Origin of the sequence: Bacillus cereus group sp. BfR-BA-01383, from assembly GCF_022663495.1 — a bacterium.
Lineage (GTDB): Bacteria > Bacillota > Bacilli > Bacillales > Bacillaceae_G > Bacillus_A > Bacillus_A cereus_AU.
This window is the reverse complement of sequence record NZ_JAKUFP010000030.1, coordinates 1-55,274: the sequence shown is the minus strand read 5'-3', so window position 1 is coordinate 55,274 and position 55,274 is coordinate 1. Positions and strand designations below refer to the sequence as shown.

Here is a 55,274-nt window from a genome sequence, read left to right as displayed (position 1 = left end):
AGCATACACGACCCTTTCTTCACTTCTACTATATAAAAAATAGTAGTGCGAACCAATGCCTTGGCCTGCACTACTAATCTTAGTATGTTTTTATTCATTGCTCCGTTAATAGCAAGGCGTGCATGTTGATTTTTTAATACTTCATTTTTCTGATTTAGTCGTAAGAATTGAATACCAACTTCAGCGCGTTCCTTGAAGTTTGGATCGCCCTTATATTTATCAACAAACTCCGCAGTTAAAGCAACACGATCAATTTGTCCTGAATCATATAAGTTAACTTCTGTAGACTTATCTTTAACGACATTGAAGTTGATTTCTTCTAGTTTTACCGTTTTAGCATCCCAATAATTAGGGTTCTTCTTCAATTGGAAGCTTTGTTCATGTTTCCAGTTATTTAATGTGAAAGCCCCGTTGTAAATTAAATGATTTGTTTCTAAACCATATTTATCACCTTGGGATTTTAAGTACTCTTCATTAATTGGTAAGAATGTTGAGAATGTCGTTAAGCTTAAGAAGTAGGGAACAGGACGATCTAGTTGTACTTCTAAAGTTTTATCATCAAGAGCTTTGACGCCTAGTTGATCAACCGGTAATTGTTTTTGATTTATTTGTTTCGCATTCTTTATGTCGAAGAATAAGAATGCATATTCAGCTGCTGTTTCAGGATTTACGGCACGTTGCCAAGCGAAGGCAAAGTCTTTTGCTGTAACAGGAGTACCGTTTGACCATTTCGAATCACGAAGATGGAATGTGTATTTTGTTTTATCGGGACTAACGTCAACCGATTCAGCAACGCCAGGAACAGGCTTATTATCTTCTCCCATTGCATATAAACCTTCAAAAACATTGCGCATTACGTTCATAGATTCCCCGTCTGTTGCTTTTGCAACATCCATTGTTGGAATTTCTGAAGCAAATGATAAGTTAATTACTTGTTTATTAGGTGCTTTATCGTTTGCTTTCGCTCCGCTTGTATTTTCTTTATTTCCCCCGCAAGCAGTTAGTAGTAGACTTGCCCCTAAAACAGATGCAACAACAGGTACAACTTTTTTCTTCATTGTTCGTTCCTCCCTAAATGTGTTGTTCGTAACGTCATAATGTCCATGTCTTGAAGTGTAGCTATAGAAGAGAAAACCTATTATGGATATGTGTATGTAGGTAGTTAGGTGTTCTATACATATATACATGTTGAACTATAATCTATCGTTATATGTTTCAACGTAGTAGACATTATATCTTGATGGTTAAATATTTCGTTTCTTTGATTATTTAGAATATTAACACTGGTAAGAACTATATGTCAATAATAAAAAATGGAGTATTAATTTCGTAAAATAATATATTGGAAAAGCAAATTTCCTCGTATTAGGGAATCTGCTTTTAATATATTTTGCTAAAAAAACAATAGGTGTGAGTGGAAACACGATGATTAAAATTGTATTTTATTTTTCAATTTTTGCCCACTTGAAGTTTAATTGACCTGCAAAGTCCACTTGCACAATGCCTTTCACATAAGAACGTTCTAAATAGGATTCTCCTTTTTGATAAAGAGGAGCGATAACAGAGTCTTTAAACAATATTTTTTCTGACGCTATTAATGCGTCAAAGCGGGCCTTTTCATCACCAGCTAAAGTCGTTTTCACTTTTTCTATTGTTTCATCGAACTCTTTATTAGAGTAATGATCTAAGTTGTAAGGATTATTTGTTGTAAACAATTCAAGGAATGTAATTGGATCAGCAAAGTCAGGGCTCCAACCGTCAATTCCGATTTCGTAGTCACCTTTTAATAAAAGTGAAACTTGTTGCTTACGCGGTTGCGGTTTTATATTTACTGTTAAGCCTTCTAAATTCTTTTCTAGTTGCCCTTTTAGGAACTCACCAGTTTTCTTCTCAAGGTCACCGTCACTTGTTAACAATTCTAATGTGATCTTTTCAGAACCAAGTTCTTTTTTTGCTTTTTTCCATAATTCTTGTGCAGATTTTGTATCAACTTTTGTTAAATCGCCGTTTGCAGCACGGAAGTCTTTTCCGTCAGGCCCTTTTGCAAAGTTTTTTGGTACGAGACCATAAGTTGGTGTAGAGCCATCATTTAATAACGTATTTACAAAGGATTTTCTATCAATTGTTTGATTGATTGCTTGGCGTGCAGAAACGTTTTGAAGTACTTTGTTTTGCTGATTCATACGTAAAAATTGTACGCCTACGTTTGGACGTTCTTTAAAGTTAGCATCTTTTTTATATTTATCAACGAAGTCAGATGTTAGTTTGATACGGTCTAATTGTTTAGATTCGAATAAATTTACTTCTGTTGATTTTTCTTTTACGACGTTAAAGTTGATTTCTTCCAGTTTGACAGTATCTTTATCCCAATAGGTAGGATTTTTCTTGAATTTAAAGCTTTGTTCGTGCTTCCAATCGCTTAGTGTAAAAGCCCCGTTGTACAAAATTGTATTATCTTCTAAAGCGTACTTATCACCTTGTGCTTTAAAGAATTCTTCGTTAATTGGTAGAAATGTTGGGAACGCTGTTAAGCTAATAAAGTACGGAACAGGACGCTCTAATTCTACTTCAAACGTATGGTCATCAACTGCTTTTACACCAAGTTGGTCGGCTGGAAGTTCTTTGTTGTTAATTTTTGTTGCGTTTTTAATATCAAAGAATAGAAATGCATATTCAGAGGCTGTCGCTGGGTCAACAGCTCTTTGCCAAGCGAAGACAAAATCTTTTGCTGTAACAGGAGTACCGTTTGACCATTTTGAATCTCGTAAATGGAATGTGTATTTCGTTTTATCGCCACTTACTTCATGAGATTTTGCAACACCAGGAACAGGTTTATTACCTTCACCAAGATTATACAAACCTTCAAATACGTTTCTCATTACTTGACCAGAATCAGTATCTGTAGCACGAGCTGTATCCATCGTTCGAATCTCAGTAGGTGAAGATAAGTTTAAAACCTGTTTACTAGGTGCCTCGTCTTTTGCATTTGCTCCGCTAGCTTCGTTTTTATAACTACCGCAACCAGTTAATAAAATACTTACTCCTACAACTGATGCGATACCGGGTACAAACTTCTTTTTCATTTGATTTTCCTCCTAAATAATTAATAAGTTTGGATGATGATGAGGGAAATGAAAAATAAAAAAATCCCTCTTTTCTGATTGAGAAAGAGGGATTTTTACGTACAAGTTATGCACCCGTATATAAACGAAGTCCCTCATTCTATCTTTCAAGCATAAAGCTTGCAGGAAGTGGCACAGTATTCAAAATGAACCTGCTGCCGAGGTTTCAAAGGGCCAGTCCCTCCACCTCTCTTGATACAATGAGTAAACGAATAAATTTTATTAATTTTTGTGTTTCTTTGATAATTCAAAATCTTACACCTTGGATACGAAGGTGTCAATCAAATGAAATATAGTTTAAATTTTCAGTTTTTTTAAAAGTAAAAAAACCACTGCATATGGCAGTGGTTTCCTACTAGAAGTTAAAGTTATCTGGATCTGGACCGACGCGATGATTTTCATTTAAAGCTTGAATTGCTTTCATATCATCTGAGCTTAATTCAAAGTCGAAGATGTTTGCATTTTCAATAATGCGGTGTTCTTTAATTGATTTAGGAATCGTTACAACTTCATTTTGTAAATCCCAGCGTAAAATAACTTGTGCAGTCGATTTATTATATTTTGTAGCGATTTCTTGTAAGGTTGGATTATCCAGTAGTTGCCCTTGCATTAATGGTGACCAAGCTTCAAGTTGGATGTTATGTTCTTTACAGAAAGTGTGTAATTCTTCTTGTGCTAAGCGTGGATGGTATTCCACTTGGTTAACCATTGGCTTAATTTCAGCGATTTCAAATACGTCTTGTAAGTGGTGGATATGGAAATTACTCACACCAATAGCACGAACACGACCATCTTTATAAAGTTTTTCTAACGCTTTCCATGATTCAGTATATTTCCCTTTTACAGGCCAATGTACTAGGTATAAATCTAAATATTCTAGACCTAATTTTTCTAAAGTCGTTTCAAAAGCTTGAAGTGTTGATTCGTAGCCTTGATCGCTATTCCACACTTTTGAAGTGATGAATAACTCTTCACGAGGAATACCGGATTCGCGAATTGCTTGACCAACGCCATCTTCATTTTGATATATTGCTGCAGTATCGATGCTACGGTATCCATTTTTAATCGCTGCTTTTACAGAATCGATTACTTCCGATCCATCTTCTACTTTGAAAACACCTAAGCCGAACCAAGGCATTTTCACACCGTTATGCAATGTTGTATAGTCTTTTAAACTTGTTAAATTCATATTATTTCCCCCTAGCTTTTTTGTTTGTTGCTTCTACTGCTTGTTGAATTGCTTCTGAAAAATTATATTCATATAAAGTTTTAAGACCTTCAGCTGTGGAACCGCCTGGTGTTGTTACTTGTTCGCGGAGGTTAGCTGGATCTTGCGTCTGTTCAAGCATAGAAGCAGAGCCAGAAATCATTTGAATGACAAGGTGTTTTGCGGTTGCTTCATCGACTCCATAACTTTTTGTTGCTTCAATCAAGCTTTCAGCAAAGTAATAAAGGAAAGCTGGTGCACTTCCAGTAACTGCAGTAAGCTGATGAATTTCTTCCTCGGTGCAAAGTTGTGAAGTACCAATGCCTCTTAACAGCAGTTGCAGGGTTTCTTGATGCATCTCGTTTACTGATTGTCCCATTGTATATAAGGAGATAGACTTACCAATTTCAGCAGCTGTATTTGGCATAATCCAAGCAACAGGTGTGCCTTGGGGAAGTCTCTCTTCTAAATAAGATGGTCCGATTCCGGCAGCTACTGTTACGACAAATTGGTTGGTTAGAAGAGGAGATAACTCCTTTAATAACTGTTCATGTGCAGCAGGTGGCATCGCTAAAACAATCGTATCAACAGATGCAATATGCTGCTTCCAATCTGTTGTAGTAGACACGTTATATTGCCCTTGTAATTGTTCTAGCTTTTCTACGTTGCTTCGGTTGGAAACGATAATTTCTTCGATATATTCTCTGCTTGTTTTCAGTAATCCGGAAAATATAGCTTCTGCCATACGACCGGCACCAATAAATAAAATTCGATGTTTATTTTGCATATCCTTTATTCCTTTCTAGTGGAGATATGTTATAAAAAACGATACCATCTTTAAGAGAATTTTGTAAAAAGAAAAGGCTTATAGTGAAAAGAATGAAATTGGAGGGAGGAGGATTGATACAAAAAGGTTATAAATATTATTATATTTGAAAAATAGTTGTAATTAAAAAATCCCTGAAGTAGTTATACTTCAGGGATTAATGGAATATAAGTCTATGCTTTCGTCATACCAAGCAATACGGCGCCACCGATAATTAAAACACTACCTAGTGCAATAAAGATCAATTGGCGTTTTGTTTTCTTTTCGCCTAAGAAGACAATCGCACCGAATGTTGAGATAATGATACCAGTTTGAGATAATGGGAAGCTTGTTGCTACTCCGACACGTGGTAATGAAAGAAGTAAGAATAAGTTTCCTGTTCCCCATAGTAAACCAGATAAAGCATTACGAATTGCATATTTGTTAAATGGTTTATGTTTAGATGTCAGTACAACTGCCCCAACGAACATACCAACTGCCTGCGGTAAAATAGCAGACCAACCATCGATATTATACCAACGAATAATAATTACATATACAAGATAGCCGAAAGTAGAAACAATTAAAGTAAGAAGTCCTTTTTTCAATTGTCCTGGTGGCTGTGCATTTTCTTTATCATCTAATGAAGTGAATACAACACCAACTACAATTAGTAGGATTGCAATCGTTCCCATAATGATCGTTGTAGTAGTAGTCCACTCATGAAAAGCGATAACCCCAAAGATAGAAGTTGCAACAAGTTGCATACCAGTAGAAATAGTTACAGTAGTTGAAACACCTAACTTTTCAACTGTTTTTAATTGGTTTACTTGTCCTAAAGCCCAGAATAAACCTGAAATAAAACCAACAATCAAGATTGTCATTGTTAAAGCTGGTTGAGTAAATACATACATAACTGTTGCGAAGAATAGAGCACCGATTGTCATACCTACCGTTTGGCTATATGCGCCACCGCCCATTTTTACGCTTACTAATAAGATGTTTCCCCATGCAATTGCAGGAAGAAGCGCTAATAAAATGTCCATTACAAGACTCCCTTCGTTTTGCTATACCAATATAATTACATATCGTTCTAACGATCGGTAATGCCCCACTAATAGAGTAGAAGATTACCGATCGCTAAAACAGGATGAAGAACTTACGATATAAATGCGTTTTCATTTCTTCATCTTTTCAAACACCTCCATATAATAACAGGAAATTGACTGTTTTAGAAAGTGAATTCAAATAAAATGTATATTTGAATAAAAAGTAAAATTCAGTCATTAATTAAACCATTTTATTTTTCGGGAAATAAAAAAAGCAGCTTTTGTCGAAAGCTGCTTTAGGAAGTGGTAATTCGTTTATTAATGAGTTGAATACATAATAAAAATAGAAGTGACATGCTAATCGTTATGATGACAAGAGTCCAAGCGAGTTGCATATCACTTGCATCAATGGCCATGTAAATGGCTGTTGGGATTGTCTGTGTTTTACCAGGAATATTTCCCGCAAACATGAGTGTAGCACCAAATTCTCCTAGTGCCCGAACAAAGCTCAAGATCATACCACTTAGTAACGCAGGAAATGCAAGTGGGAGTGTAACGTGTAGAAAAACTTGATATTCACTCGCACCAAGGTCGCGTGCGCCATCTTCAATTTGCACATTCGCGATAGAAAACCCTGTTTTTGCTGATTGATACATAAGTGGAAATGCAACGACTGTAGAAGCAATGATCGCAGCAGTAGATGTAAACATAATGGACTGCTGAAATAATGATTCAATCCACTTTCCAATGGGACTGTTATTTCCGAAAATGATAATGAGAAAAAAGCCGATAACAGTTGGTGGAAGCACCATTGGTAATAAGAAAACAGTTTCTAGTAGTACTTTATATCGCCACGAGGATCGCGCTAATGCTCGTCCAATAATCGTTCCCAAAATCGTAACGATAATGGTGGCGCACGCAGCTACTCGCAAAGATAGAAAGACAGGTGACAAAATTGTATCAAAGCTCATAGCAATTATGGCAGGATTGTAAATCCATATTTCTTAAAGATAGATTGTGCATCTTTTGACTGTAAATACTCATAAAACGAAGTCGCCTCTTTCTTATGCTTTGATTCTTTTATAACACCTAAAGGATAGTGTATTGGCTCATGAGAAGTAGCTGCTGCCGTCTCACCAATCTTTACTTTGTCTGAAATGAGAGCATCTGTTTTGTATACAATACCAGCATCGACATTACCTGTTTCTACATATGTTAACACTTGGCGAACATCTTTTGTAAATACGATTTTATTTTGAATGTCATTCCAAAGATTTTCATGTGTGAGAGAAGCCTTTGCATATTTTCCAGCAGGTACAGATTCAGGTGTACCAAGTGCAATCTTCTTGATTTTCTCATCTTTTAAATCTTGAAATTTTGTAAGAGAACTATCTTTTGGAACGACTAGAACTAGTTCGTTTCCAAGAAGGTTTTTTCCTTCTTTTTCATCAATGAATCCTTTTTTAACAAGGGTTTGGAATTTATCTTCTGCTGCAGAGAAGAATAAATCAGCGGGTGCACCTTGTTCAATTTGTTGTTGAAGTGCACCAGAAGCACCGAAGTTAAAAGAAAGTTGAATATTTGGCTCTTTCTCTTTATATTGTTGTTCAATTTCTTTTAATGCATCTTGTAAGCTTGCAGCAGCTGATATAGTCAGTTCGACTGTTTTTCCCTCTTTAGTAGCTGATTTTTCTTGCTTTTCCCCGTTTGAACAAGCAGCACTAAATATAAGAAGGAAAGAAAGTATAAGTGCCCCGATGGATCGTAATGTGAATTTGTTCATAAAAAAATCCCCTTTCGTTTTGACATATTCAATTATAACTAAATATAACTAAATATAACTAAATATAACTAGTTATAATTGAATATAATTTGAACGATTGAGTTGTTTTTAAAAAATAGGAGAAATATTCTTTTCTTTGTTACAATGAAGGAAGAAAGTGAGGAATCGTCTATGGATCATCATTCCTACACAACGGAAGAGGTAGCAAAGCGATTAAAAGTATCAAAACTAACTGTATACGACTTAATTAAAAAAGGAGAGCTGCCTTCTTATAGAGTTGGTAGACAGATGCGTATTGATGCAGCAGATTTAGAACAATATATAAAACAAATGAAAACAGGAAAGATACAAGTTACCTCTGCAAAGAAGGACGATAGTAGTATCTTGAATACATGCATTATTAGCGGGCAAGAACTAACGTTAGATATGTTGGCAAAACGTATAGAAAATCGTTTGCTAAGTTCAAATGTTTTAAGAGCGTATCAAGGTAGTTTAACGAGTTTAGTGAAAATGTATCAGGGAGAAGGAAGTATCGTTAGTCTTCACTTGTTTGATGGGGAAACGGGTACATATAATGTTCCTTACGTAAAACGTATTTTAGTGGGACAACCATGTATTATGATTAATTTATTGGCAAGAAATGTTGGGTTTTATGTGCAAAAAGGGAATCCAAAGAAAATAAAGACATGGGCTGACGTATCCCAATCCTCTATCAGATTTATAAATCGAGAACAAGGTTCTGGTATTAGGGTATTAGTGGATGAGCAATTGCGAATTCAAAAATTAAATAAAGAACATATTAGCGGATATGAACGGGAAGAATCGAATCATCTTGGTGTTGCCTCGCAAGTTGCGAATGGGAAAGCTGATGTTGGGGTAGGATCAGAAAAGTTTTCGCAAATTGTAAATGTAGATTTTATTCCAATCATGAAAGAGCAGTATGATTTAGTAATTTTGAAGAATAAAGAAAATGAAGAGCTTATCGAAGTTGTGAAAGGAATTCTGCAATCAGAAGAATTTCATAATGAATTAAAAGCAATTGGTGGATATGATATGACGAAAACAGGTCAAATTATATACGAAACAAACTAAAAAGCTGCTTGTCTATAAGACGAGCAGCTCTTTCTATATAAAGGGGGTTGGGGAAACGAATTGTTAAACAAGACTTTGAGCAAGTGTGTAAATGAAAGCTGTAAGAAGAGTTGCTCCACTTGCAAGGCCGATAAAGTCTGATTTGTTGAAAGTAATGTTGTTCATCATGATCTCTCCTTATTTGTTTAATGTAGTTGCAACAGATTTTGCATCGACAAGTGCGGATAGCACCATGCCCATTGTATTTAAAAATTTGTTTGATTTTATATTGTTCATCATGCGTATCCGCTCCTTTTCGAATTGTTGTTGCCCTGCTTATGTCTTAATTATAGGAAATATGGTCACCTGCAACTATCGAATTAGCTTACGAAAGACTTACACTTTTGTAAGAAAAAAAGACATTCCTGTAAGAATGTCTTTTAAAGCAAATTAATGTGATGATGCTCTTTAATTGTTTTTAAAAAGCTTCGCATTGAATTGGTCATATAACTATCTTTACGGCGTATGAAAACTGTTGAAATACTGCCGTATTTCTCGGGAATTGGATGGCAGTGTACTTTACCTGCTGTAGAAAGGTGTTGCACCGCAGACTGGGGAACGAGTGTAATCCCAAGACCGAGTGCTACACTATTTAATATAGTTTCTAATATGTTAAATTCCATAATTCTTTTTGGTAGTAAACCTTCATCTTTAAGCCATCGTTCTAGTTTGGAACGGTATCCACATCCTTGATTAAAAACGAGTAGGGGCGTCGTTGTAAATTCTTCTATATGAAAAGCTTTATTTTGTGTCACAAGCATTAATTTTTCTGTACTAACATCGTACTGTTCAATAAGTGGATGTTTAATAGGACCTGATATAAAGGCACCATCTAATTGATGATCAAGCACTTCTCTAATAAGTCCTTCCGTTAGACCAGCTTGTAATGATAAATCGACATTTGGATAGCTTTTATAGTAAGAAGACAAAATGGTAGGTAATGTACTTACTGTTTCGACTGTGCCGATTTTTAATATACCAGAGGGTGTTTCACTATCTAAAAATACTTGTTTTAATTCTTCAACGTCTTGCAAAATTTTATTAACATAAACGAGCATTTTCCTCCCTTCAGCTGTTAAAGTCATGCCTCGTTTATGACGATAAAAGAGCGGTGTTTTTAGCTCGTTCTCTAATTGTTTAATACGTGCTGTTACATTTGATTGTACGTAATTTAATTCCTTTGCGGCGTTACTGGCACTACCGTATTCAGCGACGCTTTGGAAGATTTGTAAGTCTCTTAATTCCATACTACGATCCCCCTTGATGTTAACTATCATTATAAATGATAGTTAACATCATTTTGAATCATTTTACGTGATATATTTTTTCTTTTACAATTCTCTTTGTGCAAATAGAAAGAAGAGGAGGATTGTGGTGAGAAGAGGTCAAATGATAATAGGCGCTTTGGCGTGTTTAATCGCAAGTATGTCATGGGGAGCGATGTTTCCGGTTGCTGATCATGCGCTAGAATACATAGATCCATTTTATTTTTCACTTATTCGCTATGGAGCAGTGGCGATAGTACTGATTGTATTATTATTAATGAAAGAAGGGAAACAGGCATTTCGTTTAGAGGGAAGAGGAAAGTTACTCGTCTTTTTTGGAACGATGGCGTTTACTGTATATAATGTACTCATATTTTTAGGTCAAATGTTAATGGGGAAATCAGGTGTAATGGTAGCCTCTATTATGGAAGCACTTATGCCGATGATTTCTATCTGTATTTTATGGGGATATAAGCATATAAAACCGAAAAAGTATATGATAACGAGCATGATTATCGCTTTTGTAGGAGCTGTATTTGTTATTACGAAAGGTGACATGAGTTTCTTTTTAACATTGAAGGATAACATGTTTTCGCTAGCATTTATATTTATTGGAGTTGTAGGCTGGGTTATTTATACGATGGGTGGTCAAACGTGTAGCGATTGGTCAACGTTACGTTATTCTACGCTGACGTGTGTATTTGGTACAACTGTCACGGGAATAATAACCGTAATTATTACATCGCTTGGATATATATCAATTCCGAGTATGGGAACGATTTCTATTGTGAAATATGATTTGTTATTTATGATGACATTACCAGGTATCATAGCGTTACTTGCTTGGAATTATGGTGTGAAAATCTTATCATCTATTAATGGTATTTTATTTATTAATTTTGTGCCCATTACGACTTTAGTTATTATGATGATGCAAGGATATCAAATAACAATGTTTGATATTGCAGGAACTTTACTTGTTATTGCAGCACTTATTCGCAATAACGTTTGTCAGAGAAAAGAAGAAAATATAAATAAGCGAGTTTTACAAGAAGAGCAATTACGCCAAGCTGTTTAATAGGCAATTGGGGGATTTTACATGCTAGAAAGTTTATTGTTTTTCTTCGCCGTCGGAGTTGCTTGCGAGCTTGCAGCAATTAATCGAAATGGTCGTAAAAAGATAAAACAACAAGCTGAACTGATACAGCTTTTAAAAGAATTAAAGGAAAGAAAAATTTAAAAAGACGACCGGGCATAGACGGTCGTCTTTTTCTATATAAAGGGGAAAGGGAACATAAAGTTTATATAAGCGTAGCAGCGTAAATAAAAGCAGTAAGAAGAAGGGAGCCGCTAGCTAATCCTAAAAAATCTAATTTGTTAAAAGTGATGTTATTCATAATACATTCTCCTTACTTGTTTCTTTCTGACTTAATTATATGAAATATTGCAAGAAGTAACTATCGAATTAGCTTACAAGAAAATTACACTTTTGTAAGAATTGAAATGTAACAATTAATACTTAAAATTGTTACCAACTCCTAAAACTTAGTGTTATAATTGTTTTAAGAAAATGATTATACTTCGGATGTTCAGAAAGGGACGAAACAAATGTATAAACCAATTACATTTTTGTTGAAATATATATTTAAAACAGCTGGGAAAGTAGAAGTGCAAGGAAGAGAGAAATTACCAGAAGGTGGCCCGTATGTTGTTGCGTGTACACATACAAGTTTTATGGATGTGTTAATGTTAGCGACAGGGATGTATCCGACTGAGATTCATTACATGGCAAAAAAAGAATTGTTTGAAGGGAAATTTAAAAATTGGTTCTTTAAAAATGTAAATGCATTCCCCGTAGATCGTGCGAATCCAGGACCGAGTACACTCAAAATTCCATCACGCCTATTAAAAGAAGGAAAGGTAGTCGGGATTTTTCCGAGTGGAACGAGATCATCAGAAGATGTTTCATTAAAAGCTGGGGCTGTTACGATTGCGCTGCGTTCTAACGTTCCATTAGTACCGGCAGCTTATATTGGCCCATCAAGTGTAAAAGAATTAATAAAAGGAAAAAGGGCGCAACTAATTTTTGGAGATCCGATTCAAATTGATGCGGGAGAACAAATAGACCGAAAAACAGCTATGAAAATGATGACAGACCAATTAAATGAAAAGTTTGAAGAGCTAAAGGTAGCTTTGCAATCAAATCAAAAATAGAAAAGACGACCGGGCATAGACGGTCGTCTTTTCTATTACTATTTATATAAAGGGGAAAGGGGACACAAAGTTTATATAAGCGTAGCAGCGTAAATAAAAGCAGTAAGAAGAATCGAGCCGCTAGCTAGTCCTAAAAAATCTAATTTGTTAAAAGTGATGTTATTCATAATACATTCTCCTTACTGGTTTAATGTAGAAGCAACAGCTTTTGCGTCGATAAGAGCGGAAAATACCATGCTCATTGTATTCATAAAATTGTTTGATTTCATTTTGTTCATCATATCGATCCGCTCCTTTTCGATTGGTTGTTGCCCTGTTTCTGACTTAATTGTATGAAATATTGCGTAGAGCTACTATCGAATTAGCTTACAGAAAAATTACACTTTTGTAAGAAAAACGAATACGGGTGTAATGGTGAGAAGATTTGACATATGTTAATGAGATTCATTAAGTTAAAAGTAGAGGTGAGTGCATGGTTAATATTAAAGATATTGCAAAGATGGCGGGAGTTTCGGTTACGACTGTTTCGAGAGTATTGAATGAACATCCATATGTAAGTGAAGAAAAAAGGAAAGTTGTTATAGATATAGTTGAGAAGTTGAATTATTCACAAAATGCAAATGCTGTTCATTTATCAAAGGGGAAGACGAATATTGTTGGTGTGATTCTACCTTATATTAATCATCCGAGCTTCGATGCAATGGTAGGAGGGATAATGGAGGGGGCGTTAGCTCATAATTACAGAGTGTTGCTTTGCCAAACGAATTATAATAAAAAAGAAGAATTGAAGAGTTTACATATGTTAAAAACAAAACAATTGGACGGTCTTATTATTTGTTCTCGTGCGAATGATTGGGAAGCGATAGAGCCGTATGCTTCCTATGGGACAATTGTTGCTTGTGAAGATAATGATATTTTAAATATCTCAAGCGTATATACAAATCATTCGGCAGCCTTTCGATTAGGAATGGATTATCTGATTGAGAAAGGTTATAAAAAAATTGGTTATTGTACAGGAAGGAAATTAGGACCAAGTAGTCAAAAGCGTTTTGATGTTTATAAGGAGCAATTGCAATCTATAGAAGAAGAAGTCATTGAAGAGTGGATTTTTACAGAATGTTTTACATTAGGAGATGGTGTAAGGGTCGCTCATAGATTAAAGAAGATGGGGAATCGTCCGGAAGCATTAATGGTAGCTGGAGATGAAGTGGCTATTGGGATTATGAAAGAAATTGAAAGCTTAGGTATAAAGGTACCGGAAGATTTAGCGATTATTGGCTTTGATAATCAGCCCATTTCACAAGTGCTACAGCTGACAACTATTGATCAAAATTTAAAGGAGATAGGTAAAACTGCTTTTGAAATGTTTTACAAGCAAGTAAGTGATGGGAGTTCTAAACAAGAAAAGGTGGAAATTCCTTATGAACTTGTGGAACGATCTACAGTTTAGGTAGAATCCGTTATGTGTATAATCGCATAACGGATTATTTTATTGAAATACCTTTGACAGGAAACGCGTTTCATACTTTATAAAAGAATTAAACCGGTCTGTAATAATCCATGGATTCTTTTCGAGTGTTAAAACAATGAATAGAATTTGGAGGAATATGCATGAATGAACTTTTATTAAGTATGAAAAAATATGTAGAGGATGACGAAAAAATTTTAGCCTTTGTGGTAGGGATATTTGAGAAGGACAATTTTACGCTATGTTATCAACATGGAATTTTCGCTGCCACTACCAGACGTCTCCTTTTTTACGGGAAATTTCCGTACTATCCCGCAACATTTAAAGGTTACTCATATTTGCATATAGATGACATAGATTTCCGTCCATGTTTCGAGTTTACTTGTAATCATGAAACCGTTAGAGCCAAGTATATTCAGAAAGGGAATGTGGAGCAGTTTGTTCGTACGATTAGAGCGAACGTGAATAATTAATCAACCCTTTGTTTAAACATAATATATTGGTCTTTATGAGAAAAAATGTGGAATAAAAACCACTTCTAAACCTCTAGGCGATAGTGATACAATGTCAAATGGGGGGAGGCATGAACTATGGTTAATCAACGTATTAAAGAAATAACACTAATTACAATTGGTTCATTATTATTCGCAATTGGTATTAATTACTTTGCAATTCCAAACCGTTTATCAGAAGGTGGCATTATTGGTGTAACGGTTGTTACTTACTATTTATTTGGTTGGTCGCCAGGAATTGTGAATTTTGCTTTAAATGCGGTTTTATTGGCTATTGGTTATAAATTTTTTGATAAGAAAACGATGGTTTATACAATTTTAGGGATTGTAGAAACATCTTTGTTTTTATATGTTACAGAACACATTGAGTATCACGTAAATAGTGATACGTTATTAGCAGCTTTATTTGCTGGTGTATTTGTAGGTGTTGGATTAGGTTGTATGTTCAAAGCCGGAGGTACATCAGGAGGGTCAGCTATTTTAGCGCAGTTAGCAAATCAATATTTAGGTTGGAGCGTTGGTAAAGGTGTACTTATTATTGATATTGTTGTAATTGCTGGTTCTGTATTTATAATAGGACAAGAAAAAGCAATGTATACGCTTGTTGCTGTATTCATCGGAGCGAAAGTGATTGATTTCATTGTAGAAGGAATGGATACAAAAACGGCTGTTACGATCATTTCAAATCAACCTGACTTAATTCGTGAAGCTATTACGAAAAGCATGACACGTGGTGTCACTGTATTGGAAGGACGCGGCGGATATACGGGTAAAAATAAAGAAGTATTATATGTAGTTATAAATAAACAAGAACTTGTTAGGTTAAAACAAGTTATTAGCCGAGTAGATGAAGATGCTTTTGTTGTTATTCACGATGTACGTGATGTACTTGGCGGTGGCTTTAAAGCAAGCTAAAAGATGAACGAGTAAATTCGTTCATCTTTTTTATGCTTACAAAAATGTAAGGGTAATGTAATGGGATTGAATGGTAGATTTCATTCCTCCTTTTTAAAATGGATGTATAGATATCCTGCAGAGGAGGAAGGTTTATATGAAGAAAAAAATGATTACTACTGTAATAGCGATAGCGGTAATAGGAGTAGCGTTACTGCCTACGAAACTTGGGCCAGTTATTGATAAATACAATCCACTTTATAAGACAAAAGAATACTATACGATAGTGAATACGATTGGTCAGCATGTTGGTGATGAATGGTATGAATATGAATTTATTGCATTTGATGAACGTGGAAAAGAACAAAAAATAAAGAAAACAGTTAAACATATGTTAAAGAGAGATGAAGCGTTAAAGGTGTTCGCAAAAGGATGTTACGGTGAGTCGATTGAAGAGATTGAAGCAACAAATATTCCTATAAATGCGAAGAGTAAACTTTTAGCGATGAGATAGTAAAATATACCCCCATCTATTTTTTGTCGAAAGATAAAATACTAGTAGGGGGTATTTATTCGACGCATAAAAAATGCCCTAGTCCATAGGAACTAGGGCATTTTATTATATAAAGGGGAAGGGGACACATTGTAGTAGTATAAATGAAAGATATAAGAAGAGTAGACTACTAGCAATGTAATTTGGTTATGTGAGTGTTCTTCTTATTTGGCTTGCTTTCTAACCTTATTGTACGAAATATAGGTAAGGGGAACTATCGAATTACATTACATATAGCTTACAAACATGTAAGACTCCTGTAATGCAATTCGATAGTTAAAAGAGAGTAAATTTAATATAGTATAAGTAGAAAGTCTCAATGTATTACTTTCTGTTTGTAATGTAATGAAGAATGAAAACCAACTAATTTTTAATAGTCCTCATCTGTATTTAGATGAGGCTCTTTTTTGAACCTTACAACATTGTAAGGTTTACGTAAGTTAATTCGATAGTAATTTTGTCATATTTTTTGCATAATAGATACAAATAGATAAAGTAATTAGGGATTTAGTAAGAAGGGAGAAAAATGGGATGCGTAAAGAAGAAGTAGTGAAGTTTCCAATTAAAGATTTCTGTAGCTACTTTACTGTTGCCGTAGTGTGTATTGGATTATTTGATATAATAACAAACTTAGTTGTTAAATAATATAGATAAAAAAACAAGAAGGGAGATCCTTTCTTGTTTTTTTTATGGGGGCATAAAGATGAAATGGATTGATAGCCATATACATGTTGATCAATATAAGGATGAAGAGAAAAGCAGATTACTTAAAGATGTAGAAAATAGCAAAGCGATAACGGGGCTTATTGCAGTATCTATGAATTATCAATCATGTCGAGAAACTCTATCTTTAGCAAAACAATATCCTTTTATATATCCAGCTCTGGGTTTTCATCCAGAGCAACCGATTTATAAAGAAGAATGTGAGCGGATTTATCAACTCATTGAAGAGCATGCTGAGGAAATTGTTGCAATCGGTGAAGTCGGCTTGCCGTATTATTTAAGGAAAGAAGATGAAAGGGTTACTGTAGATCCATACATATCGGTATTGAAAAGATTTATAGAACTAGCTAGTAAGCTCGATTTACCAATTGTATTGCACGCAGTTTATGAGGATGCTGACACTGTATGTGATTTACTTGAGGAATATAAAGTTTCACGTGCACATTTTCATTGGTTTAAAGGAAGTGAAGAGACAATGAAACGGATGATGAGGAACGGTTATTATATTTCTATTACACCGGATGTTTTGCATAAGGAGAAAATTAGAAAAATCGTTTCGTATTATCCGCTTGAATATATGATGGTAGAAACAGATGGGCCATGGGAATTTCAAGAGGATGCTATGACGCACCCTAAAATGATTCGAGAAGTACTAAAAGAAATCAGTATCATCAAAAACGTACCTGTTGATGAGGTTACAGAAATAATATATGAAAATACAATTCAATTTTATTTGAAAGGATAGGAGAATTGCTCTTATCCTTTTTATTATGGATATTTTTTCTAATATTTTCTATAATTTATGTTGTGTTTAATTTGATGAAGGAAGTAGGGGAGAAAATGGGGAGAGCATATAAAAAGATAGCTATTACGATTATGGCCGGGGCGCTTTCACTTGCAACGTTTGGGTGTGAAGCAGAACAAAAGGTTGCAAATACAAATGTAGCACAAGAAAAAAAGGAAGAACAAATTGATCCATTAGTTGAAAAACAGATGAAAGAAAATGAGGGAAATGGGAATACGGTTGGAAACAGTTCTAATAAAGGAAAAATGGCAGAGAGTAATGGATGGATTTACTATGCGGTAAATGGGGATGAAAATACAGGAGGAATTTATCGTACGAAGGATCAATTTCAAACATCAGAGCATGTAGTAAAAGGCGTAAATGCTTCTTACATAAATATAAAAAACAAATCTTTATATTTTATTCATACGGATGAAGATAAAAATACGGGATTATCTTCTTTAATGAAGTATGATATACCTTCTAAAAAGCTGGACACGTTAAAAACAGATACAAATTATGTTTATATAAAAGACCAAACGTTATTTTATCCGAAAAAGTATTCTGAGCATGGTGGTTTTGATATTGTAGGGATTGTAAAAATGGATTTAAAAACGGGACAGGAAGAAGAAGCGGCGTTTAAAAATTCTGGTTGGTCTCGAACAATAGATGATAGTATTTTACATTGGAATAAAAATCGTGGAACACAGGTAACAAAAGATAATAAAACTTGGTCAAAAGAAGATTATGCAACAATATCTAGTGCTACTTATAATAATGAAAAATTATATGCTGTTGTCGACTTTTCATTGCCTTTTGAAACAAATCAAGCTGAGCACGGTATATATGAGATAGACACTCAACAAAATAAGGAAAAGTTATTGGTAAAGGATGCCTTACAGATGAATATGAAAGGCGATACTTTTTATTACTTGAAAAAGGATGGAGTGTATAAGAAGAAACTTAATGGTGGAAATGAAAAGGTAATTTATAATAAAGCGGTCGAACCAACTAAATCCTATTTATATTTTGTAGCAGGAGATATGTATCTCTATACGGATAATGGAACTATTCTGAATCTGGATACAAAGAAATCAAATGAAGCAAAAGATAAAAAATTAGCGGATGATGTTCTGTTAAAGAAAGTATTAAATGCGCAAAAGGAACTTACTAATATTCAAATAGCGGCATTAACAGGAAGCCCAAAACGAATAGGGAATTTCTCATATGGGGAATTAGTGAATCCTACTTATAATACGAAGGCTGCTTTAGAGACTACGCTATCGACGTACTTCTCAAAACAATTCATAGCAGAATATATGAAGAGTGAGTATATTAAAGAATTAAATGGAAAGATGCACTATGTCATGGGGGATCCAGGAGCGAGAGCGGGGACTAAATACATAAAGATTATTTCTGCTCAGTTACAGGATGGTAAGATAAAAGCACAGGTAGAAACGTATAACGATTACGATAATGTAACGGAAGAAGTAGAAGTAGAGTTTATTTATGAAAATGATCAATGGGTTGTTAATAAAATGCCACGTTTCGACTTAGGTTGAAAAAACACCAAGCATCTCGCTTGGTGTTTTTTCATTATGATTCTAATTTTTTCGCACGTTTTAATAATAAAAGAAAGACAATGGTAATGAATCCAAGTATAAGGAAGAACCCATATTGTTTTATATAATCAATTATATCAGCTGCACTTGTTGGTTTTTCAACATGAATGCCGTCTTTACTAGTAGTAATATGAATATCTTTCATTTTTACTTCGTTCGTCTCTTTTTGTAAATCAATCCATTCTATATTTGGAATGCTTTCTAGATCCGTTAAAACTTCTTTTAATGGTTGCACACCTAAGTAAGGATGATAGAATGCACCAATAACTCCATCGGATAATTTAGCAACAGATAAAGCACGTTCTTTCATTTCCGCAATAGCTTGCGGTTTATCTTCTTCAATAAATCCAACTGTTTCAGGCATTAATTTCATTCCGTGTAGAAATGATGGTGTACTTCTGTATGCTGGAGAGTGCATGGATTTCCAAGTTGTATCACTTAACTGTAGTTGTCCTACATAGGTTGAAAAGTACCTCGATAATATTTCATACCCTTTTTGAGACATTGTGTAATGAGGCGCTTCAAATGCAACAGGATATAGTTTAGCATCTACAAGTTCTTGAATGCCTTTTTCGATATGATCAGTCGTATATTTTTCTTCAAACTCTTCCCCTTTTTTTACATATTGGTTATATGCTTCTGTATTGGGAAAGTCATCCTTTGTTTTTGGTTTTTCATGCTTCGGTTGACGAATTGGTTGATCTGTTTTTACGTCCCAAAATTCAAAGCCTTCACCAGTTTCACTGTCATAAAATTGGTGAGTATAGCCATGCATAATGATGGAGGCACCATCATCTTGCATAGAGCGTAAAAGATCGACTAATTCGGGTTTGTCTCTTAAGTGTATCGTTTTTCCTGTATCCGGATCTGTATATACCGGAATGACTGTAATCATGTAAGGGATCTTCTTCTCTTTTAGTAATTCAGCAATTTCTTTTAATTGATTTATATCTGCGGCTGGGTGAACGTCCTCAAGGCGTAGATACGCTTCAATTTTATTTTTCGTTGGTTTTTGTTCGAAGTAAGAAAATAGCATTTCGCCGACGTAATGAGACATCCAATCAAAAAGGTTTGGCGTTGCAACGTAATAAGATGTTCCATGCTGAACGATTAATGGATTAGTACTATTTGAGCTTAAAGCGTTAGCAAGAATGGTTCCAGTCGTATCAAACGCTTGAATCAATCGTTCCTCTTTTAAAGTGTTTTTCAGCTTATTGCTTGGATATTCAATTTTATTAACGCGTATATCATCTTCCTTCAGTGTAATGAAAGAAAAACGATTAGATAGTTGTTCGACATTTTGTCCTAACACTAAGACGGGACCTGAGAATTTTTCTAGAAATTGTTTTGTTTCATCAGAAAACTCTTCTTTTTTTTCACCGATATAAACAATATGTGTATAAGAAGATGCGCTAGTAATTGTAGTTGCCTCTTTCAAGCTTTTCACAGTTATATCATTTGTAAAATGTCCTAACTGAGTATTAAGGATTTGGACATTATTTGAAACCTTATCGTCTGTTGTACTATATAGAACAAGTACTTTTGGCTTTGATGATGTTTGTGCAGAGGCATGTATAGGAATGAGTAGTACAATACTGAACAAGAGTAGTATGTATTTTTTCATTGTGTGTGCTCCTAGTCTATATATGGAATTCAATTTACAATTATATACAAGAAATAAGCTGTAGTCCATTTAAGTTACATTTTTACACGTATTTACCAGGTGTTTTTTCATAAAATCGGTCTAAAGCATGATGATAACATATATGGTTATTTGCTATGATGAAAGAGTAAGAGAATGATAGAATATAGGCAATTGTAAAGGGAAGAAGGCTGAAAGGGGACAAATTTCAGCGGAGAAAGAGGTAGAGGTAGTGAAGAAATTCTTTGTAGGATTTTTAGTTGTTCTTGGAGTGTATGTATATTTCCAAGATAAGTCTGAAGGAATGGATAAGCTAGTGAATGAGACAAGCTATGTTGATTCAGAAGAAGCGAAACAGATGAAACAAATCATTATAGAGGAAGCAAATAAAGTAAATCTTCCGGAATGGATACCTCTTACAATTGCCGAACATGAAAGCCGATTAAATCCAAGAAGTGTTGGAGATAATGGAACTTCATTCGGATTGTTTCAATTACACCGCGGCGGTGGACTTGCGCCAGATTATTTAACTGATGAAGAGCTGAAAGACCCACGTACAAATGCGCAAATAGCAATGCCGCATTTAGTGAAAGGATATAAGCGCGGGGTGCAAAAAGGTTTGACTGATTTTGCATTACTGAAATATGTAGCGAATACATCAGGTTGGCCAGGGAATTTAGGGCCAGAGTGGACGGATAACAACATGAAGTATAACGTTGGATTAGAGGACGTATACTATCGAAATAAAGGTGTAATAAAGTAAATCTTTAATCAGTGGGGAGTTTTACTACCCTAAAATAGTAGAAAAACAGAGTAGGTTTTCGATACCTACTCTGTTTTTTTATGGAGAATTTCATCTTCTTGTCTCGTGAAATACTGCGCTAGTTGTATTTTTACATCCTCTAGTTTTGTAGAAACTTGGGGTATTTTATATCCTACATACAACGGTGAAACGACAAACCTAGGAACAACTTTACAAATGATTTTTCCGTTTAGGTTATAGAAAAATAGGTTATAACTACTACACCCTTTATGGAAATCTGTCAGTATGTAACGTACAGTTTGCTGAATATAGTTTGCCATTTCATCGAGAAATGCAATATCTTCAATGATTATGTTAAATTCAGTAAAACCGATAATGGGGTGCTCTGAAATGTTGAGCTCAATGTGTCCGTTTTTTTGAACAATTACCCCTTGGAAATTTTCTTCTTTAATATTTTCGAGATAGTCTACATGTTTCATTCCGATAATTTGCATGTGTGCATGATGCAAACTTCCACCTGAAAATGGACCGTGATTTTTGTATAAAATCACAGATGTAAATTCTTCACTTTTCTGCAAGTGCAACCAATGTTGGATAGAGAAATGAATTAGTTTTCTCATATGTTCTTCTGTATATGTTCCGATATGATCCTCACAATTATCAGTTTCAATTAACACTGTTTGAAATGTATCTTTTAATGTAGGGAATTTATTTTTCAACCAAATAATAGAGCCCTCAGTTGCTAAAATATCCGTTAAATTTTCTCTGTCACAAAAAGGACATGCAGCGCTTCTGTTCCGAATGCTTTCCGGCTTTTGTTTACCGATATCGTTTAAAAAATATAGTTGTTGAGTATCCATTTGTATATATGCCCCTTTAAAATATGTGTAAAAATCCCGCTTAATACATTCGGGAAAAGGAGGGGGAAATCCTTTAAAGGGAATAGGGAAAAATAAAAGACAAGATATCCTCATTATAATAGGGTACCTTGTCTTTTATTTTTTCTTTAATAATGTGTATGGATAATATAGAGTATTTTCGTTTTGTTTCTTTTTTCTATTTTTTATTGTGTATAAGGCAATTGCTGTACTTGCGATTACAATAATGGCTTTCTTCATATTCATATACCCCTTTTTATTGTTGGTTTAATTCTTGGCTAACTGCTTTTGCGTCGACTAAAGCGTGTAAAATCATTTTTACCATGTTCATCATATTCCTTCGCTCCTTTTTATAGTTCGTTTAGTTCTTTTACAACTGCTTGTCCGTTCACTAATACCTCGAAGATTGCTTTTACGATTTCTTTCATCACGATTGTTTCCTCCTTGTTTTTGTCTCTCTTGTTTCTATCTTTATTGTATAGGGAGGTATCTTTTCGTACTATCGCTTTCCATTACGTGAACATAACAGTTTTGTAAGATTTGATGTCACTTATTGAAATGTTTAGTCTATCTTCATTATTTTCAGAAAAATGACTATTCAAACATGGAATGGGAAAGTATAATAAAGAAGTGAGTATTAAATTCCGTACGAAAGGGGTGAATGAGATGAAACGTTCTTTAGCTGCGCGTGCTAAATTTTTAGATTATATCTATTTTTGTCGTGCGATTTTTCATGATGTAGTTGTTAACGGGATACGTATGCCCTTTTTTAACAATTGCATAGTAGCTATTGAACGATAGAAATCTCTTCACCCATTTTTGATAAACGTGTGAAAAGGGAGCTATTTGGCTTCCTTTTTCTATGCCAAAAACCATGGAGAATGTTTCTTTCCCATGGTTTTTTATATTGAAAGGAGTACGGAAAATGACTATTTGTAGTGTAAATAATGTAACGAAATCTTTTGGTGGAAACATCATATTTGAAAATATATCGCTTGAAATAAAGAATGGTGAACGTGTTGGTTTGGTTGGCCGCAATGGTAGTGGGAAGACAACGATATTTCAGCTTCTAACAGGAATGGAGAATTCGGATGCAGGAGCGATTCATATGAAGAAAGGTACACGTATTGGTCATGTGGCACAAATCCCAAAATTTGATGAGGATATGACTGTATATGATGTATTGAGTTCCGCATTTAAAGCAGAAAAGGAATTAGAACAAGAAATGCATGTTTTAGAAAAGAACATGGCGGAAGAACAAGAACCATCTGCTTTGCAAAAATTGATGGAGAGGTACGGAGTAATTCAAGAAAGGTACACGTTTCTCGGTGGTTATGAAATAGAAGCAAATATTACGAAGGTAGCAAATGGTCTACAAGTGACGGAACTATTTCCTCGATCATTTATGGAGTTAAGTGGTGGAGAACAAACAAAAATAAGCCTTGCGTATATGCTATTGCAGAAACCAGATTTACTTCTATTAGATGAACCAACCAATCATCTAGATTTATTTGCCGTAGAGTGGCTAGAGCAATTTTTAAAAGAATATACAGGAACAGTTATGGTCATTTCACATGATCGTTATTTCCTTGATGAAGTTGTAACGAAGATTTTTGATTTAGAAGATGGAGAAATTCACGTGTATCATACGAACTATTCTCAGTTCGTTGAGGAAAAGGAAGAACGGTTGCTTCAAGAGTTTCAAGCTTATCAAGAACAGCAAAAGAAAATAAAGAAAATGAAAGAAGCAATTAAGCGTCTACGTGAATGGGCAAATCAAGCGAATCCTCCGAATGAAGGATTGCATAAAAGAGCGAGAAATATGGAACGTGCGTTAGAACGTATAGAGAAGTTAAAGAGACCAATTTTAGAACGAAAACAGATGGGGCTTCAGTTTGAAGGGCAAGAGAGAAGCGGAAAAGATGTTGTTGTAATGAAAGAAGTTAGTAAAGGATTTGCTGACAGATCGTTATTCGAGCATGCCAATTTACATGTTCGTTTTCAGGAGCGTGCGGCTATTGTTGGTCGTAATGGTACAGGAAAGACTACCCTACTAAAATTACTATTAGAAGAAATAGAGCCAGATGCTGGAGAAATTCGGATTGGTAGTAGTGTGAAAATCGGTTATTTATCGCAGCATGCGTACGGACATATGAAGAGTAATGTATTGGAAGCTTTTAGAGAGTGTGTAGCTGTAACAGAGGGAGAAGCAAGACATATATTAGCTAAGTTTTTATTTTATGGTCCAGCGGTGTTTAAGAAAGTAACCCAACTTAGCGGGGGAGAAAAAATGAGGTTAAGGCTCGCACAACTTATGTATCAAGACATCAATTTTTTAATATTAGATGAGCCGACAAACCATCTTGATATTGAATCAAGAGAAGTTTTAGAGGAAGCCCTTGAACAATATAATGGAACGATTTTAGCTGTTTCACACGATCGTTATTTCTTAAATAAGTTATTTGAAAAGACGTATTGGATTGATGAACATAAATTATTTGAGTTTGCAGGGAACTATGCATGGGCTCGTCAAAAGTGGGAAGAAAAGGTTGAGAAGCAGGTAATAAAGCAGAAACGCCAAGGAAGAATAAGTATTGAAATAGCCCCTGTTAAAAAGAAAGAAGCTAGGAATTTTGAGGAGATTGAAAACGAGTTAATGCATGTAGAAGAAGAGATATATGCACTTGAATGTAAAATGGAACATGTAGTTGATGTTGAAATGCTTGAAAAATTATATGAAGAAAAAACGAAAAAAGAGTTGTTACGAGCAGAGTTATATAATGAATTAGAGAATATTGTGGGGTAAAGAGTAGAAAGCTAATTCCTTTCAGTTTTGCTGAAGGGATTAGCTTTCTTTTTTTATAATATTATTTTACGTAAAGGATAAAATAAAAAATGTGTTTCACGTGAAACAGTAACTTTGATAAATATTTATTACTCAATTTGCATAGGTTGTGAAACATGTGAAATGGTAAGTGGAAACATAAATGTTATTGGAGCTTTTTCGATAGGGGAATTACAAAAGTATGGGCTAATTATTTCCCGAGACATAAGTATGTGTAACAGAGATTCATGATTGAAAACAAAAAAAGAAAGCAGAGTTACAGCTTTACACGCTGAACTTTGCTTTCTTTTTTTGTAATATCTTCCCTTGTTGAAATTATAATAGCGATCCCGAGCATAATAAAAAAAGCTAAAAAGAGGACGAACTTTGGGAAGAACGGGAATAGTAATAGCGCCCCCACTATCATAATTGTTAATAATATGTAGTGCAGGACATATTGGAATAGGTTGTCCATATTTTCGCCCCCTTTTTGGTAGTGTATTGTTATTATTCTATGCATGACTATTAAAGGATAGAATGTGTTTTTATTCTTTGAGTGAAAATAATTAACAAGGATGGACATAAATAATGAAAAGGAATAATCCTGAAATTAATTCATGCTATTTTTATAGGTAAAATAAAGATAGTTATAGGGGGAGTTTACGTTACTACATAATCAGGATTATAGCGGCGCCACCAAACAGCAATAAAAGGTGATTATGATTTAGAGATGGTATCTACGCCAATGATTGATGATCCTAGCGGGACAATTGAGGAGTTTGTTTCGACAAGTAAACGAAACTATGATGGATATCATAATTTGAAAGTAGATGAACTAGCAACGGAGGCGCTACAAACGTTAGATATTGAAAAACGGAAAGAGATTTATAAGAAGTTATATCAAGAATTAAGCGAAGGTCCACCCGTTATTTTCTTAAATAATAGTAAAGTTGTGTCTGCACATCATGCACGAATTCAAGGGTTACAAGAAGATAAAACGGTATTTTGTTAAGTTTACCAAAATTAAAGATAGAACAATGAAAAAATTCTCGAAATATTTATTTAGAAAGAATTGACAAAATATAACGAACGATATAAGCTAATAACCATAAAGTCTACCGGAAAGGTCGGAATAAGAATGTTACCCCTCAAAAACATCTATTTTTTTACGATTAAAACCGACTTTTCCGATTGGCTATAAATGTTGCTGTGGGAGGCATACATAAGGCAAGCAGTTCATAAAGTGTAATTATTAAAAAAAGTTAGGGTGGGGACAATGAAGAAAAAGACAAAAAAATGGGCTGGTGTATTTTCGGTATTACTGAGTAGTTCGCTTGTTTTATCTGCTTGTGGGGGACAGGAGGATACGGCTTCTACAGAACCAGTTAAACAGCAAGATTTAAAAAATATAAAAATTGAAAAGATCGCTGCGACAGATAAAACGAAAGTGCCAGATAAAGCGAAGAATCGAAAAGATACGTTAGTTGTGGGGATTAGTAAACCAGGCGGCGTATTTTTACCATATTTCCAACAAAACGGTTGGGATGGGAACGTGACTTCTGTTATTTTTGCATCTCTTGTATCAACTGATAAACAAGGGAAACCAATTCCGGAATTAGCTGAGAAGTGGGACGTTTCTTCTGATCAGTTAACATATACATTCCATTTACGTAAAGATTTGAAATTTAGCGATGGTTCGCCATTAACAGCAGATGATGTGGCATTCACATTGACACTGTTACACGATAAGGCATATGAAGGCGAAGTAGACATCTCTCAATATGCGGTTAAAGGTGGTAAAGAATATAAAGAAGGAAAAGCAACTTCAATTGAAGGTATTCAAGTTGTTGATCCACAAACAATTAAAGTTACGACTGAAAAAGTGAATTCACAAGCTATATTTGTTTTAGGCGGTACGGTATTATCAAAAGCTTATTACGGAAAAGATTATAAACAAAATACAAGTTTAGATTATTTAAAAGATTTATATGGAAAACCACTAGCTGCAGGTCCATATAAATTTGATAAATATATTCCAGGCCAAGAAGTACGCTTTGTAGCAAATGAAAATTATTATGCAGGGAAACCAAAAATTCCAAACTTCATTTATAAAATTACTTCTGGTGATACGAAGCTTCAATTATTCCAAACAGGTGAAGTTGACTACACTGGCCTAGGTACTGGTGACGAAATTCTTGAACAGGCGAAAGCTTTAGAATTTGCAAATATCCAAATCGAAACGGCAGCGTCATTTAGTTACATTTATATGAATAATAATAAGCCATATTTAAAGGATAAAAAGGTTCGACAAGCACTTATTTACGGATTAGATCGTAAAAAATATGTTGATACAGCATTAAAAGGATACGGTACAGTAGCCAATGTACCAATTCATCCAACTTCTTGGGCTTATACGGAAGAAGGGGTTAATAAATATGAATACGATAAAGAAAAAGCGAAAAAATTATTAGATGAAGCAGGCTGGAAAGTTGGTTCGGATGGAATTCGTGAAAAAGATGGTCAAAAATTAAAGCTTTCTTATTTCGGCCCAAGTTCGGCTAAAGATAGTGATTTATTAATTCCAATTGCGAAAGAGAATTATAAAGAAATAGGTGTAGAATTTAATCCTGAATTTATGGACTTTAATACTATGCTTTCAAAGGTAAATAAAGGTGACTATGATTTAGCTTCTGTTTCGACACCGATTACAAGTGATCCGAGTGAAACAGCTGGTGAATATTTGTCTGGTGTCAATGAGAAGAGTCTTGGTTATAAAAATGAGAAAGTAGATGAGTTAATTCAAAAAGGTATTGAGACAGTTGATATTGAGAAACGTAAACCTATTTATAAAGAATTATATAAAGAATTAAGTGATGATCCACCAGTAATTCTATTAAACTACCGTAGAACAATTACAGGATACAACGGGAATATAAAAGGGATTGACCCTGAAAAATACAACAGTATTAGCGCAAACTTACCAGTATTATCATTTGAAAAATAACGATAAGAATGTATAAGTAGAAGACATTTTTTCATTCGGTTAGTAAGGTGCCGCTTTGAAAAAATGTTCTTCTATTTTAAGCATGAGATTGGAGAGAAAAAGGGTGAAAACATATATCGTTCGTAGGTTGTTGCAAATGATTCCTACACTATTTGGTACATCAATTATTATTTTTTTCTTGTTTGCGCTTCTTCCAGGGGATTATATTGATTCGAATCCAAAGATTACACCAGAAAGAGCAGCTGAACTTAGGGAATTGTATGGATTAAATAAGCCAATTGTTGAGCGTTATTTTCACTGGTTAGGTAATGCTTTGCAAGGGGATTTTGGTTTCTCGCTGCAATATCAAGAACCTGTAACGTCATTATTAAATAAGTTTATTTGGAATTCTTTTAGTGTAGCAGTTATTGCATTATTTTTTATTTGGTTAATTGCACTTATTATCGGTGTATTCTCAGCGACGAAGCAACATTCTTTATTCGATAAACTTGTAACAATTGGTGTCTTTGCAGCAATGTCATTCCCTTCATTCTTTATAGGCCTATTTTTAATTAAAGTGTTTGCGGTTGACTTTAAGTTATTACCGATAGGTGGAATGATTGATGTTGGTAGTAATTCTACTGGGTTTGCTTATGTGATAGAAGTTGCAAAACATATGGTTTTACCGGTATTTATTTTGACACTTCTTGGAGTGGGTTCATTAACACGTTATTTTAGAACAAGTATGTTAGAGGTTGTAAGGCAAGACTACATACGGACAGCACGAGCAAAAGGATTGAAAGAAAGAACAGTTATTTATAAACATGCCTTGAAAAATGCGATTTTACCAGCGATTACTTTATTAGCATTTGAATTACCAGGTTTATTTTCAGGAGCGATTATTATTGAACAAATTTTTAACTGGCCAGGTATCGGTAATATTCAATTAGAAGCACTTAATTTCCGTGATTATACAGTATTAATGGCATTTACGATGTTTCTTTCTTGTTTAACAATCGTTTCAAACTTTTTTGCAGACATTGTATATGCAGTTGTTGATCCACGTATTCGGTTGAAGTAAGGGGGGAAACGAGATGGAAACTGTTACAGAGATTATAGATAAAAAAGAAACAAAGAGAAGAAGAAATGAATCATCACCGTGGCGACAAGCTTTTAAAAAGATAAAGAGAAATAAGATGGCACTAGTAGGATTGTATGCATTAATTTTTATGTTTTTATTTTGTTTTATCGGACCGTTCTTTTCGCCATATGCATCAGGAAAAATACAAGTTGCGTTAATTAACAAACCACCTAGTTTTTCTCATTGGCTTGGTACAGATCAATTAGGGAGAGATATTTTAACAAGACTCATGCAAGCGGGACGGATTTCATTAACAATTGGCTTAGCTTCAATGGTTTTATCCGTGATACTAGGAGCTGTATTAGGAGCTATTGCAGGTTTTTATCGTGGTATCGTTGATAATATTATTATGCGTCTTGCAGATATTTTAATGTCGATGCCAGGATTACCGTTACTTATTATAATGGGGGCAATTTTATCAGAGTGGAAAGTACCGTCTGATTATCGTCTGTATGTCATTATGATTATTTTAAGTTTAGTAGGCTGGCCAGGGCTTGCACGTCTTGTACGAGGTCAAATTTTATCACTTCGGGAGCAAGCGTTTATGCAAGCTGCTGATGTGTTAGGAATAAAAGATTACCGAAAAATTATATATCACTTAATCCCTAATGTTTTACCGATATTAATTGTCGTCTCTACATTAGGCGTTGCTGGTTCTATTTTAGGAGAGTCCGCACTAAGTTACTTAGGTCTCGGCGTCGTCCCGCCTACACCATCGTGGGGAAATATGATCAGCGCAGCTAACTCATTAATCGACTTTCAAAAGCGTCCGTGGTTATGGATTCCACCCGGTTTTGCAATCTTTATAACAGTTGTATCCATTAATTTACTTGGTGATGCACTTCGTGATGCGTTAGATCCAAAGATGAGACGGTAGGTGAGAAGATATGAGTAAAGCGGTAGTAGAGCTGAAAGATTTACAAACACACTTTCAGACGGAGGAAGGGACAGTAAAAGCTGTTAATCATGTTAGTTTTGCAGTTCGAGAAGGTGAAACAGTTTGTGTTGTAGGAGAGTCAGGGTGCGGGAAGAGTGTAACAGCACTATCTATTATGGGGCTTATTGCTGAATCCGGCAGTGTAGTAGGCGGCGATATTTTATATGAAGGAAAAAGTCTTTTAGAAATGAAGGAGAAAGAACTTCGTAGTTTAAGAGGCAATGACATTGCGATGATTTTCCAAGAACCGATGACATCGCTGAATCCTGTATTCACTGTAGGAGAACAAATTGTAGAAACGTTAAGAGAGCATGAACTACTTAGTAAAAATGAAGCGTATAAGAAGGCAATCGAATTAATTCGTAAAGTTGGTATAGCTCGCGCTGATGAAATTGTCCATTCCTATCCGCATGAACTGAGTGGTGGCATGTTGCAACGTATTATGATTGCTGTTGCACTTAGTTGTAATCCGAAGTTATTAATTGCAGATGAACCGACAACAGCTCTTGATGTTACGATTCAAGCACAAATATTAGATTTACTAAGACAAATAAAAGAGGAATTCAAAACATCGATCTTATTAATTACACATGATCTAGGCGTTGTAGCAGAAATGGCTGATTACGTTGTTGTTATGTATGGAGGAAAAGTTATTGAAGAAGCTCCGGTACTAGAAATATTCCAAAATCCGAAACATCCGTATACGAAAGGGTTGCTAAAAGCAAAACCAGTAATGGGGAAACGAATAGATAAACTTTATTCTATTCCAGGGCAAGTTCCTAATTTAGTTGGCTTAGGGGAATTTTGCTACTTTAGCGGTCGTTGTGAGCACTGTATGGAAATATGTAAAGAAGAGGCACCAAATCTGAATGTACATGATGAGAATCATAAAGTAGCTTGCTGGTTATACGAGGAGCGTGCGGAACAATGAGTGAACCATTATTAGAAGTAAAAAACTTAAAGACGTATTTCCCGATTAAAGGCGGCATATTTAGTAGAACGATTGGACATGTAAAAGCAGTTGATGGAGTAAGTTTTACTATTAATAAAGGTGAAGTATTTGGTCTTGTTGGTGAATCAGGAAGCGGGAAAACAACGATAGGAAAAACAATTTTACGTCTCGTCCAAAAAACGGAGGGAGAAGTGAAGTTTAAAGGACACGATGTTTATTCTTTATCCAAGGAGGAATTGAGAAAACATCGTCCTAACATGCAGCTTGTGTTCCAAGATCCATTTAGCTCATTAAATCCAAGAATGAGAATTGGAGAAGCGCTTGGCGAACCAATGTTGGTTCATGGACTAGCGACGAAAGAAAACGTTCGCGAAAAAGTGATAGAAGTATTGGAGTTATGCGGTTTAGCTCCATATCATATTGATCGTTATCCTCATGAGTTTTCCGGTGGACAACGTCAGCGCATCGTTATTGCAAGAGCTGTGGTATTAAATCCAGAATTTATTGTAGCTGACGAACCTGTGGCGGCACTAGATGTATCTATTCAAGCGCAAATCATTAATTTATTTAGTGAGTTACAGGAGAAAAAGGGATTATCTTATTTATTCATTTCGCACGATTTAAGTGTAGTGGAGCACTTATGTACGAAAATTGGGATTATGTATTTAGGGACGATTGTGGAGACCGCTCCGCGTGATGAGTTATTTACGAACCCACTTCATCCGTATACAAAAGCATTGTTATCAGCTGTGCCAATACCAGATCCAACAGTGAAGCGAGAGCGAATTATACTAGAGGGCGATATTCCAAGTCCGGCGAATCCACCTTCAGGTTGTCGTTTTCATACACGTTGCCCGTTTGCAACAGAGGTTTGTAAAACAACGGTACCGGAATTTCGTAATGTTGGTGAAGAACATTTTGTTGCTTGTCATCATGTATAAAAGAGAAGGACTCTTTCAAATTGAAAGAGTCCTTTTTTATTTACTAGATGAAGTTTGTTTCAATACAAATTGTTCAATTGCGTGAGCAACACCATGCTCATTATTCGATAATGTTACAACATCACATAGTTTTTTTACGTCTTCTTCAGCATTACCCATTGCAACAGATAAACCAGCAACTTCTAGCATTGGTACATCGTTAAAATTGTCACCGATAGCAACTGTATCTTCAATTGGGATATTAAAATGGGCTGCCATCTGCTTTAGACCGTTTCCTTTATGTCCATTCTTGTCCATGATTTCTAAATTAGTAGGAGCTGAGGCTGTAACCATAATATCAGCATCTTCTTGTAACATGCTTAATAGCTGTGCTCGATGCCCTGCATTAAATGTTAAAATAAAGAATTTAGATACTTCTAGTTCTGGATTGTTTACAACATCTTCGATTTTTTGGAAATCTGTAATTAAGTTTGCTTTCTTTTGCTTTTCTGTAATTCGCTCAAGTTCTTCTAATGTAACATCTAGTGCATGCTTGTTTTCTTCGAATGCCTGCATGACTTGATTTTGCCATGTATATGGAGAATAAACGCCTTTATTTGTATATAGCTTATATGGAAAACCTTCAGATTCTAGTAATTTTGCAAGTTTGTACACTTTGTCGTTTTGTATACAACGCGAGTTAATTACTTTTCCGTCCACATAAACAATAGCCCCATTACTTGCTCCAACTGGAAGAGATAATTGATATTCTTCCAACAGTTTTAAAGCATCCTCTTTTGCACGACCAGAACAAATCATTACAATATGACCAGCTTCTTTTGCAGTTTGGATAGCTTGTAAGTTCTCTTTGGAGATTTCAAGATTAGATGATAGTAGTGTACCATCCATATCTAGTGCGATTAATTTCAAAATGACCACCTCTTTGTTTTTATTATACATAGTTATATAGAGGAAACATATAAACTTATCTTGGAAAGGTCGTATTTTCCCCCGCATGAACCGTCAGTGAAAGCTGGATAGATTCAGCCTTACTAATTAAAGATTTACCCTAACTTGTAACAAAAGTAGAAGTTGATGATTATATTTCGTTATATGACCGTAATGTTACACGAGTGTTACAAACGTGAAATTAGTAGAAAATGCATTAAAATAGGGTTTTTGAGAGTGTTCATAAAAAAACGTAAAAAAAATGTAATAAAATTTACGTAATTATATTGCAACGTAATAATAGTTATGTTACATTAATGTTACAAACGTTACGTTATTAACTTTAATGTAACGGTAACATAAAAACTATGAAATAAAAATTTCTTAGGAATTACATATAGATAACTTATTAAAAGGGAGGATAAATGATATGAAAGAGCAAGTATTACAAGTAACAAAAGGTGATTTCGTAGGATCAGCAAGCGGAGCAGTAGTATTAACAGCATTAATCGTATTTCTATCAAGCGTATTAGTATAATAGAAGTTTTGTAACAAAAATAAGAGAAGGGAGAATGAAAATTATGAACAACGAGCAAGTATTACAAGTAACAAAAGGTGATTTCGTAGGATCAGCAAGTGGAGCAGTAGTATTAACAGCATTAATCGTATTTCTATCAAGCGTATTAGTATAATAGAAGTTTTGTAACAAAAATAGGAGAAGGGAGAATGAAAATTATGAACAACGAGCAAGTATTACAAGTGACAAAAGGTGATTTCGTAGGATCAGCAAGTGGAGCAGTAGTATTAACAGCGTTAATCGTATTTCTATCAAGCGTATTAGTATAATAGAAGTTTTGTAATAAAAGATTAGCGAAGGGAGAATGAGGAATATGAACAGTGAACAAGTGTTACAAGTAACAAAAACAGATTTATTAGGATCATTAGGTGGAGCAGTAGTATTAACATCATTTATTCTATTCCTTGCAAATATATTAGTATGAGAAATATAAATACAATCATTCAAAAAAAATAAAGACTCTAGCATATTAGTAAATAGTTAATATGTTGGGGTCTTTTTTATTTTCCTCTCATATATTCCCACAAGTAGCGATGGCATCCCCTTATTCAAAAGAGAAAAAAGTCGAATTTTATATGTAAGAAAAAAAGAGGGATTTGGCAGAAAAGATAGAAAATTTTAAAAGTCAGAATTCGTTAGCTTGCTAACTAATTTTATTAATGAATATTGGAAGCGTTTTCGGTTGGGTTTAAACATGGACCATTTAATCTATTTACAGGGGGATGAGGATTTTATGAAACAAAAATCTATGGATACGCTAGCTGCACAAATGGAGGACTTTTTTCCGGTACGTGATGTAGATCATTTGGAATTTTACGTAGGAAATGCAAAGCAATCAAGCTATTATCTTGCGAGAGCGTTCGGATTCAAAATTGTGGCTTACTCTGGATTAGAAACTGGAAATCGTGAAAAGGTATCTTATGTTCTTGTGCAAAAAAATATGCGTTTTGTTGTGTCTGGAGCCCTAGGTAGCGATAATCGTATCGCAGAGTTTGTAAAGACTCATGGTGACGGAGTGAAAGATGTGGCTTTACTTGTTGATGACGTTGATAAAGCATACTCGGAAGCAGTGAAACGTGGTGCCGTTACAATTGCTCCGCCTGAGGAGTTAACAGATGAGAACGGTACATTGAAAAAAGCAGTTATTGGTACGTATGGTGATACAATTCACACGCTTGTAGAGCGTAAAAATTATAAAGGGACATTTATGCCAGGATTCCAAAAGGTGGAGTTTAATATTCCGTTTGAAGAGTCTGGTTTAATTGCTGTAGACCATGTAGTTGGTAACGTTGAGAAAATGGAAGAATGGGTTAGTTATTACGAGAACGTTATGGGCTTTAAACAAATGATCCATTTCGATGACGATGATATTAGTACAGAGTATTCGGCGTTAATGTCAAAAGTTATGACGAATGGCAGTCGTATTAAGTTTCCTATTAACGAACCAGCAGATGGAAAGAGAAAATCACAAATTCAAGAATATCTAGAATTCTATAATGGAGCAGGTGTACAACATCTTGCTTTATTAACAAATGATATTGTTAAAACAGTTGAAGCGCTTCGTGCAAATGGTGTGGAGTTTTTAGATACACCTGATACTTATTACGATGAGTTAACTGCGCGAGTTGGAAAAATTGATGAAGAAATTGATAAGTTAAAAGAATTAAAGATTTTAGTAGATCGCGATGATGAGGGCTACTTACTACAAATCTTTACAAAACCAATTGTAGATCGTCCAACTTTATTTGTTGAAATCATTCAACGTAAAGGTTCTCGTGGATTTGGTGAAGGGAACTTTAAAGCGTTATTCGAATCAATTGAAAGAGAACAAGAACGTCGCGGAAACTTATAAAATTTGTATCCACCAGCAAAAATTCCTTTGTTGGTGGAAATTTCATTTTTCATAGGGAGGAATCATGATGAAATTTGTTACATTTCGTCTCCCTTCGAAAGAAATGCGAGCTGGATGGCTTGAAGGTGACAAAGTAATCGATATGAATCTTGCGAGTGATGGGAAATTACCTTCTTCTATGCTTGCCTTTTTAGAGAAAGCTGATGAGTATGTAGAGGTAGTACGTAATATTAAGAATCGAAACAAGGGTGTATATTCTTTAGAAAAAGTACAATTAGCAGCAGCAATTCCTAATCCGAGTAGCATTCGAGATTTTTACGCATTTGAACAGCATGTAAAAACAGCTCGCGGCCGAAGAGGGCTAGATGTTGTACCTGAATGGTATGATATCCCGGTTTTTTATTTTACTAATCATCGTGCTGTTATTGGTCCAGATGATTTTGTAATGGGTCCGAAGAAATCTAAAAAGCTTGATTATGAGTTAGAGATTGCTTGCGTAATTGGAAAAGAAGGGCGAAATATTTCTCGTGAGCAAGCAGAGGAATATATTTTTGGTTATTGTATTATGAACGACTGGAGTGCAAGGGACTTACAAGCAACAGAAATGAAAGTAGGGCTTGGTCCAGCAAAAGGAAAAGACTTTGCGACTTCATTAGGGGCGCATCTTGTTACAAAAGAAGAATTAGACATTTATCGTAATGGTAATCGATATGATTTAGAGATGACTGCTCATGTAAATGGAAGACTGTTATCAAAGGGGAATTTCCAAGATATTCACTATACATTCGCTGAAATGATTGAACGTGCTTCGGAAGACGTTACGTTATATCCAGGTGATGTGATTGGTTCTGGGACAGTAGGGACAGGTTGCATTTTAGAGCTTGGCACGGAAGAGTGGCTACAAGATGGTGATGTTGTAGAGCTTGCAATTACTGGTCTAGGTACACTACGTAATACGATCAAAAAAGAAATGGAAGCAGGTGATGGGCATGTTTTATCGTCACATGGGGGAGCTACCTCATAAACGGCATGTGCAATTCCGTAAAAAAGATGGATCACTTTATCGTGAACAGGTAATGGGAACGAAAGGTTTTTCTGGTACGCAGTCTATTTTGTACCACCATTATATGCCAACGGAAGTAGGGCATGCAGCATTATCGCATTCTTGTCAGTTACAGTATGAAGAGGATGCCTTTCTTGCTCATCGTCATTTTCGCACGAAAGAAAATAAAAAAACTGGCGACGCAATAAGTGGGAGAAATTTCATACTTGGAAATGAAGATGTATTAATTGGAGTAGTGAGTCCAACAGAAAAAATGGATTATTTCTACCGTAATGGTGATGGCGATGAAATGCTATTTGTTCATTATGGGACAGGGAAAATTGAAACGATGTTTGGAACGATTCACTATAGAAAAGGTGACTATGTAACGATCCCAATTGGAACGATTTATCGTGTTATTCCAGATGCGGGAGAGACTAAGTTTCTTGTTGTAGAGGCGAATAGCCAAATTACAACGCCACGTCGTTATCGTAATGAATATGGGCAATTGTTAGAGCATAGCCCGTTTTGCGAAAGAGATATTCGTGGCCCAGAAAAATTAGAGACGTATGATGAAAAAGGTGAGTTTGTCGTAATGACAAAGTCGAGAGGGTACATGCATAAGCATGTTTTAGGGCATCATCCGTTAGATGTCGTTGGATGGGATGGTTATTTATATCCTTGGGTCTTTAATGTAGAGGATTTTGAACCAATTACAGGTCGTATTCATCAGCCACCGCCAGTACATCAAACGTTTGAGGGTCACAATTTCGTCATCTGTTCGTTCGTACCACGTTTATACGATTATCACCCAGAATCTATTCCGGCACCATATTATCATAGTAACGTGAATAGTGATGAAGTACTGTACTATGTGGAAGGAAACTTTATGAGCCGAAAAGGTGTGGAAGAAGGGTCTATTACACTTCATCCGAGCGGCATTCCGCATGGTCCGCATCCTGGGAAAACAGAGGCAAGTATAGGAAAGAAAGAAACGCTTGAATTAGCTGTTATGATAGATACATTCCGTCCGCTTCGTATCGTAAAACAAGCACGTGAAACGGAAGATGAAAAGTATATGTATAGCTGGATTGAAGAGGGTTCATATACTGTGAAATAAGTGAAAAGAGGCATGCTCAATAAGTGAGCATGCCTCTTTTTGGAATCGACATGTATAATAATACCAAAAAAATATATAGAAAGATATATAGAATGAACGCTAAAGATAGTGCATATTCAGAAGAATTTCTACTTATTTCGACAAAAGTATTGACTGACAAAAGTGTTGTGAGTACAATAAAAAAGCGAATTAAAAATTTTCAGAAAATTTAAAACTTGGAGGAGCAGGCTATGAAGCAAATATTTCAAAAGAAGCCTATTGCAAAGTTAATGCAAGAAAGCAAGCAAAAGACGTTAGCAAGAACATTGGGTGCACTAGATTTAACTATGCTTGGAATCGGGGCAATTGTTGGAACAGGTATTTTTGTTCTAACGGGCGTGGTAGCAGCAAAACATTCTGGACCAGCTATTATATTATCATTTGCAATAGCCGCGTTAGCTTGTGCCTTTGCTGCATTTTGTTATGCTGAATTTGCTTCTTCAGTTCCTGTCTCAGGCAGTGTGTATACGTACACATATGCGACGATGGGAGAGGTATTCGCATTTTTAATTGGATGGGACTTAATGCTAGAGTATTTACTCGCTACATCTGCTGTAGCAAACGGTTGGTCTGCGTATTTTCAATCTTTATTAAACGGATTTGGAATCCATATTCCTACCATTCTCTCCTCGGCCCCAGGTACAGGAAAGGGCGGAATAATTGATTTACCCGCAGTTCTTATTATTTTAGTGATGACGGTTCTTTTATCTAGAGGTGTTCGTGAAAGTGCACGTATAAATAATATTATGGTATTTATTAAATTAGCAGTTGTTCTTATTTTTATTTTTGCTGGTTTTAATTATGTGAAACCTGAAAATTGGACGCCTTTTATGCCATTTGGTTTAGATGGTGTAATGGCTGGAGCCGCTACAGTATTCTTCGCATTTATAGGATTTGATGCAGTTTCAACAGCTGCAGAAGAGGTGAAACGTCCGCAACGTGATTTACCAATCGGTATTATTGCATCGTTATTAATTTGTACTATACTTTATATTGTTGTTTCGCTTATTTTGACAGGAATTGTTCCATACGGACAGCTAAATATATCAGATCCGGTTGCTTTTGCACTTCAATTTATTGGACAAGATAGTTTAGCAGGGGTAATTTCAGTAGGAGCGATTACAGGAATTACAACTGTAATGCTAGTTATGATGTACGGGCAGGTTCGTGTTTCATACGCGATGAGCCGTGATGGGTTGTTGCCAAAGCGCCTTGCTAAAGTCCATCCGAAATTTAAAACACCATTTTTAAATACATGGACAACAGGTATTATTGCAGCACTTATTTCAGGATTAATAGATTTAAATGTTTTAGCGCATCTTGTAAATATGGGGACATTGTCAGCCTTTGCACTTGTAGCGGTTGCGGTTATTGTCATGAGAAGAACTCATCCCGACTTACCGAGGGCATTTAAGGCGCCACTTGTACCATTTTTACCAGCGTTAACGGTAGTTTTTTGTTTATACTTAATGCTTCAGTTATCCGGAACAGCATGGATTAGTTTTGGGGTATGGATGGTTATTGGTATAGCAGTTTACTTCTTATATAGCCGGAAGCATAGCGCTTTAAATAATAGTAATAAAGAAGATGATGTAGCAAATTTATAAGTGAAAAAATCCATTCTAATTATTTTAGGATGGATTTTTATTTTTGAAAATTTACATTCTTCTGAATATAATATAAGATAATTGTTGGTGAACTAAAGGGGTGAAATTATGAAAAATACGTGGCGTGAGTTAAGGGAGATGGACCGTAACGTATGGATTCGGTTTATTGGGGAGACGTTAAATGGAATTGCGATGATGATGTTAATGCCTTTTTTTGCATTATATTTAAAAGATAAGGTAGATTCATTATTACAGGTTGGAGTTATTATGGCGCTTTCTCCAATTGCTGCAAGCTTTGGAGCAATTATAGGGGGAAGAATTGCTGATATATATGGAAGAAAGCCAATTATGATATTTTCGATGGTGAGTAATGCATTATTGATGCTCGGCTTTTTATTTATAGAAGGATTTATTCCATATGCCATTTTATCTATTTTTTTAGGATTAAGTAATTCGCTATTTCATCCAGCTGCATCAGCGATGGTTGCGGATGTAACGGCACCAGAAAAAAGAACAGAGGCATATGGTTTATTGCGAATGGGACACAATATAGGTGCTGCGATTGGTCCGATAATGGGAGCATCAGTAGTTGTGTTGTCAAAGAACCTTGTGTTTATTATTGCTTCTTCTACGATGCTGTTTTATGCATTACTAGTATTATTTCTTATTCAAGAGACAATGCCGAAGGGTACAAATAAGGAAGAGGATATAGAAAAGGAATCTGGGGCAGTTTGGAAAATTGTCATGAAGGATAAGGCATTAATGATTTACTTATTAGCAGGTATCATTATTTCGATGGGATTCTCTCAAACGGAAGGCATGTTGCCGCTGCACTTTGATAACGAAATGAATGGGATTTTTGGAACTAACAATCCATATCCATATTTAATGGCACTAAATGGACTATTAGTTGTGTTGTTCCAATTTCAAATTTCAAAATGGGCCGCAGATAAACCTGTCGGAAAAACGATGTTATATGGTGCATGTTTATTCGGGATTGGATTGTTTTTTATAGGGTGGTTACCGAAGTGGTTTGGAGAATTTGATACAAATGCTACAGTTATTTTAATCACGTTGCTATTCGTTTATGCCATATATACGTTAGGTGAGATGATTATGTCGCCTGTACAGATGACGTTTGTAGCGAATTTGGCCCCTGAACATTTGAGAGGAACTTATATGGGAGCTGCAAGTTTGCAGTGGATTACAGGAAGTGCATTCGGCCCACTTCTAGGAGGATTTTTATTAGATCGATTACTTGGTCACTTTCTATTTACAATTTTAGCTGTAGGATGTGTAGTTGCAGGTATTGTATATGTTTCTTTAGATCGTCTCGTTGAACAAAGGCAAAAAGACACACTAACCAAACAATCTTCTTAATGAGTAGATGACATACACAAAAAGGGGATTTCTACATATTTTAGGTACATAACTAGATTGGATTACGATTTTATTTTAGAATTCACTTCTGTATAGTTATGAAGAAAGTGAAATAGAAAAAGTGTAGAAAACCAATAAGTGGTGTCATTTAATTATTTGTGGAAGTTGCATTTTATTTCAAATAGGAACTACCTATTTTTATAAAAAGTGCTAAAATAGAAAAATGAAAACAATTGGTTAGGGTGATTTCAGTGACGAAAATTAAATTAGGTTTATTATATGGTGGAAAATCAGCTGAGCATCAAGTTTCGCTACAAACGGCTCTTGCTGCTATTAAAGCGTTAAATCAAGATAAATTCGAGATTCATCCAATTTATATTACAGAGCAAGGTCAATGGGTACGCGGTGAGCGTATTGAAGGCGAAGTAACAGACGTAGAAGCTTTAAAAATGAGCGGTGCAGAAAATGCGATTTCTCCGTTATCATTAAGCACGGAAATTATTCCATCTGCAGCTTCTGAGGAAAATGCTATCGACGTTATTTTCCCATTACTACATGGACCAAACGGTGAAGACGGAACGGTTCAAGGATTATTAGAATTAATGAACATTCCTTATGTAGGAAACGGTGTTCTAGCATCAGCTGCTGGTATGGATAAAGTTGTTATGAAAAACATCTTTGCAGAAGCTGGATTGAAACAAGCGAAATATGCATCTTTCATTCGTAGTGCATGGGAAAAAGATCGTGAAACAGCATATGAAAAAGTAGAAGAAGTATTGGGATATCCTTGCTTCGTAAAACCAGCAAACCTTGGTTCAAGTGTTGGTATTAATAAGTGTAAAGATCGTGAAGAGCTTGAGAATGCATTTGAAGAGGCATTCCAATTTGACCGCAAAATTATTGTGGAAGAAAATATTGTTGGACGTGAAGTAGAAGTTGGGGTACTAGGTAATGATGAGCCGAAATGTTCGGTTGTAGGTGAAATTGTACCGAAAAAAGACTTCTATGATTACAAGTCAAAATACATCGATGGCGATACAGCATTAATTATTCCAGCTGAAATGACAGAAGAAGAGTCTAATGTAATTAAGCGAGATGCAATTATTGCTTTCCAGTCGTTAGATGGTGCTGGCTTAACAAGAGCTGATTTCTTCTTAACGAAAGATGGAGAAGTATATATTAACGAAGTAAACACAATGCCAGGATTTACGCCGTTCAGTATGTTCCCTCTATTATGGCAACATACTGGATTACCGTATCCAAAATTAATTGAAGAGCTAATTCATTTAGCGATTGAGCGTCACGAAGAAAAACAAAAAATTAAATATACAATCTAACAAAAAAGGAGGAGGCACTATTCGCAGGAATAGTGCTTCCTCTATGTAAGGAGTGTTTTCATGATAAATCGAACGTTAAAACAAGTAGAAGAGATGGTAAATGGTACTGGATTAGCAGAGCAGTATGAGGGAATTACTATACAAGGAGTGTCTATTGATACGAGGAAAATTGAAAAAGGAAATTTATATGTTCCAATTCAAGGTGAACGTTTTGATGGACATGCTTTTGTAGATAAAGCTGTTGAAAGTGGAGCTGTTGCTACATTATGGATGAAAGATGTAGCAAATCCGCCTGAAAATCTTCCAGTTATTTTTGTAGAAGACACACTATCGGCATTACAAATGTTAGCGAAAAACTATCGCGATCAGCTGGATGTTAAAGTTGTTGGTGTGACAGGTAGTAACGGTAAAACATCTACTAAGGATATTGTAACAAGTCTTCTTGCGACTAAATTTAAAGTTCAAAAAACAGAAGGGAATTTCAATAACCATATCGGTTTACCTCTTACTATTTTAAATCTAGAAGAAAATACAGAAGTAGCAGTATTAGAAATGGGTATGTCAAGCCTAGGGGAAATTGAATTCCTATCCAAGTTAGCTCGTCCTAATGCGGCTATTATCACGAATATTGGTGAGGCACATTTAATGGATTTAGGCTCTCGTGAGGCAATTGCAGAAGCGAAGTTAGAAATTGTTACAGGATTACAAGAAGGTGGAGTATTTGTATATAACGGAGATGAGCCATTATTAACGAATCGTGTTCCAGAAATGAATTTAGTAGCTGAAACAGTTACATTTGGTGATGCGAGAGCAAATGATTATTATCCAACTACTGTAACATTACAGGCGACTGGCACACATTTTAAAATGAATAGAGATGAAAATATTTCATTTTACCTACCAGTTTTAGGGAAACATAATGTGTATAATACGCTTGCTTCAATGGCAATTGCGAAGCATTTTGGTGTGACATGGGAAGAAATGAAACAAGGTTTAGTAACACTTCAAATGACAGGTATGCGTATGGAGATTGTAAAAACAAATAGTGGTTTAACAATTATCAATGATGCTTATAATGCAAGCCCAACAGCTATGGAAGCAGCGTTTCACCTAATGAATGGTTTAGATGGATTTGCTAAAAAAATTGTTGTACTTGGTGATATGTTAGAACTTGGAGATCAAGAAGTGCAATTTCATTATGAGGTAGGTAAATTAATTGACCCAGCAAAAATTTCATATGTATTCACGTATGGTAGATTAGGGGCTCAAATTGCTGAAGGAGCAAAAATTAATTTCCCTAATGAACGTGTAATGGCGTATGATAATAAAGAAGAGCTAGTAAAAGAGCTACAAGCAGTAGTTGATACGAAAGATGTTGTATTAGTAAAAGCATCTCGCGGTATGAAATTAGAAGAAGTAATTACTATGTTGAAATAATTGGTGTATATAAATAGGGATGATAGTTACGAAAATAGAAGAAACTTATAATAAGCGCTTACAGTAAATGATAAAAAAATAAAAGTAAAGAAAAAGACCCTGAATATGAAATAAGGTAACAGTTGGGTTTGCTTTTTGCACATACAAAACTTATAATTGATAAAGTGTAATAACGTTTAGAAGTATTTTCGCGAAGAATATACGCCCGTTTATATACGTGAGCATTCAGGAAAAGGGCTTTTCCGCAAATTCGGAAAACGCCTTTTTTTAAATGATAAGTATAGGATAGAAAAGGAGAAGTAACATTGACAACATTTCGAGAATTAGGATTAAGTGAGTCTTTACTGCAATCTGTTGAAAGTATGGGCTTTGAAGAGGCTACGCCAATTCAAGCTGAAACAATTCCACATGCATTGCAAGGTAAGGATATTATTGGACAAGCGCAAACAGGTACAGGGAAAACAGCAGCATTCGGATTACCACTATTAGATAAAGTGGATACAAATAAAGAAGCAGTTCAAGGGATTGTTATCGCGCCAACGCGTGAATTAGCAATTCAAGTTGGAGAAGAACTATACAAAATTGGTAAACATAAACGTGTTCGTATTTTACCAATCTACGGTGGCCAAGATATTAACCGCCAAATTCGTGCTCTAAAAAAACACCCACACATTATTGTTGGTACGCCGGGTCGTATTTTAGATCACATTAACCGTAAAACACTTCGCCTGCAAAACGTAGAGACAGTTGTTCTTGACGAAGCGGATGAAATGTTAAACATGGGCTTCATTGAAGATATTGAAGCGATTTTAACAGATGTGCCAGAAACACATCAAACATTATTATTCTCAGCGACAATGCCAGATCCAATCCGTCGCATTGCTGAGCGTTTCATGACTGAGCCTCAACACATTAAAGTAAAAGCAAAAGAAGTAACAATGCCAAACATTCAGCAGTTCTATTTAGAAGTGCAAGAAAAGAAAAAGTTTGACGTATTAACACGCTTACTAGATATTCAATCTCCAGAGCTTGCGATTGTATTCGGTCGTACAAAGCGTCGTGTTGATGAATTATCAGAGGCATTAAACTTACGTGGATATGCAGCAGAAGGTATCCATGGTGACTTAACACAAGCGAAGCGTATGTCTGTATTACGTAAATTTAAAGAAGGTGCTATCGAAGTTCTTGTTGCAACAGACGTTGCTGCACGTGGTCTTGATATTTCAGGCGTAACTCACGTATACAACTTCGATATTCCACAAGATCCAGAATCATACGTTCACCGTATCGGTCGTACTGGCCGTGCAGGTAAAAAAGGTATTGCAATGCTATTTGTAACACCACGTGAATCAGGACAATTAAAAAATATCGAGCGTACAACAAAACGTAAAGTTGATCGTATGGAAGCACCGACACTTGACGAGGCATTAGAAGGTCAACAACGTTTAATCGCTGAAAAACTTCAAAGCACAATTGAAAGTGATAACTTATCATACTACAAGCGTATTGCAGAAGAAATGTTAGAAGAGAATGACTCTGTAACAGTAGTAGCTGCTGCTTTAAAAATGATGACAAAAGAGCCAGATACAACACCAATCGCTTTAACATCAGAACCACCAGTTGTTTCAAGAGGTGGCGGTTCTAAAAAACGCGGTGGTAACGGAGGCGGATACCGTGATGGTAACCGTAACCGTAGTCGTGATGGACGCGGCGGTGGCGATGGTCGTAACCGTGACCGCAATCGTGATGGACGCGGCGGTGGCGATGGCCGTAACCGTGATCGTAATCGTGATGGTGGCAGTCGTGGTCGTAGAGGTGAAGGTCAAGGTCGCCCAGGATCTTCAAATGGACGCGGCGAAAGAAAACATCATAGCCGTCCACAAGCTTAATAAAAAAAGAGAATGCCCTTTGCTGGCATTCTCTTTTTTTATTTTTGTAATTGTGCATACTACATAATAACTCGTATAGAAAAGGGGTGCCATATGCTTGTAAGACTCGGGTATGTCGCGATGAGTGTACATTTGAAGAATGCATCTCCATCTCAAACGATGACATATGCACAGTTTCAGCGAATTGATGACCGTGAGGCTGCGATTCGTAAGCTTGAAAGAATTGCTAATTCGAATTTGGAAAATTGTTTGCGGTTATTAAAGCATAATAAAGGGCACGATATATCTTTCTTTCGGCTTAGTTCTAAGCTTATTCCTTTAGCAAATCATGAGGAACTAAAGGAGTGGAACTATATTCGGCCTTTAAAAGAAAATCTGAAAGAGTTAGGTGAATACGCTATTCGTATGAATATGCGAATTGATTTCCATCCAGATCATTTTGTTGTACTAAATTCACCTGAGGAAAGTATCTTTAAGCAATCTGTAAAGACATTGCAGATGCACAAAAAAGTGCTTGCGGGTATGGGAATTGAACACAAGCAACGATGTGTACTACATGTGGGCGGAGGATATAAGGATAAAGAACTTGCATTAGAACGCTTTATCGAAAATTGGTCTAATGTTCCAAGAGGTATTCAAGAAATGATTATATTGGAAAATGATGATACAACCTTTACTCTAGAGGAAACATTGTATTTAGGAGAAAAATTGGACATTCCGGTCGTGTTTGATTTGCATCACCATATGATGAATAATGATCAAGAAGATTGGTATGAAGATTGGGCACGTGTTATACATACGTGGGAATCGTCTTTGTTGCCGGTTAAAATGCACATTTCTAGTCCTAGAGAGGGAAAAGACCCGAGAGCACATGCGGACTTTATTGATGTAGATACCTTTTTATCTTTTTTAAAAAAGATAAAGGGGAGTGTTTCGCAAATTGATTGTATGATTGAGGCGAAGGAGAAGGATGAGTCTTTATTTCAATTAATGAGAGATTTAAGTAAACAAGCAGAGGTAGAAATTATCGATGGTGCGAGCTTCTATATTAAATGAGCTCTGCACCATCGAATTTTTTTGTTAAAAAAGGGGTGCAAATACCACCGATTATCAAACCTGTTAAATGGCTTATAGGATTGGCAGAGGGATCAAAGAAAGTAAGCAGTAGTAATATAAATATCATTATTGAAAAAATAGCGATGTCTCCTGGATTGGAAGAACGATAGCGACTATATAATAGAAATAATTGTGCACCTAGTAATCCGAAAATACCGCCAGATGCTCCGGCATGAATGTATTCAAGGGGCATAATAATATAAGAAGAAATATTTCCGAGAATGCCAGAAAGGAAAAAAATAATGATGAAAGAAAAGTGTCCTAGTTGTTTTTCGATAGCAGAACCAAGCGCAAATAAACAAATACTATTGGAAAGGAAATGTTGTAAGTCTACATGTACAAGTAGGGAAGTTATGAGACGCCACCATTCCCCTTTAGCGATATATTCATTATAGGATGCCATAGGGAAGAGAAAAATGTCACCTAACATAATCATGACTAATTGTATAAGAAGTAAAGTGAGGATGACTGGTTGTAATGGCATACGAAAAGATGGTATCAGCATGTTGTTAGTATCACTCCTTTTGCATCAGAAAGATTCTCTGTTATTCTTACAATATGAATGTAGAAAGCTAAATAGAAGAAGGGGATTTTGAAATGATTGTAGGGATTGGAATCGATATTATTGAATTGAATAGAATTGAAAAAATGTTAGATGGAAAGCTTAAATTTATGGAACGTATTTTAACTGAAAGTGAACGTAATATTGCCAAGGAGTTGAAAGGAAGTCGTCTTACAGAGTTTGTAGCTGGAAGATTTGCAGCGAAAGAGGCGTATTCAAAAGCAGTAGGGACTGGTATCGGGAAAGAAGTGAGTTTTTTAGATATTGAAGTAAGAAATGATGATAGAGGTAAGCCGATTCTTATTACAAGTACAGAACATATTGTTCATTTATCGATTAGTCATAGTAAGGAATTTGCTGTCGCTCAAGTTGTTTTGGAAAGCTCGTCACGCTAGTCTGCATATTTTATATCTTTGTCTCATATATTTGAGGTAGCGATAAGGAAGGCACATCTTCCATTCATTTATAGGGGCAAAGGGGCTGAAGTGATGAAAAGGCGTCTGTTTTTAGTTCTTGTCGGTTTATTAACCGTTTTTGTGTTGGCGGGTTGTATGGAGAAAAAACAAGATGATGTCGTGAGAGATTTAGAGGCGAAAGTGAAAGGAATGAAAAGTTATCAAGCTGAAGCGAAATTATCTATTAAAACAGGAAATGAGCCTCAGGAGTATAACGTAGAAATTTGGCATAAAGAACCTTCTTTTTATCGTGTGAATTTGCAGAATGCCAAAAAAGATCAAAGCCAAATTATTTTAAGAAATGAAGAAGGTGTATTTGTATTAACGCCGGCGCTTAATAAGAGTTTCCGTTTTCAAAGCGATTGGCCGCAAAATAGTAGCCAGGCTTATTTATATGAATCACTTGTAAGAGATATTTTGCAGGACAAGAAAAACCTTACTTTTGAGAAAACAGATAAGTATTATATTTTCAAAACAAAAACAAACTATCAACATCAAAATATGTTGCCGAAACAAGAGATTACATTGAAGAAAAGTGATTTAACACCAGTTTCGGTGAAGTTAATGGATAATGATCAAAATGTTCTTGTGAAAGTAGATTTCTCTAAAGTGAAATTCGATGCGAAATTTGATAAAGGCGCATTTGATACGAAACAAAATATGTCTAGAGCGCAAGTAGATGTTCAAACAACGGCTAAGGAAGAAAAACCATTTGCTATTTTGTACCCGCGTGATACGCCACAAGGTATGGTGTTGAAAGATGAAAAAGAGTTGAAGACAGACAGTGGCAAGCGTGCGATACTCACATACACTGGAAATAAGAAATCTTTTACTTTAATACAAGAAAAGGAAAAAGTTGCAGAGGCTTCGTCGGCGATAAGTGTAAGTGGGGAATTGGTTGATCTTGGTTTCACGATTGGGGCATTGACGAAAGACTCTTTAACGTGGTCGCATAACGGAGTAGAATATATGCTCGTGTCTAAAGGTTTAGAGCCGAAGGAGCTGTTAATGGTTGCTCGTTCAGTTACAGCGAAGCAGGTGAAGTAAACTTCTTAGACGTGGTGATATATATGCACCACGTCTTTTCTTAGTTTGAAGGCTGGATTTCATAAAAGAAGCATATAAAAGAATAAGCTTCGCATATCGTGTATAAGGAAGTGTATTTATGGAAGAAGCACCATTTTACCGTGACACTTGGGTAGAAGTGGATTTAGACGCGATCTATAACAATATTACGCACATTAAAGAATTCATTCCAAGTGATGTAGAGATTTTTGCTGTAGTTAAAGCGAATGCATATGGACACGATTATGTACCGGTGGCTAAAATCGCATTAGAAGCAGGGGCGACAAGGTTGGCAGTTGCCTTTTTAGATGAAGCTTTAGTGCTTCGGAGGGCTGGTATTACTGCACCGATTTTAGTGTTAGGTCCTTCCCCGCCTCGTGATGTAAATGTAGCTGCTGAAAATGATGTAGCACTAACTGTTTTTCAAAAAGAATGGGTGGACGAAGCGATAAAACTTTGGGATGGTTCGTCTATAATGAAATTCCATATTAATTTTGATAGTGGTATGGGGAGAATCGGAATACGAGAACGCAAAGAATTAAAAGGATTCTTGAAGAGTTTAGAAGGTGCACCATTTTTAGAGTTAGAAGGAGTTTATACACATTTTGCAACAGCAGATGAAGTGGAAACTTCTTACTTCGATAAGCAATATAACACATTCTTGGAGCAGTTAAGTTGGTTGAAAGAATTCGGAGTGGATCCGAAATTTGTCCATACGGCTAATAGCGCTGCAACGTTACGTTTTCAAGGGATTACATTTAATGCGGTGCGAGTTGGTATTGCGATGTATGGATTATCCCCTTCTGTAGAAATACGTCCTTTTTTACCGTTTAAATTAGAACCGGCGTTGTCGCTTCATACGAAGGTCGCTCATATTAAACAGGTGATTAAAGGAGATGGGATTAGTTATAATGTCACTTACCGAACAAAAACTGAAGAATGGATTGCAACCGTTGCGATTGGCTATGCAGATGGTTGGCTTAGAAGATTACAAGGATTTAAAGTACTTGTAAATGGTAAAAGAGTACCTATTGTAGGTCGAGTAACAATGGATCAATTCATGATACATCTTCCTTGTGAAGTGCCGCTTGGTACGAAAGTTACACTCATCGGAAGACAAGGTGATGAGTATATTAGCGCTACTGAGGTTGCTGAATATTCTGGGACTATTAATTATGAAATTATCGCAACGATAAGTTTCCGTGTGCCGAGAATATTTATACGGCATGGTAAGGTTGTAGAAGTAATCAATTATTTAAACGATATATAGACGGTAGTATGATTTGCTTTTTGTCATTTGAGGGGATTTTTCGCTGATGGAGAATAAGCTCTTTTTTGATGAAAAGCTTTTTACTTATAATCACTTTTAATATAAGTTTTGCAGAGCGATTCTTTTGTTTCTTATTTAAAATGAGATAAAAATAATAGAAGATGAATGTTTTTCTTGTGAATTGGAAAACATAAGCAAGGAATAAGGAAGTCTTTGCAACAGGCTCCATACAATGGTATTATTACAATAGGTGTCATATATATATGGGTGTGTAGTTGACGGTGGAGGTGTATTTTTGTGTCCGAATCAAGTGTAACTACTGAAATCGTGGTTCGGTTGCCAAAGCAAATGGTAACGGAATTGGACGGAATTGGAAAACAAGAGAATAAGAATCGCCATGAACTAATTTGCCAGGCAACACAACTGTTATTGCGTCAACATAAGACGAAGAAACGCTACCAACATGAATCAATGCGACGTGGGTACATTGAAATGGGAAAAATTAATCTTGGTATTGCATCTGAAGCTTTCTTAGCAGAGTATGAAGCAGCTCATACAGTAGAACGCTTAGTTAGCGGGGGGTAATATTTTGATTGTAAAACGCGGCGACGTGTATTTTGCAGACCTTTCCCCAGTTGTTGGTTCTGAGCAAGGAGGCGTTCGTCCGGTTCTTGTCATTCAAAATGACATCGGAAATCGTTTTAGTCCGACTGTGATTGTAGCGGCTATTACTGCACAGATTCAAAAAGCGAAATTACCCACTCATGTGGAAATTGATGCGAAAAAGTACGGTTTTGAGAGAGATTCTGTTATTTTACTTGAGCAGATTCGAACAATCGATAAGCAACGCTTAACAGACAAAATCACTCATTTGGATGAAGTGATGATGAGTCGTGTAGATGAAGCGTTACAAATTAGTTTAGGACTAATAGATTTTTAAATCGGCAGTTTAAGTTGCTCTCTTTACAGGGCAACTTTTTTTTATTATAGAGGAGGTTACGGTTGGATATGGAAATGGTAGATAATCGACAAGGGTTAATGAAAATGTTAGTGAAAGAATTAGGCTTTACAGAAAAGCAAGTTCGTCATGTTATTCAATTAACAGAAGAAGGTAACACAGTTCCATTTATCGCTCGTTACCGAAAAGAATGGACAGGATCCTTAGATGAGGTGCAAATTCGTGCAATCTTAGAAAGATGGCAATATATGATGCAACTAGAAGATAGGAAAGAAGAGGTTCTTCGTCTTATTGGTGAAAAGGGTAAACTAACCGAAGAGTTGCGTCGTCATATTGTTGCTGCAACAAAGCTTCAGGAAGTAGAAGATTTATATCGTCCTTATAAGGAAAAAAGAAGAACGAAAGCTACGATCGCTAAAGAAAAGGGATTAGAGCCATTAGCTGAGTGGCTATTGTTATATAAAAAAGAAAATCCAGCAGAGAAGGCTATGGAATTTGTTAATGCAGAAAAAGAAGTGGAATCTGCAGAAGAGGCGTTACAAGGTGCGCAAGATATTATTGCGGAACTTGTTTCGGATAATGCGGCATATCGTAGTTGGATTCGCAATACTACTTTCCGAAAAGGGATTATGTCTTCATCTGTAAAAGATAAAGAAAAAGATGAAAAGAACATATACGAAATGTATTACGGCTATGAAGAACCGTTGCAAAAAGTAGTGCCGCATCGAGTGTTAGCGATGAATCGTGGTGAAAAGGAAGATGTACTAAGAGTTTCTATTGTTACGCCGACTGAGGAAATCAATCAGTTTTTACATAAAAAAATAATTCGTGATGAAGCTTCTAAAAGTGCGCACTATGTACAATTAGCGATAGAAGATGGATATAAACGATTAATTCAACCTTCAATAGAAAGAGAAATTCGTAAAGAATTAACAGAAACAGCTGAAGAACAAGCGATTCATATTTTCTCTGAGAACTTACGTAATTTATTATTACAGCCTCCGATGAAAGGGAAAGTTGTGCTAGCGGTAGACCCGGCCTATAGAACCGGTTGTAAATTATCAGTAGTAGATGATACAGGGAAAGTTCTTCACATAGGTGTTATTTATCCACATCCACCTGTTCGTAAATATGAAGATGCAAAAAAGAAAGTTCTTTCAATTATAGATAAATATCAAGTTGAAATGATAGCAATCGGAAATGGTACAGCCTCCAGGGAAACGGAAGAATTTATAGTAGATGTCTTGCAAAATATAGAACGAGATGTATTTTATATTATTGTAAATGAAGCGGGTGCTAGTGTATATTCAGCATCTGATTTAGCTCGTGAGGAGTTCCCGGATTTACAAGTTGAAGAAAGAAGTGCCGTTTCCATTGGGAGACGTCTACAAGATCCGCTTGCTGAGCTTGTGAAAATTGACCCTAAATCTGTAGGGGTAGGACAATATCAACATGATGTATCACAAAAAAGATTAAATGAATCGTTAACATTTGTAGTAGAGACAGCAGTTAACCAAGTTGGTGTTAATGTAAATACAGCTTCAGTTGCGTTGTTACAATATGTTTCAGGGCTATCAAAAACAGTTGCGAAAAATATTGTAGCTAAGCGTGAGGAAGATGGGAAATTTACGAAGCGTACTGAATTAAAGAAAATTCCTCGTTTAGGTGCGAAAACATATGAACAATGTATTGGATTTTTACGTATATTAGAAGGGGGGAATCCGTTAGATCGCACAGGGATTCATCCAGAACAATATAAAAATGTTGAATTGCTATTAAAAAGCCTAGGATTATCAAAGAATGATGTAGGAAAATCGAACTTGCAGAAGAGTTTAGAGGGAGTGGATGTTTCTAAATTATCTCAAGAGACAGAGATTGGCGAGCCAACTTTGATTGATATTATCGATGCTTTAATTAGTCCGGAACGAGATATGAGAGATGAGTTGCCAAAACCACTTCTGAAAAAAGGGATTTTGAAACTAGAAGATTTAAAGCGTGGTATGGAATTAGAGGGGACAGTTCGTAATGTTGTTGATTTCGGTGCCTTTGTTGATATTGGTGTGAAGCAAGATGGTTTAGTACATATTTCTAAACTTAGCAAACAGTTTGTAAAGCATCCATTAGATGTTGTATCCGTAGGGCAAATTGTAAAGGTATGGGTAGATGATATTGATACGAAAAAAGGTCGTGTTGCATTATCTATGTTACCAATTGAATAGTAAGTAAAGGGAGCAGATGAAACTGCTCTCTTTTTATGGATAGGAAAGTTTCGTTGATTATGAGCTTTGATGTGTTTTGCTATAATAAAACCAGCATTCATTTAGTAATTTGATTTGATACCGGTTTTTTTCGAAATATGCACGTTGCATCTGTTTCTTTAGCCACGTAGGCATAGGAATCCCTCCTTGTTTAATCCTGCTCTCAAAAATCTCTCCTTTTAGGTAAAGGGATATTGTTGAGAGGTGGGTGAGTGGATTTCTATCAATGCTTTATTTTTAGAAATCACGCTTCTTGAATGAGGATGGGTATATGTACTATTTAATATATGTATAGGAAGGGAGAAAAGTGTAAAAATATTTTTTTGTTTAGGAGGAATGGAAATGGATGAGCAAGACATTCAGAGATTAGTGGAAGAGGTATCGTTACAATGCTTCGGGATGCCATTTTTACATAAAGCGATGTTTAATGGAAGGTTACGTACAACTGGTGGGCGCTATCTACTGAAGAATCATAATATAGAATTGAATTATCGATATTACGAAATGTATGGTAAAGAAGAATTGGTCGGGATTATTAAACACGAACTTTGTCATTATCACTTGCATATCACAGGAAAAGGGTATAAACACCGAGATAGGGATTTTCGTGAGTTATTAAAGAAAGTAGGGGCACCCCGTTTTTGTAAACGAATGATTAATGAGGAGAAGAAGGAAACAAAAGTTTATACGTATGAATGTACGGAATGCGCACTTCAATATGTAAGAAGACGTCAAATAAATACACAAAGATATGTATGTGGAAAGTGTAAAGGGCAACTAAAACTGGTAGTGAAAACATCTTGACAGTGAAAACGCAATCCAGTATATTATAAACATGTCACGTTTGCGCAAGATGTTGTGAAAAAACTTCTTGACTTACGATGAGAATTTTTATAAGATACAAATTGTCTTTATTATTCCGCAGTAGCTCAGTGGTAGAGCTATCGGCTGTTAACCGATCGGTCGTAGGTTCGAGTCCTACCTGCGGAGCCATACAGAGAAGTACCCAAGTGGCTCAAGGGGCTCCCCTGCTAAGGGAGTAGATCGCTAACGCGGTGCGAGGGTTCGAATCCCTTCTTCTCTGCCATACATACTGGCCCGTTGGTCAAGTGGTTAAGACACCGCCCTTTCACGGCGGTAACACGGGTTCGAATCCCGTACGGGTCACCACTTCGGAGGATTAGCTCAGCTGGGAGAGCACCTGCCTTACAAGCAGGGGGTCGGCGGTTCGATCCCGTCATCCTCCACCATATAAACTATATAAATAATATTATCGCGGGGTGGAGCAGTACGGTAGCTCGTCGGGCTCATAACCCGAAGGTCGCAGGTTCAAATCCTGTCCCCGCAACCAAATGGTCCCGTGGTGTAGTGGTTAACATGCCTGCCTGTCACGCAGGAGATCGCCGGTTCGACCCCGGTCGGGACCGCCATTTTAACTTCTGCTATATAGCAGTTGTTTTTTATTGGACATTATGGTACAATAACTTTTGTCTTCAAAAAGAAGATGAATTTTTCGATGGGCTATAGCCAAGCGGTAAGGCAACGGACTTTGACTCCGTCATGCGCTGGTTCGAATCCAGCTAGCCCAGCCATTCACGAGCCATTAGCTCAGTTGGTAGAGCATCTGACTTTTAATCAGAGGGTCGAAGGTTCGAATCCTTCATGGCTCACTCTTTGTTAATTCCGCGCGGTCGTGGCGGAACGGCAGACGCGCTAGGTTGAGGGCCTAGTGGGGGAAACCCCGTGGAGGTTCAAGTCCTCTCGGCCGCATCAAAGATTTTTTTAAAAAAAGTACTTGCATTTGAAAATGCAGTATGGTAAGATAATTGAGTCGCTGAAATACAACAACGACAAAACATCATGAATAAGCGCCCGTAGCTCAATTGGATAGAGCGTTTGACTACGGATCAAGAGGTTAGGGGTTCGACTCCTCTCGGGCGCGCCATAACGGGAAGTGGCTCAGCTTGGTAGAGCACCTGGTTTGGGACCAGGGGGTCGCAGGTTCAAATCCTGTCTTCCCGACCACGCGGGTGTAGTTTAGTGGTAAAACAAGAGCCTTCCAAGCTCTGGTCGAGAGTTCGATTCTCTTCACCCGCTTTTAGTTCTTTGAAAACTGAACGAAACAAACAACGTGAAACGTCAATTTTTATTTTTAGATGCTAGACAAACTAACTTTATTGGAGAGTTTGA

The 55,274-nt window shown here is 35.9% G+C and carries 56 protein-coding genes, 12 tRNA genes, 1 pseudogene and 1 riboswitch; of the genes and pseudogenes, 51 read left to right on the top strand and 18 right to left on the bottom strand.

Features of this window, described 5'->3' with window-relative positions; all coding sequences use genetic code 11:
* The 7 genes from MR065_RS21460 to modA all read right to left on the bottom strand — a co-directional run.
* Positions 1 to 1,058: peptide ABC transporter substrate-binding protein (locus tag MR065_RS21460; RefSeq protein ID WP_242214998.1), on the bottom strand; the 1,058-nt coding region annotated here is incomplete at its 3' end.
* A gap of 384 nt (positions 1,059 to 1,442) precedes the next feature.
* Positions 1,443 to 3,083 (bottom strand): peptide ABC transporter substrate-binding protein, encoded by a 1,641-nt coding sequence (locus tag MR065_RS21455; protein WP_242214997.1) that lies wholly within the window; start codon positions 3,081 to 3,083, stop codon positions 1,443 to 1,445.
* 136 nt (positions 3,084 to 3,219) lie between these two features.
* Positions 3,220 to 3,324, bottom strand: a riboswitch (SAM riboswitch).
* A 153-nt stretch (positions 3,325 to 3,477) separates the two neighbouring features.
* Complete coding sequence (locus tag MR065_RS21450) at positions 3,478 to 4,311, bottom strand: aldo/keto reductase (RefSeq protein ID WP_242214996.1); 834 nt, start codon at positions 4,309 to 4,311, stop codon at positions 3,478 to 3,480.
* Between the two features lies 1 nt (position 4,312).
* Positions 4,313 to 5,116, bottom strand: a complete 804-nt coding sequence (gene proC, locus MR065_RS21445; protein ID WP_242214995.1) for a pyrroline-5-carboxylate reductase — start codon at positions 5,114 to 5,116, stop codon at positions 4,313 to 4,315.
* Between the two features lie 212 nt (positions 5,117 to 5,328).
* Entirely contained in the window at positions 5,329 to 6,180 is an 852-nt protein-coding gene (locus tag MR065_RS21440) for a GRP family sugar transporter (protein ID WP_000353550.1), read from the bottom strand.
* A 299-nt stretch (positions 6,181 to 6,479) separates the two neighbouring features.
* Positions 6,480 to 7,154 (bottom strand): molybdate ABC transporter permease subunit, encoded by a 675-nt coding sequence (gene modB, locus MR065_RS21435; RefSeq protein ID WP_242214994.1) that lies wholly within the window; start codon positions 7,152 to 7,154, stop codon positions 6,480 to 6,482.
* 5 nt (positions 7,155 to 7,159) lie between these two features.
* On the bottom strand, positions 7,160 to 7,966 hold the full coding sequence (gene modA, locus MR065_RS21430) for a molybdate ABC transporter substrate-binding protein (RefSeq protein ID WP_242214993.1): 807 nt from the start codon (positions 7,964 to 7,966) through the stop codon (positions 7,160 to 7,162).
* 144 nt (positions 7,967 to 8,110) lie between these two features.
* Here modA and MR065_RS21425 point away from each other — a divergent pair, with 144 nt between their 5' ends.
* A complete protein-coding gene (locus tag MR065_RS21425) occupies positions 8,111 to 9,058 on the top strand; it encodes a substrate-binding domain-containing protein (RefSeq protein WP_242215002.1) in 948 nt (315 codons plus the stop codon).
* 63 nt (positions 9,059 to 9,121) lie between these two features.
* Here MR065_RS21425 and MR065_RS21420 read toward each other — a convergent pair whose 3' ends face one another.
* Both MR065_RS21420 and MR065_RS21415 read right to left on the bottom strand, forming a co-directional pair.
* Complete coding sequence (locus MR065_RS21420) at positions 9,122 to 9,223, bottom strand: DUF3948 family protein (protein WP_001060020.1); 102 nt, start codon at positions 9,221 to 9,223, stop codon at positions 9,122 to 9,124.
* Positions 9,224 to 9,477: 254 nt separating this feature from the next.
* Positions 9,478 to 10,344 carry a LysR family transcriptional regulator gene (locus tag MR065_RS21415; RefSeq protein WP_097903021.1) on the bottom strand — a complete coding sequence of 289 codons (867 nt, stop codon included), beginning with the start codon at positions 10,342 to 10,344 and terminating at the stop codon, positions 9,478 to 9,480.
* Positions 10,345 to 10,471: 127 nt separating this feature from the next.
* On the opposite strand from MR065_RS21415, the gene MR065_RS21410 reads away from it, so the two are divergent.
* Positions 10,472 to 11,440: a DMT family transporter gene (locus MR065_RS21410; protein ID WP_242214992.1), complete on the top strand. Its 969-nt coding sequence runs from the start codon at positions 10,472 to 10,474 to the stop codon at positions 11,438 to 11,440.
* Between the two features lie 21 nt (positions 11,441 to 11,461).
* The gene (locus tag MR065_RS21405) at positions 11,462 to 11,602 is read left to right on the top strand and encodes a YrzO family protein (protein WP_002115427.1); all 141 of its coding nucleotides are present in this window, start codon (positions 11,462 to 11,464) and stop codon (positions 11,600 to 11,602) included.
* A gap of 61 nt (positions 11,603 to 11,663) precedes the next feature.
* On the opposite strand, the gene MR065_RS21400 is transcribed toward MR065_RS21405, so the two are convergent.
* Positions 11,664 to 11,759 carry a DUF3948 family protein gene (locus MR065_RS21400; RefSeq protein ID WP_001060006.1) on the bottom strand — a complete coding sequence of 32 codons (96 nt, stop codon included), beginning with the start codon at positions 11,757 to 11,759 and terminating at the stop codon, positions 11,664 to 11,666.
* Positions 11,760 to 11,970: 211 nt separating this feature from the next.
* On the opposite strand from MR065_RS21400, the gene MR065_RS21395 reads away from it, so the two are divergent.
* The gene (locus tag MR065_RS21395) at positions 11,971 to 12,576 is read left to right on the top strand and encodes a lysophospholipid acyltransferase family protein (protein ID WP_144492695.1); all 606 of its coding nucleotides are present in this window, start codon (positions 11,971 to 11,973) and stop codon (positions 12,574 to 12,576) included.
* A 71-nt stretch (positions 12,577 to 12,647) separates the two neighbouring features.
* Here MR065_RS21395 and MR065_RS21390 read toward each other — a convergent pair whose 3' ends face one another.
* Entirely contained in the window at positions 12,648 to 12,743 is a 96-nt protein-coding gene (locus tag MR065_RS21390) for a DUF3948 family protein (protein ID WP_078173584.1), read from the bottom strand.
* A 305-nt stretch (positions 12,744 to 13,048) separates the two neighbouring features.
* On the opposite strand from MR065_RS21390, the gene MR065_RS21385 reads away from it, so the two are divergent.
* The 6 genes from MR065_RS21385 to MR065_RS21360 all read left to right on the top strand — a co-directional run bounded on the left by MR065_RS21385 (position 13,049) and on the right by MR065_RS21360 (position 19,072).
* On the top strand, positions 13,049 to 14,026 hold the full coding sequence (locus MR065_RS21385; protein WP_242214991.1) for a LacI family DNA-binding transcriptional regulator: 978 nt from the start codon (positions 13,049 to 13,051) through the stop codon (positions 14,024 to 14,026).
* 161 nt (positions 14,027 to 14,187) lie between these two features.
* Positions 14,188 to 14,517, top strand: a complete 330-nt coding sequence (locus MR065_RS21380) for a PH domain-containing protein (protein ID WP_097903025.1) — start codon at positions 14,188 to 14,190, stop codon at positions 14,515 to 14,517.
* Positions 14,518 to 14,634: 117 nt separating this feature from the next.
* The gene (locus MR065_RS21375) at positions 14,635 to 15,471 is read left to right on the top strand and encodes a YitT family protein (RefSeq protein ID WP_097903026.1); all 837 of its coding nucleotides are present in this window, start codon (positions 14,635 to 14,637) and stop codon (positions 15,469 to 15,471) included.
* Positions 15,472 to 15,607: 136 nt separating this feature from the next.
* Positions 15,608 to 15,964: a YxeA family protein gene (locus tag MR065_RS21370; RefSeq protein WP_242214990.1), complete on the top strand. Its 357-nt coding sequence runs from the start codon at positions 15,608 to 15,610 to the stop codon at positions 15,962 to 15,964.
* 742 nt (positions 15,965 to 16,706) lie between these two features.
* Entirely contained in the window at positions 16,707 to 17,471 is a 765-nt protein-coding gene (locus MR065_RS21365; RefSeq protein WP_242214989.1) for a TatD family hydrolase, read from the top strand.
* Between the two features lie 95 nt (positions 17,472 to 17,566).
* Entirely contained in the window at positions 17,567 to 19,072 is a 1,506-nt protein-coding gene (locus tag MR065_RS21360; RefSeq protein ID WP_242214988.1) for a DL-endopeptidase inhibitor IseA family protein, read from the top strand.
* Between the two features lie 34 nt (positions 19,073 to 19,106).
* Here the strand turns inward: MR065_RS21360 and MR065_RS21355 are convergent, their stop codons facing one another.
* Positions 19,107 to 20,756, bottom strand: a complete 1,650-nt coding sequence (locus MR065_RS21355; RefSeq protein ID WP_242214987.1) for a DUF2334 domain-containing protein — start codon at positions 20,754 to 20,756, stop codon at positions 19,107 to 19,109.
* Positions 20,757 to 21,006: 250 nt separating this feature from the next.
* Between MR065_RS21355 and MR065_RS21350 the strand changes: the two genes are divergently transcribed.
* Positions 21,007 to 21,537 (top strand): transglycosylase SLT domain-containing protein, encoded by a 531-nt coding sequence (locus MR065_RS21350; protein WP_097903030.1) that lies wholly within the window; start codon positions 21,007 to 21,009, stop codon positions 21,535 to 21,537.
* Positions 21,538 to 21,602: 65 nt separating this feature from the next.
* Here MR065_RS21350 and MR065_RS21345 read toward each other — a convergent pair whose 3' ends face one another.
* Positions 21,603 to 22,397, bottom strand: a complete 795-nt coding sequence (locus tag MR065_RS21345; protein WP_472927171.1) for a DUF4931 domain-containing protein — start codon at positions 22,395 to 22,397, stop codon at positions 21,603 to 21,605.
* Between the two features lie 135 nt (positions 22,398 to 22,532).
* Complete coding sequence (locus tag MR065_RS21340) at positions 22,533 to 22,661, bottom strand: spore coat protein B (protein WP_098268925.1); 129 nt, start codon at positions 22,659 to 22,661, stop codon at positions 22,533 to 22,535.
* 420 nt (positions 22,662 to 23,081) lie between these two features.
* Here MR065_RS21340 and MR065_RS21335 point away from each other — a divergent pair, with 420 nt between their 5' ends.
* Both MR065_RS21335 and abc-f read left to right on the top strand, forming a co-directional pair.
* On the top strand, positions 23,082 to 23,216 hold the full coding sequence (locus MR065_RS21335) for an RAxF-45 family protein (protein WP_079999070.1): 135 nt from the start codon (positions 23,082 to 23,084) through the stop codon (positions 23,214 to 23,216).
* Between the two features lie 73 nt (positions 23,217 to 23,289).
* Positions 23,290 to 25,221 (top strand): ribosomal protection-like ABC-F family protein, encoded by a 1,932-nt coding sequence (gene abc-f / locus MR065_RS21330; protein ID WP_242215001.1) that lies wholly within the window; start codon positions 23,290 to 23,292, stop codon positions 25,219 to 25,221.
* A gap of 295 nt (positions 25,222 to 25,516) precedes the next feature.
* Here abc-f and MR065_RS21325 read toward each other — a convergent pair whose 3' ends face one another.
* A complete protein-coding gene (locus tag MR065_RS21325) occupies positions 25,517 to 25,714 on the bottom strand; it encodes a hypothetical protein (protein WP_242214985.1) in 198 nt (65 codons plus the stop codon).
* A 231-nt stretch (positions 25,715 to 25,945) separates the two neighbouring features.
* On the opposite strand from MR065_RS21325, the pseudogene MR065_RS21320 reads away from it, so the two are divergent.
* The 6 genes and pseudogenes from MR065_RS21320 to MR065_RS21295 form a co-directional block, all read left to right on the top strand.
* Positions 25,946 to 26,280 (top strand): annotated as a pseudogene (locus MR065_RS21320) (ABC transporter substrate-binding protein); the annotation flags it as partial.
* Positions 26,281 to 26,515: 235 nt separating this feature from the next.
* Entirely contained in the window at positions 26,516 to 28,243 is a 1,728-nt protein-coding gene (locus tag MR065_RS21315; protein ID WP_098268921.1) for an ABC transporter substrate-binding protein, read from the top strand.
* Positions 28,244 to 28,346: 103 nt separating this feature from the next.
* On the top strand, positions 28,347 to 29,303 hold the full coding sequence (locus MR065_RS21310) for an ABC transporter permease (protein WP_000860739.1): 957 nt from the start codon (positions 28,347 to 28,349) through the stop codon (positions 29,301 to 29,303).
* 13 nt (positions 29,304 to 29,316) lie between these two features.
* Positions 29,317 to 30,240, top strand: coding sequence for an oligopeptide ABC transporter permease (opp4C, locus tag MR065_RS21305; RefSeq protein ID WP_098988966.1), 924 nt, complete (start codon positions 29,317 to 29,319; stop codon positions 30,238 to 30,240).
* A 10-nt stretch (positions 30,241 to 30,250) separates the two neighbouring features.
* Complete coding sequence (locus MR065_RS21300) at positions 30,251 to 31,231, top strand: ABC transporter ATP-binding protein (protein ID WP_242214984.1); 981 nt, start codon at positions 30,251 to 30,253, stop codon at positions 31,229 to 31,231.
* Complete coding sequence (locus MR065_RS21295; protein WP_242214983.1) at positions 31,228 to 32,193, top strand: ABC transporter ATP-binding protein; 966 nt, start codon at positions 31,228 to 31,230, stop codon at positions 32,191 to 32,193. The genes MR065_RS21300 and MR065_RS21295 overlap by 4 nt, the downstream gene beginning before the upstream one ends.
* A gap of 36 nt (positions 32,194 to 32,229) precedes the next feature.
* Here MR065_RS21295 and MR065_RS21290 read toward each other — a convergent pair whose 3' ends face one another.
* Complete coding sequence (locus MR065_RS21290) at positions 32,230 to 33,102, bottom strand: Cof-type HAD-IIB family hydrolase (RefSeq protein WP_141535866.1); 873 nt, start codon at positions 33,100 to 33,102, stop codon at positions 32,230 to 32,232.
* Positions 33,103 to 33,541: 439 nt separating this feature from the next.
* Here MR065_RS21290 and MR065_RS21285 point away from each other — a divergent pair, with 439 nt between their 5' ends.
* The 13 genes from MR065_RS21285 (at position 33,542) to uvsE (ending at position 46,456) form a co-directional block, all read left to right on the top strand.
* The gene (locus tag MR065_RS21285) at positions 33,542 to 33,658 is read left to right on the top strand and encodes a DUF3948 family protein (protein WP_025988984.1); all 117 of its coding nucleotides are present in this window, start codon (positions 33,542 to 33,544) and stop codon (positions 33,656 to 33,658) included.
* 34 nt (positions 33,659 to 33,692) lie between these two features.
* Positions 33,693 to 33,812, top strand: a complete 120-nt coding sequence (locus MR065_RS21280; protein ID WP_000700010.1) for a DUF3948 family protein — start codon at positions 33,693 to 33,695, stop codon at positions 33,810 to 33,812.
* A gap of 34 nt (positions 33,813 to 33,846) precedes the next feature.
* Entirely contained in the window at positions 33,847 to 33,966 is a 120-nt protein-coding gene (locus MR065_RS21275) for a DUF3948 family protein (RefSeq protein WP_000700010.1), read from the top strand.
* Positions 33,967 to 34,010: 44 nt separating this feature from the next.
* Entirely contained in the window at positions 34,011 to 34,121 is a 111-nt protein-coding gene (locus tag MR065_RS21270; RefSeq protein ID WP_001083699.1) for a DUF3948 family protein, read from the top strand.
* A 309-nt stretch (positions 34,122 to 34,430) separates the two neighbouring features.
* The gene (gene hppD, locus MR065_RS21265; protein WP_242214982.1) at positions 34,431 to 35,549 is read left to right on the top strand and encodes a 4-hydroxyphenylpyruvate dioxygenase; all 1,119 of its coding nucleotides are present in this window, start codon (positions 34,431 to 34,433) and stop codon (positions 35,547 to 35,549) included.
* Positions 35,550 to 35,616: 67 nt separating this feature from the next.
* A complete protein-coding gene (locus MR065_RS21260) occupies positions 35,617 to 36,573 on the top strand; it encodes a fumarylacetoacetate hydrolase family protein (protein WP_242214981.1) in 957 nt (318 codons plus the stop codon).
* A complete protein-coding gene (locus MR065_RS21255; protein ID WP_242214980.1) occupies positions 36,539 to 37,711 on the top strand; it encodes a homogentisate 1,2-dioxygenase in 1,173 nt (390 codons plus the stop codon). The genes MR065_RS21260 and MR065_RS21255 overlap by 35 nt, the downstream gene beginning before the upstream one ends.
* 230 nt (positions 37,712 to 37,941) lie before the next feature.
* Positions 37,942 to 39,357, top strand: coding sequence for a branched-chain amino acid transporter BcaP (locus MR065_RS21250; protein ID WP_097903040.1), 1,416 nt, complete (start codon positions 37,942 to 37,944; stop codon positions 39,355 to 39,357).
* Between the two features lie 108 nt (positions 39,358 to 39,465).
* Positions 39,466 to 40,737 carry an MDR family MFS transporter gene (locus MR065_RS21245; RefSeq protein ID WP_242214979.1) on the top strand — a complete coding sequence of 424 codons (1,272 nt, stop codon included), beginning with the start codon at positions 39,466 to 39,468 and terminating at the stop codon, positions 40,735 to 40,737.
* A 251-nt stretch (positions 40,738 to 40,988) separates the two neighbouring features.
* The gene (locus tag MR065_RS21240; protein WP_242214978.1) at positions 40,989 to 42,074 is read left to right on the top strand and encodes a D-alanine--D-alanine ligase; all 1,086 of its coding nucleotides are present in this window, start codon (positions 40,989 to 40,991) and stop codon (positions 42,072 to 42,074) included.
* 60 nt (positions 42,075 to 42,134) lie between these two features.
* Positions 42,135 to 43,511: a UDP-N-acetylmuramoyl-tripeptide--D-alanyl-D-alanine ligase gene (gene murF / locus MR065_RS21235; RefSeq protein ID WP_242214977.1), complete on the top strand. Its 1,377-nt coding sequence runs from the start codon at positions 42,135 to 42,137 to the stop codon at positions 43,509 to 43,511.
* A 305-nt stretch (positions 43,512 to 43,816) separates the two neighbouring features.
* Positions 43,817 to 45,400 (top strand): degradosome RNA helicase CshA, encoded by a 1,584-nt coding sequence (gene cshA, locus MR065_RS21230; RefSeq protein ID WP_098268909.1) that lies wholly within the window; start codon positions 43,817 to 43,819, stop codon positions 45,398 to 45,400.
* A 93-nt stretch (positions 45,401 to 45,493) separates the two neighbouring features.
* Positions 45,494 to 46,456, top strand: a complete 963-nt coding sequence (gene uvsE / locus MR065_RS21225; RefSeq protein WP_242214976.1) for a UV DNA damage repair endonuclease UvsE — start codon at positions 45,494 to 45,496, stop codon at positions 46,454 to 46,456.
* On the opposite strand, the gene MR065_RS21220 is transcribed toward uvsE, so the two are convergent.
* Entirely contained in the window at positions 46,449 to 47,021 is a 573-nt protein-coding gene (locus MR065_RS21220) for a rhomboid family intramembrane serine protease (RefSeq protein WP_242214975.1), read from the bottom strand. The genes uvsE and MR065_RS21220 overlap by 8 nt on opposite strands.
* A 92-nt stretch (positions 47,022 to 47,113) precedes the next feature.
* Here MR065_RS21220 and acpS point away from each other — a divergent pair, with 92 nt between their 5' ends.
* The 6 genes from acpS (at position 47,114) to MR065_RS21190 (ending at position 53,045) form a co-directional block, all read left to right on the top strand.
* Positions 47,114 to 47,473 carry a holo-ACP synthase gene (gene acpS, locus MR065_RS21215; protein ID WP_242214974.1) on the top strand — a complete coding sequence of 120 codons (360 nt, stop codon included), beginning with the start codon at positions 47,114 to 47,116 and terminating at the stop codon, positions 47,471 to 47,473.
* 156 nt (positions 47,474 to 47,629) lie between these two features.
* Positions 47,630 to 48,580 carry a LolA family protein gene (locus MR065_RS21210; protein WP_242215000.1) on the top strand — a complete coding sequence of 317 codons (951 nt, stop codon included), beginning with the start codon at positions 47,630 to 47,632 and terminating at the stop codon, positions 48,578 to 48,580.
* 118 nt (positions 48,581 to 48,698) lie between these two features.
* Positions 48,699 to 49,868, top strand: a complete 1,170-nt coding sequence (gene alr / locus MR065_RS21205) for an alanine racemase (RefSeq protein WP_242214973.1) — start codon at positions 48,699 to 48,701, stop codon at positions 49,866 to 49,868.
* A gap of 297 nt (positions 49,869 to 50,165) precedes the next feature.
* Positions 50,166 to 50,453, top strand: a complete 288-nt coding sequence (locus MR065_RS21200) for an antitoxin EndoAI (protein ID WP_000004570.1) — start codon at positions 50,166 to 50,168, stop codon at positions 50,451 to 50,453.
* Between the two features lie 4 nt (positions 50,454 to 50,457).
* Positions 50,458 to 50,808, top strand: coding sequence for a type II toxin-antitoxin system endoribonuclease NdoA (gene ndoA, locus MR065_RS21195; RefSeq protein WP_000635965.1), 351 nt, complete (start codon positions 50,458 to 50,460; stop codon positions 50,806 to 50,808).
* A 68-nt stretch (positions 50,809 to 50,876) separates the two neighbouring features.
* Positions 50,877 to 53,045 (top strand): Tex family protein, encoded by a 2,169-nt coding sequence (locus MR065_RS21190; RefSeq protein ID WP_242214999.1) that lies wholly within the window; start codon positions 50,877 to 50,879, stop codon positions 53,043 to 53,045.
* Positions 53,046 to 53,102: 57 nt separating this feature from the next.
* Here the strand turns inward: MR065_RS21190 and cmpA are convergent, their stop codons facing one another.
* Positions 53,103 to 53,219: a cortex morphogenetic protein CmpA gene (cmpA, locus tag MR065_RS21185; RefSeq protein WP_076542505.1), complete on the bottom strand. Its 117-nt coding sequence runs from the start codon at positions 53,217 to 53,219 to the stop codon at positions 53,103 to 53,105.
* Positions 53,220 to 53,426: 207 nt separating this feature from the next.
* On the opposite strand from cmpA, the gene MR065_RS21180 reads away from it, so the two are divergent.
* From MR065_RS21180 to MR065_RS21120, 13 genes are all read left to right on the top strand, one after another.
* Positions 53,427 to 53,888 carry a SprT family protein gene (locus tag MR065_RS21180; RefSeq protein WP_242214972.1) on the top strand — a complete coding sequence of 154 codons (462 nt, stop codon included), beginning with the start codon at positions 53,427 to 53,429 and terminating at the stop codon, positions 53,886 to 53,888.
* 114 nt (positions 53,889 to 54,002) lie between these two features.
* A tRNA-Asn gene (locus MR065_RS21175) sits at positions 54,003 to 54,077 on the top strand.
* A gap of 3 nt (positions 54,078 to 54,080) precedes the next feature.
* Positions 54,081 to 54,171, top strand: a tRNA-Ser gene (locus tag MR065_RS21170).
* An 8-nt stretch (positions 54,172 to 54,179) separates the two neighbouring features.
* Positions 54,180 to 54,254: transfer RNA gene (locus MR065_RS21165), tRNA-Glu, on the top strand.
* Between the two features lie 4 nt (positions 54,255 to 54,258).
* A tRNA-Val gene (locus tag MR065_RS21160) sits at positions 54,259 to 54,334 on the top strand.
* Positions 54,335 to 54,358: 24 nt separating this feature from the next.
* Positions 54,359 to 54,435 (top strand) — tRNA-Met (locus MR065_RS21155).
* Between the two features lie 3 nt (positions 54,436 to 54,438).
* Positions 54,439 to 54,514 (top strand) — tRNA-Asp (locus MR065_RS21150).
* A gap of 87 nt (positions 54,515 to 54,601) precedes the next feature.
* A tRNA-Gln gene (locus tag MR065_RS21145) sits at positions 54,602 to 54,676 on the top strand.
* A gap of 5 nt (positions 54,677 to 54,681) precedes the next feature.
* Positions 54,682 to 54,754, top strand: a tRNA-Lys gene (locus MR065_RS21140).
* A 17-nt stretch (positions 54,755 to 54,771) separates the two neighbouring features.
* A tRNA-Leu gene (locus tag MR065_RS21135) sits at positions 54,772 to 54,854 on the top strand.
* A 98-nt stretch (positions 54,855 to 54,952) separates the two neighbouring features.
* A tRNA-Arg gene (locus MR065_RS21130) sits at positions 54,953 to 55,029 on the top strand.
* 3 nt (positions 55,030 to 55,032) lie between these two features.
* Positions 55,033 to 55,109: transfer RNA gene (locus MR065_RS21125), tRNA-Pro, on the top strand.
* Position 55,110: 1 nt separating this feature from the next.
* Positions 55,111 to 55,181 (top strand) — tRNA-Gly (locus tag MR065_RS21120).
* Positions 55,182 to 55,274 lie beyond the last annotated feature (93 nt).

What these genes read in the sequence shown, in the direction of transcription:
- uvsE (WP_242214976.1), top strand. Translation starts at nt 45,494, where the DNA reads ATGCTTGTAAGACTCGGGTATGTCGCGATGAGTGTACATTTGAAGAAT.
- abc-f (WP_242215001.1), top strand. Translation starts at nt 23,290, where the DNA reads ATGGAGAATGTTTCTTTCCCATGGTTTTTTATATTGAAAGGAGTACGG.
- MR065_RS21360 (WP_242214988.1), top strand. Translation starts at nt 17,567, where the DNA reads ATGGGGAGAGCATATAAAAAGATAGCTATTACGATTATGGCCGGGGCG.
- cmpA (WP_076542505.1), bottom strand. Translation starts at nt 53,219, where the DNA reads ATGCCTACGTGGCTAAAGAAACAGATGCAACGTGCATATTTCGAAAAA.
- MR065_RS21375 (WP_097903026.1), top strand. Translation starts at nt 14,635, where the DNA reads ATGGTTAATCAACGTATTAAAGAAATAACACTAATTACAATTGGTTCA.
- MR065_RS21220 (WP_242214975.1), bottom strand. Translation starts at nt 47,021, where the DNA reads ATGCTGATACCATCTTTTCGTATGCCATTACAACCAGTCATCCTCACT.
- MR065_RS21390 (WP_078173584.1), bottom strand. Translation starts at nt 12,743, where the DNA reads ATGAATAACATCACTTTTAACAAATTAGATTTTTTAGGACTAGCTAGC.
- modA (WP_242214993.1), bottom strand. Translation starts at nt 7,966, where the DNA reads ATGAACAAATTCACATTACGATCCATCGGGGCACTTATACTTTCTTTC.
- MR065_RS21420 (WP_001060020.1), bottom strand. Translation starts at nt 9,223, where the DNA reads ATGAACAACATTACTTTCAACAAATCAGACTTTATCGGCCTTGCAAGT.
- MR065_RS21380 (WP_097903025.1), top strand. Translation starts at nt 14,188, where the DNA reads ATGAATGAACTTTTATTAAGTATGAAAAAATATGTAGAGGATGACGAA.
- MR065_RS21315 (WP_098268921.1), top strand. Translation starts at nt 26,516, where the DNA reads ATGAAGAAAAAGACAAAAAAATGGGCTGGTGTATTTTCGGTATTACTG.
- MR065_RS21455 (WP_242214997.1), bottom strand. Translation starts at nt 3,083, where the DNA reads ATGAAAAAGAAGTTTGTACCCGGTATCGCATCAGTTGTAGGAGTAAGT.
- MR065_RS21255 (WP_242214980.1), top strand. Translation starts at nt 36,539, where the DNA reads ATGTTTTATCGTCACATGGGGGAGCTACCTCATAAACGGCATGTGCAA.
- MR065_RS21440 (WP_000353550.1), bottom strand. Translation starts at nt 6,180, where the DNA reads ATGGACATTTTATTAGCGCTTCTTCCTGCAATTGCATGGGGAAACATC.
- MR065_RS21425 (WP_242215002.1), top strand. Translation starts at nt 8,111, where the DNA reads ATGAAGGAAGAAAGTGAGGAATCGTCTATGGATCATCATTCCTACACA.
- MR065_RS21355 (WP_242214987.1), bottom strand. Translation starts at nt 20,756, where the DNA reads ATGAAAAAATACATACTACTCTTGTTCAGTATTGTACTACTCATTCCT.
- MR065_RS21245 (WP_242214979.1), top strand. Translation starts at nt 39,466, where the DNA reads ATGAAAAATACGTGGCGTGAGTTAAGGGAGATGGACCGTAACGTATGG.
- proC (WP_242214995.1), bottom strand. Translation starts at nt 5,116, where the DNA reads ATGCAAAATAAACATCGAATTTTATTTATTGGTGCCGGTCGTATGGCA.
- MR065_RS21415 (WP_097903021.1), bottom strand. Translation starts at nt 10,344, where the DNA reads ATGGAATTAAGAGACTTACAAATCTTCCAAAGCGTCGCTGAATACGGT.
- MR065_RS21280 (WP_000700010.1), top strand. Translation starts at nt 33,693, where the DNA reads ATGAAAATTATGAACAACGAGCAAGTATTACAAGTAACAAAAGGTGAT.
- MR065_RS21405 (WP_002115427.1), top strand. Translation starts at nt 11,462, where the DNA reads ATGCTAGAAAGTTTATTGTTTTTCTTCGCCGTCGGAGTTGCTTGCGAG.
- opp4C (WP_098988966.1), top strand. Translation starts at nt 29,317, where the DNA reads ATGGAAACTGTTACAGAGATTATAGATAAAAAAGAAACAAAGAGAAGA.
- MR065_RS21210 (WP_242215000.1), top strand. Translation starts at nt 47,630, where the DNA reads ATGGAGAAAAAACAAGATGATGTCGTGAGAGATTTAGAGGCGAAAGTG.
- MR065_RS21270 (WP_001083699.1), top strand. Translation starts at nt 34,011, where the DNA reads ATGAACAGTGAACAAGTGTTACAAGTAACAAAAACAGATTTATTAGGA.
- alr (WP_242214973.1), top strand. Translation starts at nt 48,699, where the DNA reads ATGGAAGAAGCACCATTTTACCGTGACACTTGGGTAGAAGTGGATTTA.
- MR065_RS21250 (WP_097903040.1), top strand. Translation starts at nt 37,942, where the DNA reads ATGAAGCAAATATTTCAAAAGAAGCCTATTGCAAAGTTAATGCAAGAA.
- modB (WP_242214994.1), bottom strand. Translation starts at nt 7,154, where the DNA reads ATGAGCTTTGATACAATTTTGTCACCTGTCTTTCTATCTTTGCGAGTA.
- MR065_RS21295 (WP_242214983.1), top strand. Translation starts at nt 31,228, where the DNA reads ATGAGTGAACCATTATTAGAAGTAAAAAACTTAAAGACGTATTTCCCG.
- MR065_RS21335 (WP_079999070.1), top strand. Translation starts at nt 23,082, where the DNA reads ATGAAACGTTCTTTAGCTGCGCGTGCTAAATTTTTAGATTATATCTAT.
- MR065_RS21260 (WP_242214981.1), top strand. Translation starts at nt 35,617, where the DNA reads ATGAAATTTGTTACATTTCGTCTCCCTTCGAAAGAAATGCGAGCTGGA.
- MR065_RS21340 (WP_098268925.1), bottom strand. Translation starts at nt 22,661, where the DNA reads ATGAATATGAAGAAAGCCATTATTGTAATCGCAAGTACAGCAATTGCC.
- murF (WP_242214977.1), top strand. Translation starts at nt 42,135, where the DNA reads ATGATAAATCGAACGTTAAAACAAGTAGAAGAGATGGTAAATGGTACT.
- MR065_RS21365 (WP_242214989.1), top strand. Translation starts at nt 16,707, where the DNA reads ATGAAATGGATTGATAGCCATATACATGTTGATCAATATAAGGATGAA.
- MR065_RS21370 (WP_242214990.1), top strand. Translation starts at nt 15,608, where the DNA reads ATGAAGAAAAAAATGATTACTACTGTAATAGCGATAGCGGTAATAGGA.
- acpS (WP_242214974.1), top strand. Translation starts at nt 47,114, where the DNA reads ATGATTGTAGGGATTGGAATCGATATTATTGAATTGAATAGAATTGAA.
- MR065_RS21385 (WP_242214991.1), top strand. Translation starts at nt 13,049, where the DNA reads ATGGTTAATATTAAAGATATTGCAAAGATGGCGGGAGTTTCGGTTACG.
- MR065_RS21275 (WP_000700010.1), top strand. Translation starts at nt 33,847, where the DNA reads ATGAAAATTATGAACAACGAGCAAGTATTACAAGTGACAAAAGGTGAT.
- MR065_RS21190 (WP_242214999.1), top strand. Translation starts at nt 50,877, where the DNA reads ATGGAAATGGTAGATAATCGACAAGGGTTAATGAAAATGTTAGTGAAA.
- hppD (WP_242214982.1), top strand. Translation starts at nt 34,431, where the DNA reads ATGAAACAAAAATCTATGGATACGCTAGCTGCACAAATGGAGGACTTT.
- MR065_RS21450 (WP_242214996.1), bottom strand. Translation starts at nt 4,311, where the DNA reads ATGAATTTAACAAGTTTAAAAGACTATACAACATTGCATAACGGTGTG.
- MR065_RS21345 (WP_472927171.1), bottom strand. Translation starts at nt 22,397, where the DNA reads ATGGATACTCAACAACTATATTTTTTAAACGATATCGGTAAACAAAAG.
- MR065_RS21180 (WP_242214972.1), top strand. Translation starts at nt 53,427, where the DNA reads ATGGATGAGCAAGACATTCAGAGATTAGTGGAAGAGGTATCGTTACAA.
- MR065_RS21400 (WP_001060006.1), bottom strand. Translation starts at nt 11,759, where the DNA reads ATGAATAACATCACTTTTAACAAATTAGATTTTTTAGGATTAGCTAGC.
- MR065_RS21325 (WP_242214985.1), bottom strand. Translation starts at nt 25,714, where the DNA reads ATGGACAACCTATTCCAATATGTCCTGCACTACATATTATTAACAATT.
- MR065_RS21300 (WP_242214984.1), top strand. Translation starts at nt 30,251, where the DNA reads ATGAGTAAAGCGGTAGTAGAGCTGAAAGATTTACAAACACACTTTCAG.
- MR065_RS21395 (WP_144492695.1), top strand. Translation starts at nt 11,971, where the DNA reads ATGTATAAACCAATTACATTTTTGTTGAAATATATATTTAAAACAGCT.